Annotated in this window: 42 protein-coding genes, 1 tRNA gene and 2 pseudogenes (2 of these 45 only partly in view); 25 read left to right on the top strand and 20 right to left on the bottom strand. The window is 65.9% G+C overall.

Annotation, left to right across the window (positions count from 1 at the left end; translation table 11 throughout):
* Positions 1-138, top strand: partial view of an IS701 family transposase gene (locus tag ACGFRB_RS19170; protein WP_393244382.1) — the final stretch only. The gene continues 1,236 nt to the left of window position 1, outside the view; 138 of the gene's 1,374 nt are visible here — the last part of the coding sequence; its start codon lies off the left edge, out of view; it ends in the stop codon at positions 136-138.
* A gap of 321 nt (positions 139-459) precedes the next feature.
* Here ACGFRB_RS19170 and ACGFRB_RS19175 read toward each other — a convergent pair whose 3' ends face one another.
* The 3 genes from ACGFRB_RS19175 to ACGFRB_RS19185 form a co-directional block, all read right to left on the bottom strand.
* Positions 460-1,215: an SDR family NAD(P)-dependent oxidoreductase gene (locus ACGFRB_RS19175; RefSeq protein ID WP_393244631.1), complete on the bottom strand. Its 756-nt coding sequence runs from the start codon at positions 1,213-1,215 to the stop codon at positions 460-462.
* A 136-nt stretch (positions 1,216-1,351) separates the two neighbouring features.
* Positions 1,352-2,050, bottom strand: a complete 699-nt coding sequence (locus ACGFRB_RS19180; protein WP_393244384.1) for an HAD family hydrolase — start codon at positions 2,048-2,050, stop codon at positions 1,352-1,354.
* A 352-nt stretch (positions 2,051-2,402) separates the two neighbouring features.
* Positions 2,403-3,032: a ScbR family autoregulator-binding transcription factor gene (locus ACGFRB_RS19185; protein ID WP_393244386.1), complete on the bottom strand. Its 630-nt coding sequence runs from the start codon at positions 3,030-3,032 to the stop codon at positions 2,403-2,405.
* Positions 3,033-3,155: 123 nt separating this feature from the next.
* On the opposite strand from ACGFRB_RS19185, the gene ACGFRB_RS19190 reads away from it, so the two are divergent.
* Complete coding sequence (locus ACGFRB_RS19190; protein WP_393244388.1) at positions 3,156-4,160, top strand: ScbA/BarX family gamma-butyrolactone biosynthesis protein; 1,005 nt, start codon at positions 3,156-3,158, stop codon at positions 4,158-4,160.
* A 146-nt stretch (positions 4,161-4,306) separates the two neighbouring features.
* On the opposite strand, the gene ACGFRB_RS19195 is transcribed toward ACGFRB_RS19190, so the two are convergent.
* Positions 4,307-4,810: a hypothetical protein gene (locus ACGFRB_RS19195; protein ID WP_393244390.1), complete on the bottom strand. Its 504-nt coding sequence runs from the start codon at positions 4,808-4,810 to the stop codon at positions 4,307-4,309.
* A gap of 797 nt (positions 4,811-5,607) precedes the next feature.
* Here ACGFRB_RS19195 and ACGFRB_RS19200 point away from each other — a divergent pair.
* The 11 genes and pseudogenes from ACGFRB_RS19200 to ACGFRB_RS19250 all read left to right on the top strand — a co-directional run bounded on the left by ACGFRB_RS19200 (position 5,608) and on the right by ACGFRB_RS19250 (position 22,400).
* Positions 5,608-6,078 (top strand): hypothetical protein, encoded by a 471-nt coding sequence (locus ACGFRB_RS19200; protein WP_383311082.1) that lies wholly within the window; start codon positions 5,608-5,610, stop codon positions 6,076-6,078.
* Positions 6,079-6,136: 58 nt separating this feature from the next.
* A pseudogene (locus ACGFRB_RS19205) lies at positions 6,137-6,801 on the top strand (transposase family protein); the annotation flags it as partial.
* Between the two features lie 453 nt (positions 6,802-7,254).
* Positions 7,255-7,974, top strand: coding sequence for a hypothetical protein (locus tag ACGFRB_RS19210; RefSeq protein ID WP_383311084.1), 720 nt, complete (start codon positions 7,255-7,257; stop codon positions 7,972-7,974).
* A 6-nt stretch (positions 7,975-7,980) separates the two neighbouring features.
* Positions 7,981-10,212, top strand: coding sequence for a hypothetical protein (locus tag ACGFRB_RS19215; RefSeq protein WP_393244392.1), 2,232 nt, complete (start codon positions 7,981-7,983; stop codon positions 10,210-10,212).
* A gap of 80 nt (positions 10,213-10,292) precedes the next feature.
* Entirely contained in the window at positions 10,293-12,278 is a 1,986-nt protein-coding gene (locus ACGFRB_RS19220; protein ID WP_393244394.1) for a hypothetical protein, read from the top strand.
* A complete protein-coding gene (locus tag ACGFRB_RS19225) occupies positions 12,278-14,428 on the top strand; it encodes a DEAD/DEAH box helicase family protein (RefSeq protein ID WP_393244633.1) in 2,151 nt (716 codons plus the stop codon). The genes ACGFRB_RS19220 and ACGFRB_RS19225 overlap by 1 nt, the downstream gene beginning before the upstream one ends.
* A gap of 51 nt (positions 14,429-14,479) precedes the next feature.
* A complete protein-coding gene (locus ACGFRB_RS19230) occupies positions 14,480-14,644 on the top strand; it encodes a hypothetical protein (RefSeq protein ID WP_190152738.1) in 165 nt (54 codons plus the stop codon).
* The gene (locus tag ACGFRB_RS19235; RefSeq protein ID WP_383311090.1) at positions 14,641-16,698 is read left to right on the top strand and encodes an AAA family ATPase; all 2,058 of its coding nucleotides are present in this window, start codon (positions 14,641-14,643) and stop codon (positions 16,696-16,698) included. Before ACGFRB_RS19230 ends, ACGFRB_RS19235 begins: the two co-directional genes overlap by 4 nt.
* Positions 16,698-17,162, top strand: a complete 465-nt coding sequence (locus tag ACGFRB_RS19240; RefSeq protein ID WP_393244396.1) for a DNA phosphorothioation-associated protein 4 — start codon at positions 16,698-16,700, stop codon at positions 17,160-17,162. Before ACGFRB_RS19235 ends, ACGFRB_RS19240 begins: the two co-directional genes overlap by 1 nt.
* Positions 17,163-17,325: 163 nt before the next feature.
* A complete protein-coding gene (locus tag ACGFRB_RS19245; RefSeq protein ID WP_393244398.1) occupies positions 17,326-19,971 on the top strand; it encodes a hypothetical protein in 2,646 nt (881 codons plus the stop codon).
* Positions 19,972-20,024: 53 nt separating this feature from the next.
* On the top strand, positions 20,025-22,400 hold the full coding sequence (locus ACGFRB_RS19250; protein ID WP_393244400.1) for a UvrD-helicase domain-containing protein: 2,376 nt from the start codon (positions 20,025-20,027) through the stop codon (positions 22,398-22,400).
* Between the two features lie 90 nt (positions 22,401-22,490).
* Here the strand turns inward: ACGFRB_RS19250 and dndE are convergent, their stop codons facing one another.
* From dndE to dndB, 4 genes are read right to left on the bottom strand one after another with little or no spacing between them, the layout of a single operon-like run.
* Positions 22,491-22,871 carry a DNA sulfur modification protein DndE gene (gene dndE / locus ACGFRB_RS19255; RefSeq protein ID WP_383311098.1) on the bottom strand — a complete coding sequence of 127 codons (381 nt, stop codon included), beginning with the start codon at positions 22,869-22,871 and terminating at the stop codon, positions 22,491-22,493.
* On the bottom strand, positions 22,861-24,888 hold the full coding sequence (dndD, locus tag ACGFRB_RS19260; protein ID WP_393244402.1) for a DNA sulfur modification protein DndD: 2,028 nt from the start codon (positions 24,886-24,888) through the stop codon (positions 22,861-22,863). Before dndD ends, dndE begins: the two co-directional genes overlap by 11 nt.
* Positions 24,875-26,473, bottom strand: a complete 1,599-nt coding sequence (dndC, locus tag ACGFRB_RS19265; RefSeq protein WP_031053312.1) for a DNA phosphorothioation system sulfurtransferase DndC — start codon at positions 26,471-26,473, stop codon at positions 24,875-24,877. The genes dndD and dndC overlap by 14 nt, the downstream gene beginning before the upstream one ends.
* Complete coding sequence (gene dndB, locus ACGFRB_RS19270) at positions 26,470-27,609, bottom strand: DNA sulfur modification protein DndB (protein ID WP_393244404.1); 1,140 nt, start codon at positions 27,607-27,609, stop codon at positions 26,470-26,472. The genes dndC and dndB overlap by 4 nt, the downstream gene beginning before the upstream one ends.
* A 266-nt stretch (positions 27,610-27,875) precedes the next feature.
* Here dndB and dndA point away from each other — a divergent pair, with 266 nt between their 5' ends.
* A complete protein-coding gene (gene dndA / locus ACGFRB_RS19275) occupies positions 27,876-29,030 on the top strand; it encodes a cysteine desulfurase DndA (RefSeq protein ID WP_383311192.1) in 1,155 nt (384 codons plus the stop codon).
* 7 nt (positions 29,031-29,037) lie between these two features.
* Here the strand turns inward: dndA and ACGFRB_RS19280 are convergent, their stop codons facing one another.
* On the bottom strand, positions 29,038-30,474 hold the full coding sequence (locus ACGFRB_RS19280) for a DNA phosphorothioation-associated putative methyltransferase (RefSeq protein WP_393244406.1): 1,437 nt from the start codon (positions 30,472-30,474) through the stop codon (positions 29,038-29,040).
* 350 nt (positions 30,475-30,824) lie between these two features.
* Between ACGFRB_RS19280 and haaT the strand changes: the two genes are divergently transcribed.
* From haaT to haaN, 4 genes are all read left to right on the top strand, one after another.
* Positions 30,825-33,596 carry a cyclophane-containing RiPP biosynthesis TPR protein HaaT gene (gene haaT / locus ACGFRB_RS19285; RefSeq protein WP_393244408.1) on the top strand — a complete coding sequence of 924 codons (2,772 nt, stop codon included), beginning with the start codon at positions 30,825-30,827 and terminating at the stop codon, positions 33,594-33,596.
* A gap of 107 nt (positions 33,597-33,703) precedes the next feature.
* Positions 33,704-33,895, top strand: a complete 192-nt coding sequence (haaA, locus tag ACGFRB_RS19290; protein WP_078874310.1) for a HaaA family cyclophane-containing RiPP peptide — start codon at positions 33,704-33,706, stop codon at positions 33,893-33,895.
* A 13-nt stretch (positions 33,896-33,908) separates the two neighbouring features.
* Complete coding sequence (locus ACGFRB_RS19295) at positions 33,909-35,063, top strand: FxsB family cyclophane-forming radical SAM/SPASM peptide maturase (RefSeq protein ID WP_393244410.1); 1,155 nt, start codon at positions 33,909-33,911, stop codon at positions 35,061-35,063.
* 74 nt (positions 35,064-35,137) lie between these two features.
* Positions 35,138-35,611 carry a cyclophane-containing RiPP N-acetyltransferase HaaN gene (gene haaN / locus ACGFRB_RS19300; RefSeq protein ID WP_393244412.1) on the top strand — a complete coding sequence of 158 codons (474 nt, stop codon included), beginning with the start codon at positions 35,138-35,140 and terminating at the stop codon, positions 35,609-35,611.
* Positions 35,612-36,101: 490 nt separating this feature from the next.
* On the opposite strand, the gene ACGFRB_RS19305 is transcribed toward haaN, so the two are convergent.
* Positions 36,102-36,425, bottom strand: a complete 324-nt coding sequence (locus tag ACGFRB_RS19305) for a helix-turn-helix domain-containing protein (RefSeq protein WP_383311113.1) — start codon at positions 36,423-36,425, stop codon at positions 36,102-36,104.
* Positions 36,426-36,939: 514 nt separating this feature from the next.
* Here ACGFRB_RS19305 and ACGFRB_RS19310 point away from each other — a divergent pair.
* From ACGFRB_RS19310 to ACGFRB_RS19325, 4 genes are all read left to right on the top strand, one after another.
* Positions 36,940-37,983 carry a hypothetical protein gene (locus ACGFRB_RS19310; RefSeq protein WP_383311114.1) on the top strand — a complete coding sequence of 348 codons (1,044 nt, stop codon included), beginning with the start codon at positions 36,940-36,942 and terminating at the stop codon, positions 37,981-37,983.
* Positions 37,984-38,381: 398 nt separating this feature from the next.
* Positions 38,382-39,155, top strand: a complete 774-nt coding sequence (locus ACGFRB_RS19315) for a hypothetical protein (RefSeq protein WP_393244414.1) — start codon at positions 38,382-38,384, stop codon at positions 39,153-39,155.
* A 196-nt stretch (positions 39,156-39,351) separates the two neighbouring features.
* The gene (locus ACGFRB_RS19320) at positions 39,352-40,656 is read left to right on the top strand and encodes a hypothetical protein (protein ID WP_393244416.1); all 1,305 of its coding nucleotides are present in this window, start codon (positions 39,352-39,354) and stop codon (positions 40,654-40,656) included.
* Positions 40,657-40,847: 191 nt separating this feature from the next.
* A tRNA-Arg gene (locus ACGFRB_RS19325) sits at positions 40,848-40,923 on the top strand.
* Positions 40,924-40,967: 44 nt separating this feature from the next.
* On the opposite strand, the pseudogene ACGFRB_RS19330 reads toward ACGFRB_RS19325, so the two are convergent.
* The 7 genes and pseudogenes from ACGFRB_RS19330 to ACGFRB_RS19360 form a co-directional block, all read right to left on the bottom strand.
* Positions 40,968-41,672 (bottom strand): annotated as a pseudogene (locus ACGFRB_RS19330) (site-specific integrase); the annotation flags it as partial.
* Positions 41,673-42,257: 585 nt separating this feature from the next.
* Positions 42,258-43,430: a serine hydrolase domain-containing protein gene (locus ACGFRB_RS19335; RefSeq protein ID WP_393244418.1), complete on the bottom strand. Its 1,173-nt coding sequence runs from the start codon at positions 43,428-43,430 to the stop codon at positions 42,258-42,260.
* Positions 43,411-44,052: a 2OG-Fe(II) oxygenase gene (locus ACGFRB_RS19340; RefSeq protein ID WP_393244420.1), complete on the bottom strand. Its 642-nt coding sequence runs from the start codon at positions 44,050-44,052 to the stop codon at positions 43,411-43,413. The genes ACGFRB_RS19335 and ACGFRB_RS19340 overlap by 20 nt, the downstream gene beginning before the upstream one ends.
* On the bottom strand, positions 44,049-45,428 hold the full coding sequence (cysS, locus tag ACGFRB_RS19345) for a cysteine--tRNA ligase (protein ID WP_393244422.1): 1,380 nt from the start codon (positions 45,426-45,428) through the stop codon (positions 44,049-44,051). The genes ACGFRB_RS19340 and cysS overlap by 4 nt, the downstream gene beginning before the upstream one ends.
* 51 nt (positions 45,429-45,479) lie before the next feature.
* Positions 45,480-46,409 (bottom strand): hypothetical protein, encoded by a 930-nt coding sequence (locus tag ACGFRB_RS19350; protein ID WP_393244424.1) that lies wholly within the window; start codon positions 46,407-46,409, stop codon positions 45,480-45,482.
* 13 nt (positions 46,410-46,422) lie between these two features.
* Positions 46,423-47,544 carry a sugar-transfer associated ATP-grasp domain-containing protein gene (locus ACGFRB_RS19355; RefSeq protein WP_393244426.1) on the bottom strand — a complete coding sequence of 374 codons (1,122 nt, stop codon included), beginning with the start codon at positions 47,542-47,544 and terminating at the stop codon, positions 46,423-46,425.
* Between the two features lie 103 nt (positions 47,545-47,647).
* Positions 47,648-47,851 carry a hypothetical protein gene (locus tag ACGFRB_RS19360; RefSeq protein ID WP_393244428.1) on the bottom strand — a complete coding sequence of 68 codons (204 nt, stop codon included), beginning with the start codon at positions 47,849-47,851 and terminating at the stop codon, positions 47,648-47,650.
* Positions 47,852-48,279: 428 nt separating this feature from the next.
* Here ACGFRB_RS19360 and ACGFRB_RS19365 point away from each other — a divergent pair, with 428 nt between their 5' ends.
* Positions 48,280-49,608, top strand: a complete 1,329-nt coding sequence (locus ACGFRB_RS19365) for a transcriptional regulator (RefSeq protein ID WP_393244635.1) — start codon at positions 48,280-48,282, stop codon at positions 49,606-49,608.
* Positions 49,609-49,629: 21 nt separating this feature from the next.
* A complete protein-coding gene (locus tag ACGFRB_RS19370; protein WP_393244430.1) occupies positions 49,630-52,812 on the top strand; it encodes a hypothetical protein in 3,183 nt (1,060 codons plus the stop codon).
* A 399-nt stretch (positions 52,813-53,211) separates the two neighbouring features.
* Here the strand turns inward: ACGFRB_RS19370 and ACGFRB_RS19375 are convergent, their stop codons facing one another.
* Together ACGFRB_RS19375 and ACGFRB_RS19380 are read right to left on the bottom strand one after the other, a co-directional pair.
* Complete coding sequence (locus tag ACGFRB_RS19375) at positions 53,212-53,511, bottom strand: hypothetical protein (protein ID WP_393244432.1); 300 nt, start codon at positions 53,509-53,511, stop codon at positions 53,212-53,214.
* Between the two features lie 379 nt (positions 53,512-53,890).
* Positions 53,891-54,925: a DUF6215 domain-containing protein gene (locus ACGFRB_RS19380; RefSeq protein ID WP_393244434.1), complete on the bottom strand. Its 1,035-nt coding sequence runs from the start codon at positions 54,923-54,925 to the stop codon at positions 53,891-53,893.
* A gap of 274 nt (positions 54,926-55,199) precedes the next feature.
* On the opposite strand from ACGFRB_RS19380, the gene ACGFRB_RS19385 reads away from it, so the two are divergent.
* Positions 55,200-56,306 (top strand): winged helix DNA-binding domain-containing protein, encoded by a 1,107-nt coding sequence (locus tag ACGFRB_RS19385; RefSeq protein WP_393244436.1) that lies wholly within the window; start codon positions 55,200-55,202, stop codon positions 56,304-56,306.
* 86 nt (positions 56,307-56,392) lie between these two features.
* Here the strand turns inward: ACGFRB_RS19385 and ACGFRB_RS19390 are convergent, their stop codons facing one another.
* Positions 56,393-57,671, bottom strand: the 3' portion of a protein-coding gene (locus ACGFRB_RS19390; protein ID WP_393244438.1) for an MFS transporter. Its footprint extends 683 nt past the window's final position; the window shows 1,279 of its 1,962 coding nt (coding positions 684-1,962); its start codon lies beyond the right edge, outside the window; it ends in the stop codon at positions 56,393-56,395.

Here is a 57,671-nt window from a genome sequence, read left to right on the forward strand (position 1 = left end):
GGCTTGCGCGACTTCGAGGGGCGGTCGTTCCCGGGCTGGCACCACCACATGACGCTGGCGTCCGCCGCGTACGTGTACGACCGGCTCGTCGCGCCGGGCCGCGCGGCGGCCCGGCAGCCGGCCCGCCGGATCGCCTGAGCGGGGCGTACCGCCCTGGTGCGGCGGGGCGGTACGTCCATCCGGGGCGCTGCGCCTGTGCGGGGCGCGGCGCCGGAGCACGGTGTGGAGCCTGAGCGCGGTGCGGCGCGCGGGGCAGGGCACCGGCGCGGCACCCGGGTGCGGCGCGCGGCTGCCGCGTACCGCCCGGGCGCGATGCGCCGCGAGCCGTCCGGGGCTCCCCCACGGGGCCCCGGCCGGCTCGCGGCGCGTCAGTGAACTGCCGGACCGGCGTCGGACGGTGACCGAACGGACGACGCCAGACGGGCATCAGGCGGATATCAGGCGGACGTCACACGGACCTCACGCGCCCGTCCAGCCGCCGTCGACCGGTACCGCTGCGCCCGTGACGAACGAGGACCGCTCGCTGAGCAGCCACGCCGCGGCCTGCGCGACCTCGACCGGGTCCGCCATCCGCTTCTGCATGGAACGGGAGACGAAGCTCTCCTCCAGGGAAGGAGTGTCGTTGAGTACCTGCTCCATGAGCTCCGTCCGAGTGCTGCCCACCACCAGGGCGTTCACCCGGATCCCGCGCTCGCCGTACTCGTGTCCGCCCGCCTTCGTCAGGCCGATCACCGCGTGCTTCGCCGCGATGTACGAAGCCGTGGCACCCGTCGCGACCACGCCCGCGCAGCTCGCGGTGTTGACCACGGCGCCCCCTCGGCCGTCCGCCAGCATCGCCCCGATCTGGGCCTTCATACAGTTCCAGACACCCCGGACGTTGACGTCCATGACCTGGTCGAAGACGGAGTCGTCGGTCTCGTGCAGCGGGGTGCCGGCGGTGGCCCAGCCCGCGTTGTTGAAGCCGCCGTCGAGCCGGCCGTACGTGCGCACCGCGGCCTCGACGACCCGCGCGACGTCCGCGGGGACGGTCACGTCACCGGCGACCGCGAGGGCCCTGCCGCCCTCGCCCGTTATCTCCTCGGCCAGCTTCTCGATGTACCGCTCCCGGCGCGCCATGAGGACCACGGCCGCCCCTTCCGCGGCGAACAGCCGTGCCGCGGCCGCGCCGATCCCGCTCGACGCTCCGGTGATCATGATCGTCTTGCCGGCCAGCATGCCCTCCCCGCCGCCGGTGCCGTTGGTGTCGTGGGTTCCGTTGCTGCCATTCGTGCCGTGTGCGCTGTTCATGGGTGGTGAGGTCCTCTCGTATCCGCTGGGCTCGGGCTCGGGACGTACGGGGGCCGTATGGCCGTCAGTTCGCGCTCACGGCGGGCCAGACCGTGCCCGCGGCGGCCTCCGCGTCGAGCATCCGCAGCAGCTCCTCGTCGATCGCGTCGAGCGAGTCGACGATGTGCCGCACCTCCAGCTCCTTCATGAACGTGCCCTGAAAACTGCTGGGATGGCCGATGAACGGCACGCCGAGCGTCTTGGCCGCCTCGGCGACCCGGGCGACATCGTCCACGAACAGCACCTCGTCGAGGCCGAGATCGAAGACGTCCGTGACGATCTCCTTGATGCCCGGCCGGAAGGAGTCCGTGCAGACATAGCCGGGACCGTCGAAGAGGTGGGCCCAGGCGCCCAGATGGGTGTCGAAGTGGGGCTTGCTCAGGCCGCCGTAGCAGACCACCTGGACGCCCAGGCTCCGTACCCGCTCGATCAGTTCGGGCGCGCCGGGATGGGGGGCCACCGGGTGGTCGGCGACATGGCGGTCGCGCTCGGCGAAGTAGATCTCCAGGGCTTCCTCGCCCGTGATGTCGAGGCCGGCCGCGCGGGCCATCTCGCCGCCCGCCACACGGCGCGACTGGGAGAGGATGCGGCGCTCGGTCTCCGCGTCGTACACACCACCCCGACTGGTGATGAAGTTGCCGATGACGGGGCTGAACGTGTCGTTGAGCAGGACGCCGTCGATGTTGAGCGCCACGAGGCGCAGGCGGTCCAGGGGCCGGTTCATGGTTCGTCCTTGTCCGAGTCGGGTTCAGGCAGATGGAACGGTCATGGGTGGTGCGCCGCCGGGCAGGTTCGCCGCCGGTCGTGCTCGTGCTCGTACTCGTACTCGTGCTTGCCGGAGGGGGCGGGGGTCGGGGCCACGGTCGCTTGGGGACCAGGCGATCGGGGCCGTATCGAATGGAGGGTCGTAGCGGATCGGAGCCGTAATGGATCAAGGTCGTCAGGGGTCGGCATCCTCGCCGATCCGGGCCGCCGCCGACGGGTTTTTTACCGGATCCGGTGGATCACCGGCAGGGTCGCCCCGGCCGATGACCCGGCGCCGCGATCGCGGGGCCACATCAACGGGCCCCGGAACATCAGGCGTTGACGGCGATCTCCCGCGCCTCGCTGATGTCGGTCCGGTCGATGCCCTCCGGCGTGGCGATGGCGGGCATCAGCAGCCGCCACATGCCGCGCGTCCGGGCGGGCAAGTCCTCGCGGCCGTTGGCGAGGAGGGAGTACTCTTGGAGCCCCGTACACGCGGACACGATGAACTCGGCGAGTTCGGGGAGGTGTACGTCGGTGCGGACATGGCCCATGCCGCGGCCCTCGCCCAGGCACTCCTCCATGATCTGGGCCCACTGGCGGTACGGGGTGATGTCGTCGAAGCCGAAACCCGTCTGCTCACTGGTGAGCCGGACGCCCGCGCGCAGCATCAGGTCGGTCCGCAGCTTGTGCGACCAGACGAGGGTGATGTCCACCAGCCGCTGCAGACCCTGTGACTCCAGGGCGGGCACTATGCTCGTCGGCTGTGCCCGCATGACGGCCAGGGCCAGCGCTTCCTTGTTCGGGAAGTGGAAGTAGACGGCACCGAGCGTCACTCCCGCGCGGTTCATGATCTCCCGCATGCCGGCGCCGTTGTACCCGCGCTCGTCGAACACCTCGGCCGCCGCCCGAAGGATCTCCTCGCGGGTCTTCTGTGCCCGCTCCTGCTTGGGTTTCGTCATCAGTTCCGTACCCTCCCTCGACAAACAAAAAGAACGACCGTTATTTTACGTGACGTGGTTCTGGGAGACCAGAGCCCGCGCACTTCGCACGGGCATCGACGGCACTCATCCCTGGGGGGACCCATGACTCTCGCTCCGTTCGCTTCGGCCACTCCGTTCGCTTCGCTCACCCGGACCACGCCCGCACGGAACCTCCAACTCCGCCCTGTACCGCAGGAGTTGGTCCACAAGCTGGATAGATCCGAGGTCCTTCTCACGGGCTGGGCACCCGCCGGCGAGGACCGCGTCACGGTCACCGCCCAATGGCCGCGCACCCACGCCTTCTACGCCCCCGCGGCCGGGAACCACGACCCGATGCTGCTCGCCGAGTCGCTGCGCCAGTGCCTGCCGCTGATCTCGCACGCGGTCTACGACGTGCCGTTCGGCCACCACCTCATCTGGCAGCACTTCTCCTTCGAGATCGACCCCGACTCGATGGGCGTCGGCGGCGGCCCCACGGATCTCCAGCTCCGGATCACCTGCTCGGACATCACCCGGCGCGGCGGCCGTCTCGCGGCCCTCACCATGGATGTCGACGTCCTGCGCGACGACTGGCCGGTCGCCACGGCGCACACCCGGTTCAGCTGCAACTCGCCCGCGATATACCGCCGTCTGCGCGGCGAGCACTACACGGAGCCCGGCAGCGCCTTTCCCGTGCCGTCGGGCGCGTCGGCCCCGGTGGTGGTGCCCGTCCTGGTGGACCGGGAGCAGCCCGGTGACGTCGTGCTCTCCCCCACCGCGGTGCCGGACCAGTGGCAGCTGCGCGTCGACGCCTCGCACCCCGTCCTGTTCGACCACCCCGTCGACCACGCGCCGGGCATGCTGCTCCTCGAAGCCGCCCGGCAGGCGGCCCACGCGCTCCACGGCCCCTTCGCGGGCGAGGTCACGCCGGTCCGCTTCGACTCGGCGTTCTTCCGCTACGTCGAGTTCGACTCGCCCTGTCTCATCACCGCCCGGGTGGAGCCGGCCGGCTCGACCCCGGAGGGCACCCGCTGCGTATCGGTCACCGCGATACAGGAGGACGCCACGGCCTTCACCTGCCGGGTGACCATGGCGGAGCGCACCGGCGCCCGCCATCTGCGCCACTGACGGCGGCAGTCGGGAGAAACAGGGTTCCTCGCGGGGCTGCCACCCCGCGGGAACGGCGAAGGGCCGGGCCGCACCCCTCGGTGCGCCCCGGCCCTGCCCGGGATCGGCCGGCGATCCCGTTCAGTGGTGCCGATCAGTGGTCCCGATCAGTGATTGACGTCGACGACGATCCGGTTGGGAGCGGTCAACTTGGAGACCTTGTAGGAGGAGTGCGGCCCGAGGGCCAGCCCGAAGGTGTTGCCGTCCTCGAAGCTGTACACCAGCGCCTGCCCCTTGAGCGAGGGGAAGGCGAAGGACTCGGAGCGCGGACTCGTGTACGTGGACTGCCAGTTCAGATCGTTCGCGTACGACGGCATCACATGGACCTTGAGATACGAATCCCCCTTGATCGGCACCTCGGCCTGCGAGCCCTCCTCGCCCCAGTACAGCGGAGTCGTCTGCTCGCTCGTGGTCCAGCCGGGAATGGTGCCCTGACCGAGATCGATGACGAAACGGTCGTACGTGTCGTGCGTCGCCGCCCGCACCCCGAGCACGCATATGCCGGCACAGACGGGCTCCGTCCCCACGGCCGCCGCTGCCGAGGTGGTGCCGAGCAGCGTGGCGGCCAGGACCGCGGAGCCGGTCAGGGTGCCGAGTGCCGTCTTGCGCATGAATACTCCTCATGGGATTCGAGTTCCGCAGGCAACGCGAAGAGCCCGGGGAGCCGGCCCGCGAAGATTCCGGCCGCGCGAAGGAAGCCGCGACGGCGCACGCCGCTCGCGCCAGGCCGGAACAATCCAAACAGCAGCCCGCCGGACGCCTCAATGGATCTTCCGGACAACGTCGGTCCGGCGGGACGCTTGACGAAGAGGGCCCTCGACCACCCGGGCCGGGGGCGGCACGCTGGGGCGCCGCGCTCCGCCGGCCTCCCTCGGCCGCGACCACGGGGCCGGCGGCGGTGACGGTGGCGGTGGTGACAGCCGGGAAGCCACAGGCCGCTTACGGGTCCCGCCCACGAGTGCCTTCTGGCCGAAAAATCCCAGTTCAGAGGGCGTAAGACGAACCCGCGACGGCACTCGCCAGTAACAGGGGCGACCGCCGGAACCCCTATCCGCTAGGCTGTCAGCGGTCAGTCGTCCTTCCGGAGCGCCTGCCCGGGAAGGTGTCCCTCAGGGCCCGCCCCCGGCGTCACCCCGGAAGCTTCTGCCGTGCCACGCCTTCGTGGGATCTGCAGGAAATTGGATCCCCGCAGATCAGGGCGGGCGTGCTGGAAGGCCACCGAACGCGCCAGGGCATTTTTCCCAACGCTTTTCCAGGTTCGCGCAGGTCACGCCAGGCCCCACGCCGTTCACCGGCTGCCACTCGGAACGCTGGCTGAAGTACCTCAGCCCATCCCTTGGATGCGCCAGCTCACCCATCCGACGGCCCAGGAGTTGCTACTCAAATAGCAGTTCGTGAGGCTTGAGACGTGACCCTTCACGCCGCCCCTTGGGTGCCCTGGCCCCGCTTCGACCGCCGCGCGTATCTCCTTCTGCTGGACGACCAGCGCCGACTCCTGCTGTGCGGCGGGTGCTGCGGCGGCTGGACTGTCCCGCAAGTCCGCATGCCGAGCGGAGCACAGTTCATGGAGTCGGCTGTCCGGTTCCTGGACGAGCAGTTCGGATTGACGAATCCACGTTTCGGCTCCGTTTACGGATTCCGGCAGTCGCGCGCCGGCGACAACTGGGAGTTCGACCGCGTGACGGCGGCACGTGTCTTCATCATCCGCATCAGCGACACCGAGGGGGCGGCAATCGAGCAGAGATCACCCACACACGCTCGATGGGGTGTCACCGATCTACGAAGGCGGAGGCGCGAGATCTCTCCGGAGGGGATCGTCCTACTGACCACCGGTTACGTCGAAGGATGGATCCCCGACGGACCTCTCTATCTGAACTGACCGCGACGATGAGATGACGTCCGGGCTAAGCGGCTGCTTGTCGGCGTCGAGCTCCGGTTGGCAGCGGCTGAGCGCCGGCCGCCAGGCCCTTCTCGCTTTCGCCCACCTGCGAGCGGGACACACCTATGCCCAGCTCGCGGCCGGATTCGGTGTCGGAACCACGGCCGCATACCGCTACGTCACCGAGGCCGCCGATTTCCTGGCCGCCCTCGCGGCCACCCCTGGCCGATGCCGTCCGCACCGCGTCGGCGAAGGCGTACCTGCTCCTGGACAGCACACTTCTGCCGATCGACCACGTGGCCGCGAACCGCCCCTTCTACTCCGGCAAGCACAAGAGGCACGGGATGAACGTGGAGGTCCTCGCCGATCTCTTCGGCCGACTGCTTGTGGGCCTCACCGGCCCTGCCCGGCGCCGTCCACGACGTCCGCGCGGCCTGCGAACACGCCATTGCTTTACCGAGGCGACATCACGTGCTGGATCGACAAGGCCTATCGAGGGCCGGCGGCACGGTTCGCACCCCATGCTGGGGCCGGTGGGAGGCCCTTTCCACCGGTCAGCAGGCGGTGAACCGGTCCCCCGCGAAGAGCCGCGCACTCGTTGAGCAGGCTATGGCCACCCTCAAGTCCTGGCGACTCCTCCACAAGCTCCAGTGCTCGACCACCCGGATCACCTGCCTTGTCCAGGCCGTCCCCACCCTGCATCTGACCAGCTCAGATCAGTGATGGAAAGCTCAGTGACGTCGTCAAACAGCTCTCAGCAACACCTCTTGCGCGCCACTGCCGCTCAGGCGCTGCCTACAGAATGGCCAGGACGGGTGCCATGCGACTGTCAGCATCGCCGAAGCTCTCCCGGACGGTTGTCGCCGACAGTGCGAGCCCCGCGGCGGGGGCGACCAGAGGGATCGTCGGCGAGGTCACATTCCGGCTGCCCCGCCCAAGGGGCCCCGCGTGTCAGCGGTGTCCCCTAAGCTAATTTTTCACAAAGGGCCGCAGGCGCAAGCTGCGGGGACGCCGTCGCGTCCGGGAAGAGGGTTGGTCACGGATGCATAGTTGCTGCAAGATCTTTTGTTGCGCTCTGGTCAGTAGCCAGCAGGCTGCTGACCAGAGCGCCGTCAGGCTGCCTGGGGCCCATACACAGCGCCCCCTGGTGGCTTGTTTCGTAGGGGAACTCTGGCTGTGACCAATGCTCTCTCGCACAGCCGCTACTCAATGTTGGACGTCGATCAGGCACCTGAGACTCCTGGGCTGTACGCCTGGTATGTCAGTTTCCGAGCCGGTCCACATGACTGGAAGACGAAGCCTAGCCCGGAGGGCGATCAAGCGATCGAGGGCTTCTTGCGGCTGCTCAGAAAGTACGCCGGCTACTACGAGCCGCTCCCTATCACCCTGCGGGGGCGTGGCTCCTACGGCGCCGCGTGGGAGGGCGAACTCCAGCTCGACACGCCCCTGCACGATCCGGATGAGTCAAACAACGACACCGCTGTAGAAGAGGACAAGCGCCTAGAGATACTCATGGATTCCTTGGACAGCGAGGAAAGACGTCGAGTGATGGCCACCATCTTGGAGAAAGCGTCCCCGGTGTTCTCCTCGCCGCTGTACATAGGTGTCGCCGAGAATCTGCGCGAGCGCCTACGCACCCATCGTCGCGACTTCACCAAGGCGTACGACTGGCTGCGTGAACACCCTGAGGATGCGGAGACCGTCCGTGCGCAGGGAAGGACGTTCGGCGCGCGGGCAGCCGCTCGCAACATGGCCATGGGCCACCTCGAAGCCTGGGTCATCGACCTAGGCGATCAAGCAGACGACTCTGTGACCATCAAGCACTTGCGAAACACTGCAGAGTCAGCCGAATGGCTGCTCCACCGGCTGTACGCGCCGATTCTCGGAAGGCAGTAGGACACGATGTTCGGCTCAGGAACCAAACTCACCTTCCACAACTACGTCCAGGGGACGTGGGGCACCTTCGCCACGCCGGCCGGCCGCGTGGACTACATCATGACCAAGGCCCGGCTTGGCGAGGAGACCAACGAACCCGAGCGGCGGCTCACCAAGAGCCTCGCGCCGGTCCGTGAGGTCATGGAAGCAGGTGACCTGGACTTCAACCAGCTCCTGCAACGCGATCTGGACGACCACCGGGTCGCGGTAAACCTCATCCCCTACCTGTTGGATCTCAAGCCCACTGGGCCGGCGTTCTTCCCACCGATCGTCGCGGTCCTGCTGCCCTTCCGCAGCAAGCGCCCTTCGTTCTTCGAGTCTCTCGGCCAGCAGGCCGTGGTCGAGGACGACGGTGCGCGCTGGCAGCAGGAGCAGGCGGGCGCGTCTTTCCGCGTCCAGCGTCTGGTCGGTGCCGACGACCGCCTTCACTCGGCGAACCTCGGCAAGCTGTGGTGGGACGATTCCAAGGCGCAGCTCGTGGTCCTTGACGGCCAGCACCGGGCCATGGCCCTGCTGGCAGTGGAGCGCACCATGACCAAGAGCTGGCAGAACTCTGGGGTAGGCGGACGCTTCCGTTCCTTCTACGAGAATCAGGTCATCCAGGCCCTGCGCGACTTCGGCGATGTAGACCTGAGCCGCATTGAGGTTCCAGTGACGGTGTGCTGGTTCCCTGAAGAGACGGGCGAGCAGGCAAAACCCCATGAGGCAGCCCGTAAGCTCTTTGTCGACGTCAATAAGGAAGCGCGTCCGCCCTCCGAATCGCGGATCATCTTGCTGTCCGATGCCGAACTGAGCAACGTGCTGACCCGCCGCATGCTCAGCGAGCTGCGCAACGACACCAGTGATTCTCTGCTGCCCATCTACGCCGTCGAGTACGACAACCCGGAGGTGAACTCCACCCGGCCGGCCCGGTGGTCGGTGCTGACCAACATCCACCTCCTCAAATTTGCCGTGGACCGTTGCGTCTTCGGGCCCCCGAAGTACCTGAACAACGTCGCGCAGAAGATCGGAGGCCGGCTCAGTCAGACGGATCTGGACACCTTCATGCAGGAACAGCTGGACGTCCTCAGTCTCTTCCCTGATCAGTTCGAGGATGGGGGCTTCACTTACCAACGGGACAAGATCGGTAACACCGAGTTTCCCCTGGGGCAGCTGGACGTCATTAGCGATCGGTTCGCGGCTACTTGGGGGCGGGCCATCCTCACCCTCCTCTCGAAGACCGCGCCTTACGCTGCCCACGCCAAGGCGCTGACGCAGTCGAAGGATGAGTGGCACGTCGATGACACGGGGCTGTCTCTCGCCCACGACGCCCTGTTCGGCGGGGTGGGCGTGTTCTGGACACTGCGAGACAGCTACGAGCACTACCTGGAGAAGAAGGCCGCAGGTGCGAAGGCGGCAAAGTCCGACGTGATCCGCGCCTGGGAGGCGTTGAAGGGTCGTGAAGAGGCTTTCGAGACCTACCGGGCTCAGGCTTATCTGGACTCCGGACGCACTGGTGGGCTCAAGAAGTCGAAGGCCGCGTACGCGGTGTTCAATACGCATGCCTGCCAGCTGGGCATGATGATGACCCTCGGGTCGCTGTGGGAGCTGCGCAAGAAGCAGTCAGGCGGTGCCGATCTCAACGAGCTTCCGCAGTTCGCTGATGCGCTTGTGGCAGCGTGGAACGCCTACTTTGCCCTGGAATCAGGTAAGGCCAAGGACCGCCGGCTCGCATTCAATAAGATCGAGGTCAGCCACCCCCTGAACCAGATCGCCAATATGGATACCCCGCAGGCAGTCTACTTCCGGTACTTCTGGCTCCAGGTGCTGGACACGCCTGAGGCATGGGCTCACATGGCTCCATGGGTCGTGAATCGGGCGGTGTTTGAGGACATGCTCAGCACAGCACGCGGCCTCTACCTAGGACTGTGCCAGGACCAGCAGCTCAAGGCGCTCAAGACCGGCAGGCCCGAGGTCATCGACACGAAGCTGCGGCCAGAGGCGGAGAAGGCGGCTCGCGCTGCGCTCGGACGCGCGCTCAAGGAGTGGTTCTACGGCACCGACGAGCCCTACAACAGCTGGCTGGCTCAGTTCGGCCAGAAAGGCGTGCCCACGCAGCAGCCGGACGACGCTGCCGGCGATGCCGAGGACCTCGCGGGAAGCGCAAAGGGAGCCGAGGATGAGCCGGTTACCAGTGTGGACGACCTGCTTGGAGAGTGAGCCGCGGTTCGGCGGCGGGGGCCGTTTCAGGCTTGTCCGCCGACTCCCGTAGATGTTCCTCTGGCACGTAAAAGGTAGGAATGATGTCGCCCTCGTTCTCGTCGCCCACGCCGACGTGGCAGGTCGTGCTGCCGTGGCTGGATCAGCTGGCGCCCGAGGAGTTGCTCGCACTCCAGAGGCTGGGAGGGCCAGCGCAGTGGTGGCTGCGTGAGACGCCGGAAGAGACAAGCTTGCGGCGTCCGTACATGGACGACGTATTCGATTTGTTCGCGTCTTTCCTCTGCTGGGGCAGTGGTTCAGTGCTGCTGGAGGAGAAGCAGTTGCTCCTCCAGCTTCCCTTTCTGCCTAAGGACATGCCGACGGCGGAGTTGGCGTTGGACGCGAGGGCACTGGAAGTGCTGGAAGCGGCGGGCGGCACGACGCTGGGCGAAGTGGGGCAACTGGCCGCGATGGACATCCTCAACCTGCCGAAGGTCCGCATCGAAATAAAGCTCGAAGTCCTCGCCGCTCTCGTGCGCGCGGGTGTCACGTTCCCGCAGCGGGACCGAACCGAGGAGTCCCCGGTGCCGGCAGCAGCAGGATCAAGTTCGAACGCAGAGCCGGACACCGCGATTTGTGAGTGGTTCGTCGGTCTGGACGCTCGACAGCAAGATCTAATCACCCTGCATCTGTGTGCAGTGTCCCCGTTGCCGGTCGACGAGCTGGCCGCGCGCTACCGCACCATGCGACCGTGGATGACACGGTTGCTTGACGAACTGCCCGAGCGGCTGGAGACCGCGGCTTCGGACTCCGCGGGAATCCGCACCGCCTTGACGCTGTTCAGCACTGCGACAGTGGTCCCCATCACACGTAGCGACCTGCTTGAACAACATCCTTGGCTCGCAGTCAAGTTGCCAGGCAGCAACGTGATGATGCTTGAGCTGTTGGTCGCTCTTCAATGGTCCGGGACCATAGATGGAGAGTGGCTGTTCAGCGGCTCACTGGAGGAAATGCGCAAGCTCACCCGAGACGCACTTGATCTAGAAGCGGGAGAGTGCCTGTCCTGGGCCGCAGCCAGACGGCTAATTGAAGGTACTAGCGAGTCCCTCAAGGCCACCAAGGGGTGGCTCCGCTACTGCGGGTTGCGGTTGGTAGACGACCGCCAGGTCGAACTCGGCGAAACCTCTCAGTCCGTCACTGATCAGACGGGCGCCTCAGCAGTGGAGGGCGACTACGAACTCGCTCCGCCACGGCCTGCCACCGAAGCAGCATCCCTGGAAGAGGCTCTGAGGGGGTCGCCCGCTCGGACCCACGAGGACTCTCTCGCGGCTACCGCGCAGTCTGGAGATGCGACGTCGGAGTTGATTGACGTACTCGAGCAGCTCCGCGAGTTCGCCTGCGAGCATCGGCCTGGCGAGCAGCTGGCCGATCTACTGCGCGACAGCGACGAGTTTCCCGAGCCATTGCGGACGCTGATGTCACGCATCCTCGCCGCAGTCGCGCGCGCCGACGGCTGGGAGCTGCCTGACGATGCTCTTTCCAGCGCTGCTTCTGCAGCACCTGCCCGCACGCTTGATGCTGATTCCGCCACCGGGAGTGGTTCGCGTCGCGAGACACTCAACGACCGAGCTTGGAACGTGCTCAACGAGCTCGGCCATCCACTGGACTCGAATCTGCTGGTCGATCGCATGGGCTCCGACGTGAATATCCGCTCGCTGAAAGCGCAGCTGCCCAGGGATTCCCGGTTCGTGCGGAGCGACGTGGACTCCTGGGCGCTCAATGAGTGGGGACTGCGCCCATACACCACGATCAAGGAACTCGTCACGGAGGAGGTAGACCTGGCCAACGGTTCGATTCCGACGGATGAGCTGGTCGCCATCCTGACCCGCGAGTTCACCATCAACGAATCCAGCGTCCGTCAGGTCGCCTCTTCCCCTCCCTTCACTGCGCGTGGCGGCGTGGTACGTCGTCTCAGCGACGTCCGGCGTGAGGAGAATGACGAGCGGGCTTCGGCCGACAGCAGTGCTGAGAGTCCTGGCGATGATGGGCCGTCACCGGACGACCTGATCGATCTCATGGGGCTGTGATGAACAGACAGGATTCCGTGCTTCGCGCGGCCGATCTGCTCGCTGACTATCGCAGCGACCGCTGCGACATCGCCCGCGACTTCTACGTCCCCGCCCTGGCCGCTGCTACCTCCTACGACCGGGCGGTCGGATACTTCAGCGCATCGGTGCTGGCCGTGCTCGGCCGGGGGCTAGATGACTTCGCGGCTCGCGGCGGGACGATGCGCATCGTCGCTTCCCCACAGCTCAACGCAGAGGACGTGAAGCAGATACAAGCCGGATACGAGTTGCGTGCCGTGCTGGAGCAGGCGGCTCTGCGCAACATCGAGCAGGCAACTCAGGACCCTCGGGCAGCCCGGGGGCTTGGCAAGCTCGGCCTGCTTGTAGCGGACGGCCGGCTCGACATCAAGCTCGCATACATCAGCTCGGGCGACAGGATCGGTATCTACCACGAGAAGATCGGGATCTTCCGCGACGGACACGACCTGGTCGCCTTCAAAGGCAGCGCCAACGAGACCATGCCAGGGTTGGTCGGTAATTTTGAGTCCATTGAGGTGTTCCGCACCTGGGAGCCGGGGGACAGCACGCGCGCCGTACGGATCAGCCAGGACTTCGAAGACCTCTGGGACGATCGAACCCCGCTGCTACGGGTGCTCGACTTCACCGCCGCCGCAAAAGGGGTCATCCAGGAGTGCGCGAACCGCACCGCATCTCAGATCGAGCCCGAGCTGTCGACCATGGACGGTGCTGTCATCACCCTGCCCCGCCCGGAGGCATCCGGACGGCTCGTCATTCCCGACGAGCTGACCGTGCGGGACTACCAGAAACAGGCAGTCGAGCGGTGGTTCGCCAACGGTGGTCGCGGCATCCTGCGCATGGCCACCGGCACGGGCAAGACGCTGACTGCGCTGTCCGCCGCAGCACAGTTGACCCGCATGCTGCGCAGCCGCGACGAACCGCTGTTGACCCTCGTCATCGCCCCCTATCAGCACTTGGTCGACCAGTGGTCAAAGGACATTGCGTGGTTCGGCATGCAGCCGGTCCGCGCCTACGAGTCCACCACCAGCTGGTACGGGAGAGCCTCGTCACTTCTCGATGCCCTGGCGCTGGGGACGGCTAAGGGCGGCGTCATCGTCACCACCAATACCACCTTCGCTGCAGATCCGTTGCAGGGAATCCTGGCCCGCTACCGCGGTCGCCTGCTTGCCATCGCGGACGAGTGCCACAATCTGGGCGCCAAGCGCTTGCGAGGGAAGCTTCCCACCTCGGCCGCCTACCGGCTCGGGCTGTCGGCCACGCCGGAGCGCTGGTTCGACGACCAGGGCACTTCCGCGCTGACGGATTACTTTGGCGATGTCGTGTTCGAGATGGGCATCGGCGACGCCATCCGTGCGGGCGCGCTCTGCCGCTACACCTACACTCCAGTTCTAGTCGAGCTGGACGACGAAGAGGCATTCCTCTATGCGGAAGTGACCGAGAAGATCGCCAGGATCATCGCGGCCCAAGGCTTCTCCGACGATACGGACGACGACAGCCCGCTCGGCAAGCTCCTGCGCAAGCGCTCGAACATCCTGGGGCACGCGCGCGCCAAGCTGCCTGCCCTGCACCGTGAGATCACTGCGCGGCGCGAGGACTGGTACCAACTGCTGTACTGCGCCGAGGGACGCCATCCCCTCGCCTACGAGACCGGCGACATCGATGAGCCGACCCAACTTCAGCAGGCGCTGTCGTTGGTCGGCAAAGACTTGCGTATGCCCGCAGCTCCGTACACCGCCGAAACCAGGCGCGACGAGCGACAGAATCTGCTGCGCCGATTCGCCGCAGGTAGAGAACTTCAGGTCCTGCTGTCGATGAAGTGCCTAGACGAGGGCGTCGACGTGCCGGCGGCACGCACTGCCTACCTGCTCGCCAGCTCCTCCAATCCGCGGCAGTTCATCCAGCGCCGAGGTCGCGTCCTGCGCAAGGCCCCGGGGAAGGAACGCGCTGACATCGTCGACTTCATCGTCGTCCCACCGGACGGAGCAAGCGATCTACAGCACGAGACCGAACGCCGAATGGTCGCCCGTGAGCTGACACGGGTCACTGAGTTCGCCCGGCTCGCCGACAACGAGGCACGCACCCTGGACATCCTGCGCCCTCTACGCCTGCGCTACGGGCTCTTGGACACCTGAAGTGAAGCAATCTGAGCAACGCCAGTACAGCCCGAAGTGTGGAGAGAGGTCATGGGAACGACGGAGAGCTTGAAGGACATCATGGACGGCCTGTCGCCAGAGGCCAGGAAGCTTGTGGCGAAGGTGTGGCAACTCGAGCGTGAGCACCTGCATGTCAAGAACCCGACTCTGCTCACCGACGAGATCGTCCGTGCCGCCAAGGAGCTGGCCAAATGAAACTGCTCAAGCTCACGTTGGAAAACTTCCGTGTCTTCTACGGCACTCAGAAGCTCGATCTCGAGGTCTCAGAGGACAAGCCCGCTGTCCTTATCTTCGGCATGAACGGTGCGGGCAAGACAACCCTGCTCAATGCTTTCACGTGGGCCTTGTACGGTACTTTCTCCGACGACGTGGAGCGCCAAGAGCGTGTGATAAACGACCACGCATGGGCGCAGACCCCCTTCGGCGGACTGGTCAGCGCTTCGGTGAAACTTGAGTTCGAGCACGAGGGGCTGAACTTCACCGTGCACCGCGCGGTCACCACAACCAAGAACGCCGACGAGCAGAGCGCACTGACCCCGAAGCTCACTGTTACCCAATCCGAGCATGGAGCCAGCACAACGGTCCCGAACGGTCAGGACCGTATCCAAAAGATTCTCCCCGAGGGCCTGCGCCAGTTCTTCTTCTTCAACGGTGAACGCATGGAGCGAATGTTCACCGGCGACCGTACGGACGAGGTCCAACAGGCGATCAAGACCCTGATGGGTCTGGAAGAGATCGAACGTGCGATCGGTACCCACCTGCCGGCTGCCTCCCGCAAGCTGAGCCGGCAGGTGGGTAGCAACGGCGACGGGCGGCTGCAGGCGCTGACCGCCGAGCAGGACCGGCTGGAGCAACAGAAGATCGAAGTGCACAAGGAGCTGCTCCAGCTCTCGGAGAACGCTGCCGGCTATGAGCGCGAAGTCGAGGCGGCGAACCGAGCACTTCTGGCCAACGGTAAGGCCGCTCCGCTGCAGCGCCAGCGGGCCAAACTCAAGTTCCGACTCGATGAACTGGTGGCCAAGCGCATCGAACGCCAGGAGCGAAAGCGGGACCTTCTGGCCAAGAACAGCTTCCTGGCGTTCACTGGCGGCATCGACAGCACGGTGCTGGACCTGGCCGAGGGTATGCGCAAGCGCCGAGAACTGCCTGCGGGCATCCAGCGTGACTACATCGACGGCCTGCTCGAGGACGGGCAGTGCATGTGCGGGCGTGGCCTGCCCGAGGGCTCTGAAGCACGCATAGCGTTGGAAGAACGCCGCTACAACGCGGGGCTCGCTGATGTCGAGAGCCGCTGGATGTACCTGCGCGGCAAGACCGCCGATCTCACGCTGGCCCGTGCTGATCTGCTCGCGAAACTGCGTGAGTGCGTTGCCGACATCGAAGACATCGAAGCATCGATCAAGCAGATCGACGCTGAGATGAGCGACATCGCCCGCGAGCTCGAGGGTGTCGACGTGATGGACGTGCAGCGCCTGGAGGAGAGGCGCAAGGAGTTCGACCGAAAGCGCCTGGACGCACTGCAGCAGCACCGCGAAGCCCAGTCACAGCTGACCGAGCTGGACGAGCAGATTGAAAAGGTGCGGCGGCAGTTCCATTCGGCACGTGTGCAGGACGAGGAGTCCAAGCGAATCCAGCGTCAGGTCCTGCTGGTCGACGAAGTCCTCGACGCATTCCAGAGGATCTTGGCAGTGAAGACCGAGGAGGTCCGCCAGCAGCTCGACGCCAAAGTCAAGAGCGTCTTCGGACGAATCTGCATCAGGCCCTTCACGCCCAGCCTAACCACGTCTTTCGCCCTTGAACTCGTCAATCACTCGGCGGGCGTCGCGGCGGCCCGCAGTACCGGTGAGAACCAGATCCTGGGTCTGTCGTTCGTTGGCGCCGTCTCCGAATTGACGAAGGAGACGTACGACCGCAAGCAGAAGGCCACAGACGCTGTCCTGGGGGGTGGCGGAGTGTATCCCGTCGTCATGGACGCTCCGTTCGGGAACCTCGATGTCGCGTACCAGAACGACATCGCCGAGTCGCTGCCGAAGCTGACGTCCCAGATCGTCACCCTGCTGTCGAAGTCCCAGTCCCGCGGCATGGTGCTGGAACACCTCGGGCAGGCCGCATCGCGCATGTATGTGCTGCGTTCGTACACCACGAACTCGGATGCTGACGAGGACAGCATCACCATCCACGGCCGTGAGTTCCCCTACGTCTCACACGGCGAGTTCAACCACACCGTCCTTGAAGAGGTGACTGCCTGATGGCCGTTGAGATCCGGTTCCGGCGCCCTGCCGAACACGAGCAGTTGCTGGCCCTCCTCACTGGCAAGGACGGTCCCTTCCGAGCCAACTACGAGGCGCTGTTGTTCGCCGCCGCTCTCGGCCGCAGGAAGGAACGGCGTGTCGAGTTCGAGAAGTCGGGTGAAATGATTCGCTACGCCCTCGTTGAGAACCGGCCCTACGGCGATGTGCTCATCGACCTGATCGCCGCTGCCGAGGTCCCAGACGATGCGAAGATCCTGGGTGACGACCGGCTCACCGACCGATTGAAGATCTTCGAGGACTACGCCAACGGCGGGCTGCACTACCTCCAGGGAGAGATCAACGCTCGGGGCAGCCGGGACCTTGTCGCGATCGTCAGTTCGCTCGTACTGGACGCGCTCACACCGGCGGCTGACCAGGACGACGACCCCGTCAAGGACATGCTGGACGCCCTGGAGTGGTAGCAGAAAGCCGCTGCGGGCGGCCCGTCGGGCGCCCGCAGCGCGCCTACTGGTGTTGAGCTGCAGGTCTTCGCAGCTCACAGAGCCACGGGCCGCGCTCCGGCCCCAGCTAGTTGGCAACCATTGACCTGAAACACACCCGAATGCGCGAGATGTGGATCCTCACATGAGTGGCCCAATCGAATCCAAGTCGCCCTTCTGTATAGCGCTCGTCGACCTGCTGCCGGCCCTGCGCTGGGGCGATCCACGCCAATTGGGTCCATTGTTGGAAGACCCCCGCCTGTCTGAAACATGGTGGAACGACACGTCGCTCACCGACGTCACGGCCACCATCGGCGCGGAAGAAGTGGCACACCGCGCCGCGCAGGCTCTGCGTGCCCACTGGCCGCACCTGACACTCGGCGTGGCGCTCCCCAACCTGTGCTTCTGTCCGGAGGGTCAGGGAACCGACTTGCGGGTGACGATCGAGCAAGCGGCGTCGGACGCAGGTGCCGAGGAAGGGGTTGAGGCACTCGCGGGGCTGGTCCGACCGCTTCTTCGCCCTTTCCTCATCGGTGGGCGGAACCTGATGGAACCTGTCCCCGCGGCTTCCCGTGACGAATCGGCCGCAGAGTCAGACCAGGACGTACGCTCTCTCGCAGATACGCTGGCACGCCTGATCCCGGCCGACGCCGCGCCCGCTATCCGCACCGCCGTTGACACCCTGAGAGCTTGGGCCCAGGAACACCCAGGAGAGGACAGCAGCACCTCAGCCCGGGCCGTAGATGAGCAGATTGAAGCGACGCCTGGTGGGAAAGCCGAATCGGCACTGTTGGAGGTGCCGCTCGACGCGCTCGAGAGCCTCATCAGCGACTGGGGCGAACGTCAGCTGTCCGTCGCAGCAGGACGTACCTTCGGCCAGAACCGGATCTCCTTGGAGAGCCTCGGCGAGCAGTTCGGGGTGAGCCGGGAGCGAGCCCGGCAGATCCAGGTCGCGCTGGAGAAGAAGCTCCAGCTGTGGCTCCATTCAGGCGCCGGTCAGCCGTTCCTCGGCCACCTCCTCGCTGTCCAGGAACTTCTTGGACCAGTGGCCACCGAGACCGAACTACGCGAACTCCATCCGGTCCACGAACTCGCCGTCCCCGCTCTCGGTCTTCCTCTCTGGCAGCTCATTGCTTCCCTGCTTCCCGACCGCACCTGGACGAGCGGCTGGCTGGTGGAGGGCGATCTCGACGGGCGCATCGAACAGGCGCGGGCAGAGCTGACACGTCGCTGCAGTGAGTCGGCCCCGGTTTGGGCCGAAGTTGTTGAGCTGCTCGGGGAACTCGGCATTCGCGAGGCAGCCGCGGAAGAGTGGCTACTGGCGGTCAAGGGCTTCCGCGTCACCGATGGACACCTGCTGCCCTGGGGCCGCTCTGTCAACGACCGGGCGGAAGCGGTTCTCATGCTCGTCGGGCACCCTCTCGCGATGGAGGACCTTCTGGCACGCCTGGACGATGGAACGGCGCTCGCAAGCCTGCGCAACCAGATTCAGACCGACGACCGCTTCATGCGGCGCGACCGGGATCTGTACGGTCTGCGGCGTTGGGGCGGTGTCGAGTACCTCGGCATCCGCGAGATGATCATCCGGGAACTCGAATCCGTCGGTGGCGAAGCTAAGTCCGAGGACCTCATCACCTCGCTCTGCTCGCAGTTCGATGTTTCTGACAAGTCCGTGCGTGCCTATCTTGCCGCTCCGGAGTTCGAGCGCTTCAAGCGAGGCTGGATCCGCGTAGCGGCTTCCACCGAGACCGGCTCGGCCGATTACCAGCCGCGACGCGATGTCGCACAGACCCGGCGCTGTTTCCAAACGGGTCAAGGCACCTGGTGGTACCGACTCGACGTGAATGGTGAACACCTGCGCGGATCCGGGTTCACCATCCCGGCCGGCTTCGCAGCGCACCTAGGCCTAACTCCCGGTGGGCGATTGGAACTGTCCCACGACGTGGGTGATATCCAACTCGTCTGGCGCAACCAGCCCAGCTGCGGTTCAATCCGCCCCCTGCTCGAGCGCATGGATGCGGTCGAGGGGGACCACGTCTTCGTGGCGGCAAAGGACGGTCGCCTCAAGGCATTGCGTCTGGCCGACGAACCGGATCTCAATCTCACGGACACTCAGCGAGCCCTCCGGCTCATGGCCTTGTCCGGCCAGGTCACGGAGAAGGACATGCCCGCAGTTCTGGGCCGACGTATTGGTCTTGCAGACGCGAGAACCATGGATGAGGTGCTCGCGCACCTTCGCATTCGAGGCGACAAGGACATCCTGGAACTATTGAGCGAGCAGTACGAGTCCGAGCTCTGCGGTACAGCCGCGCTGGATGAAGGGTTGAGCGTCCCGGCAACACCCGCCGGGGACCTCAGCAGCGCGTCGACTCGCCAGCACAGTGCGCCCGATCCGCAGCCAACAGGCAACACTGAGAATGCGGCCAAGCCGGCCGCCAAGGCTGAGTTTCGGGACCCCACGTGGGACGACGAGATCATCCCACTGCTCGACGAGGGCAGCGAAGCCGACCTGCTTCGCCTCGCGCAGGCACTCGCCAACCAGGGCAAGAAAGCCCCAGTCTTCGGTTTCGAGCTCGGCGAAGGCGGATGGCAAGCCGACTTCGCCTGGGATCAGGACACCGCCAAGTTCGCCGTCGTCCCCGCAGCGCAACACGGCCACACCGAACCAGAAGCCGAGCGCCGCGACCTCGCCTACCGGGCCGCAGGTTGGACCATTCGCAGCGCCGTCGACTGGCTCGCCCATCTCGACGAGCTGCTCGTCCTGCTCCCGGACGCAAATCCCGGCAGCTGAAGAGGCGCCACCATGCCACGTAATTCCACTGACGACCTGGAAGGCGCCACCTAATGACTGCCCGGCTCAGCCTCTACCAGAAAGCCGAGCAAGAGCTCTATAAGCTCGATCGCTCGGTAAAGGCCAAGTTCTACGATTTCTCCCACCGCTTCCGGGAGAACCCACACGGCAACGGCCTGCAGCTGAAGGCGCTCAAGGGCGACTCGCGAATCTTCTCCGCTCGGATTGACGACTCCTACCGCGCCTTGCTCACCCGCACCGGGACGGACGAAACGGGGGATGACAGCTGGCTGGTCATCACGGTCCGACACCGTCGAGACGTCTACGAGCAACTATCCGTTGCCATCAACCGCGTCTCCGGAGAGATCGAGTTCGTCGACCTCTCCGTCGTCGGCGAAAGCGCCCTGCGCCGCGCCGGCATCCAACTCATCCCGGCCGAACCCGACGCCGCCACCGCCACAGAGGCCGCCCCTGCCGCCGGACCGGATACACAGCCCGACGCCGAGCCGGCTGCCCCTGCATCTTCGCTGCTTGCCGGGTATTCCCGGCAGTTGCTCCGCGACCTTGGCGTCGCCGAACCGCTGATCGACCTCGCACTCACTCTCACCGACACCACCGACCTCGACCGCCTGGTGGTGGGGGCCCCGCTGCTGTCCCAGGACGTCCTGTACGGCCTGGCCGCCGGAATGAGCCCGGACGAAGTACGTGCCGAGATCACCGCTGCGGTTGCCTCAGAGGACCAGATCGACCTCGGAGACTTCGGCGCCGCCCTCGCCCGTACCACCGTCACCACCATCGATGACGCTCTGCAGAAAGTCTTGGAAGAGGGCGACTTCCAGGCATGGAAGGTGTTTCTACACCCCACCCAGGCTCGACTGGTCGATCGCGACTACAACGGCCCCGCCCGCGTCTCCGGCGGCCCTGGCACCGGCAAGACCATCGTTGCCCTGCATCGGATCCACCACCTCGTGCAGCAGCTAAAGCCAGGCCAGGACAAGCCCATCCTGCTGACAACGTTCACCAAGAACCTCACGGCTGACCTGCGTACCCGCCTCACCGACCTCATTGGGGACCCCGATCTCGTTGCCCGCGTGGAGATCGCCCACATCGACGAGCTGGCCCACAGAGTCGTCAGCGAGAACTCGCTCTCGGGCCGTGTCAAGCGGCGCATAGACGACCGCACCGCCCTTACCGAACTGCGTGACGTGCTCGCCGAACTCGGCCAGCAGGGGCTCTGGGAAGCCGAGTTCCTCATTGAGGAGTGGGAGCAGGTCATCCTCGGCCAGTCCGTGGCCACCCGTACGGCCTATTTCCAGACGCGCAGAGCTGGCCGGGGACGCCCGCTCACCCGTCCCGAACGAGCCATGGTCTGGAAGGTCCTCGACGAGTTCACCGCCCGCCTGGACAAGAAGGGCATCGAGACCTGGGGCCAGGCCGCCGAACGTGCCGCCCGCTACGAGATGGAACGTGCCACTCGCATCCAGACCCGCCAGGAATACAAGGATCAGGTCGGTGGCCGCGATCTGATCCATCGCGACGCCGAGGCATCCATGAGCGACCTGAAGCACCGCTACAAACACATCATCGTCGACGAGGCTCAGGACCTGCGCGCCGCGCACTGGAAAATGCTGCGGGCCATGGTCGCCCCCGGTAACAACGACATGTTCATCGCCGGCGACACGCACCAACGGGTCTACGACAACCATGTCACCCTCGGCGCTCTCGGAATCAATGTCCGAGGCCGCTCCGCACGACTGACCCTGAGCTACCGCACCACGAGGGAGATTCTTGCCCGCGCCCTGACAGTCATGTCCGGCGAGACCTATGACGACCTCGACAGCGGAACCGACAGCCTGTCGGGCTACCGTTCCGTTCTGCACGGGCCTGTCCCCGAGCTTTCCGACTACACCACCTGGGAACAGGAACTCGACGGCCTCGCTTCCACTTTGCGCGCATGGCGCGACGAGCTTGCCGCCGACGAAGACGGCGCAGCACGCGACATTCGCGGCTTGATCGCCGTAGCCGTCCCCGACCGAGACAAGGTGAGTCAAGTGATCTACCATCTCGCCACGAAAGCGGGCCTCGGCTACGCACAGCTGACCTCGGACGGCCCTCGCGGTGATGGCGAGATTCACGTGGGAACCATGCCCCGCTTCAAAGGGTTGGAGTACCAGCGCCTCGTCATCGTGGGTGCCAGCGACAAGCTCGTCCCCCGCATGGACTCGATCGACCGGTACCGCACCGAGGATCCGACACGGTACCGCCGGGAGTTGCGCAAGGCCCGCTCGATGCTGTTCGTTGCTGCGACCCGCGCCCGTGACGCCCTCACCATCACCTGGCATGGTGACCCGAGCCCGTTTCTGCTGGAGCCTGCTTCCGGCGCCCCTGGACGCATCCCCCTGGTACAACGCGGCACGGATAGCGTTTGACCGCTCAGAATCCACAGTTTCGAGAGGATTGACAGCTCTTGGGGCCGGGGCAGCAGGTAAGGCTACTCCGGCCCTATGGATACCAAGTGGTCAGACAGCAGCAACCGATCCAATCAAGCCCTCAACGGTTGTCAGTTCCTTCTGCCCTCCGAGGTACCCGATGCCTCGATGCAGATGCACCATCAAAGCCCGGGCAACGTTCTCGTCAGTGGGCTCGTCACCATCCGAGACGCAGCGCTGCTTGAGTAGCGCCAGGTAAATGTCACCGTGCTGACCGCCAAAGGTCTTCCACGTCATCTCAACGTTGGAGTCCGCGACGATTTCCTTGACCAGCGGCGTTGACGGGTCGTTCAAGGAGAGCGCGAGAGCCCAGCGGCAGAGGACGTTCCACTGCGTGATGCCGGTGGTGCGCTTCAGCCGGACAAGTCGATCGCGGGCCGGCTGGGAGAGACGGACGGTATCAAGCGACATGCGAGGCTCCTGCGTTCCACCAGTAGCCCTCGACGACGTTGGTGGTGAAGTCCGTGTCGTCGTGGACCAGGGTGTAGGTGTGGGCGACGGATCTCTTGAGGCGGCCCAACAGGTACTCGTCAATCTCCTCGTCGGTGGACAAGAGGAGGACCTGTTCACTGGCGTGCGGGAAGTAGCGGTCCACGAGGTGTTCACGGTGGCGGCTGTCGAGGCGGCCGAGCGGGGTATCGATGACACTGGGGAGACGGTTCCCCGCAACCTTCATTAGCCCCCAGAGGAGAGAGACCGCCAGGAGCTGGCGCTCGCCGGCGCTGAGACGGCCTGGGTCGATCGGTTCGCCTTCGGAGTCGGTGAGGGTCAACGTGAACTTATCGGTGTCGATGCGCAGGCCTTGGACCAGACCCTGCTTACGCATGAGCTCCTTGAAGCTTTGAAGCATGGCGACTTCGAGTCGGCTGATGTGCCGCTGAAGCAGTGCTTCGCCGAAGCGCTCCAGAGTGCCACGGGCCTTCTCAGAATATTTGATGATCCGCTCGACTTCTTCCGCCTTGACCTTGGTCCGTACGAAGTCGTTGTGGGCTCGTTCCAGTGAGGCGGTGACGTTCTCTCGGCGCCGCTTCAGCTCTGTGATCCGCTCGGTGTCACGGGCGACTGCAGCCTGGATCTGGGCGAAGTCCTGGAGCTGCTCCTCACGCGCGAGTTGGATGGCCTCCACCCTGCTCTGCTCCGGGACACCGGCCAGCTGCCGGTCCAACTGGTCAAGTTCCTCAGCGGCGGTAGCGGTGAGTGCCAGGAGTTCGGTCGCCCGGATCTTGTCCCGTACCAGAACTTCCTCCAGCACTGTCAGCTGGGCCAGGGCATCGTGGGGAAGGCCGAAGTCCACCTTCAAGGCAGTGGACTTGGACCGCTTGGTGCGGTCTTCCTCGAGTTTCCTTACGACCGCGTCCCGTGCATCCTCGGGGAGGAAGTCGAGCAACCACTGGTCACGCTCTTCCAGGACGTTGAGGACCTGGCCGGCTTCGGCGGCCGACTGCTCGCGTCTGGCCTGGTTGCGGACGTCCTTAAGCTGCGAGCTCATCATCAGCAGAGGGAGCGGTCCGGCGGCAATCTGGTTCAGGGAAGCGCGGAGTTCAGCAAGGCGCTCGGCAGCCCGCTTGCGATCCTGCTCGATCTCGATGCGGCGCTCGAACAAGCCGCCGCCTTCCTTTTCGAACTCCCGCTCCAGAGTCTCGAGAGTGCGCTCCGCTTTGCCGAGCTCGGTCTTGCGCTGCGCCAGGCCCTGGACAGCCGTCTCCAGCTCCGTCTGCACGGCGTCGCGCTCTTTCTCCTGCGCGTGAATGTTGTCCATCAGGTGCTGTTCCTCGTCAGACAGTTTCTGACGTCGCTGGAGCGCAAGCAGGTCAGTACGGAGCTGCTGCACGGTGCTCACACCGAGCAAGGAGTGCACCGCAGACTCGATGACCGAAGCCGCCCGCTCGGGATCGGCGAGGGATTCAATCTTCTCGCCGTCGAAGAAGGACAGCGAGGCAACCTCGAGAGGGAGCAAGTCCTCGACGTGGTCTGCCCAGCCCTCGCTGAGCACCTTGCTGAACTTGGTGTCCGGCTGAGCAAGACGGGCGGGCTTGGCGTCGTCGCCGTACTCCTCGTCGACGAAGACGTTAAGGAATTCCTTCAGAGTCTTGCCGCTGGTGCGCCAGCTGCGGACAACCTTGTAGTAGTGCTCCTTACCATCCACCGTTACGGTGAACTCCAGGGTTACTGCGGAGCCGCGGGAAGGATCGTGCTGTCGATTGATGCTCTCGCGCAGGTAGGTGTCGTATGCCTTGCTGCCCCTGCCGCTACACCTGGCACGTGGGCCATATAGGGCCAATTGGATGGCATCAAGCAGGGTCGTTTTACCACAGCCGTTGAGGCCACCGATCAGGATGATCGGCTTACCCTTCTTCACGGTGAGGTCAAGCGACTGCTTGCCCCGGTAGGCCCCGAACTCTTCGAGGGTGATCTTACGCAGGAGCATCGATGTCGGTCTCTTCATCCAGAGTCGGGTTGGTCGCTACGTCATCGCGCCACTTCTTCTTGCGCTGCGCGAATGAGACGGCGTCGTCGTGACCGTCGTAGAAGCCCTTCTGGACGGCGTCTTCGAGCGCCTTGAAGAGACCGGAACGCCGCGTCATTGTGCGGTACTTGCGCTCCACCGACAGCAGCTCGCGCACCATGTCGTAGTGCAGCTCGTCCCCATCGCAGAGCTCCTTGAGAAGGTCCATCTCGTCGGCGCCCATGACGAGCTGTTCGTCGAGCGGACCGCCAGGGAAGTCCTCGCCGGTGGCCTTCTTGTAGATCTCCGGCAGCGTGTCCTCGACCTCATGCTTATCGAAGACCCAGATACGTCGGATCTCGTGGAGCTCGTCGAGGGTGATCAGCTCGATGTTGCGGACGTGCTCGGGGGCATGGGCTCTGATCCAGGTCTGCGCGGTGAGTAGCTCCTCAAGCCACTCCTGCCGAAACTTCTGAAGGTAGGGACCGTGGACAGCTACTTCCTTGCCGTCGCTGCGGCGAGTGAAAAGATTAACCTGACCGTTCATCCGGCGGAAGTCGCGAGCGGCCCTATCGGGCCGAGGGTGAGGCAGCTTCTTGCCGGGCTGGTAGTCAGGGTCTTCCTTGTCCTCCACAGAACCGAAAGGAGAGTCGAGCTTGTCTCGCAGTTGCAGGAGCGGAGTCATCCACTCCTTCTCCTCGTCGTTCTGAATCATCGCGGTCATGGACTTGTCCTGCTCGACCAGCGTGCACGTCCAGCAGCCGAAGCGGCTGGAGCCGCACGACGGGGTGGTCGAGTCGACGACCAGCGGGCACTCGCCGTCGGCGGAAGCGCCCTGGTACATGGTGAGGAGGTCCTGATTGTTGTAGCCCCAGGGGTTGGGCTTCTGCATCAGGTACTCCCACACGTCGTCGTTGGTCCAGTCCTCGACGGGGCTGTAGACGAGCGAGTTGGGGAGGTTCGCGTTCGGAGAGAGGCGGTCGCGGACACGTCGCTTCTCATGCTTCTCCATCGCGCGGGCCCGGGCCTGGCTCTCCGTCTTGCGGATGCCGAGGACCATGATGGCCTCACCATGGGCGGCGACGACGTTGCGGATGAAGGAGTTCGAGGGCTTGATCTTGAGCCGCTCAGTGCACCAGCGGAACTTCGGGCGGGGCGCGGGATAGCCGCGACCGATGAGATTGACCCAGAAGGTGTCCTTGATCTCCGGGGTCAGTCGGTGGGGCTGGATAGGCAGGCCCTGTTCGGTAGCTGCCTTCTCCATGGTCTCCAGCGACGTGGTGACCCACGCGGCGACAACGGGGTTCTCGACCAGAGTGTCTGTGCTGATGACATGAACCGGCTTGTTAAGCTTCTCGGCCGGCAAATCCCTGAGCGCTGTCCAGACCAGCTGAAGGACGGCGGTGGAGTCCTTGCCGCCGCTGTAGCCGATAACCCAGGGGACCTCATCCGCGGTGTAGAGCTCGCGGATCTCGTTGGTCAGCTCGGTGGCTACCTCGTCGAGCGAGCGGCCGTCGAACGCCAGTCGCCGGACAGAAGGGATGCCGAGAGGCAGAGGGGTGTTCATGCATCGCCTCGCAGGTATGCGTCTTCCACTCGCTGCTCCTCGGGGCTGAGCCCGAGACCGAGGTGGTTACGCAGATAGTTCACGGTCAGGGTCACGTTCTGGTGGCTCTTGGAGACACGGCCGCCGACGATGGCTCGTCCCTCCCAGTCGATGTTGGAGCGGGTCCAGTCCACCCTCTTGAGGGGTGTGAGTCGCTTCTTCCACGTGGACGGTGCGGTGGACTCCCTGAGGAGAGAGTTCCCGATGCGCCCGAGGGCGTGCAGAGCAATACCGTGGCTGTGGATGAAGTCTCGGCGCATCTCAGTGGCGGAGAGTGTCCGGTTGCGGACCATCGCCCACTCCGGGAGCGTCTTGTCGATCGCCTCCCAGTATGACTGGGCCAGGTCGGCCGCCTCGCCGCGCTTAATGTCCAGCCCCTGGAAGAGAGCCTGGGTTCCGTAGTAGAGGGCGCTCAAGGTGAACATCATCCGGGAGCGGGCCGAGAGGTTGCTCTTCTCCATCTCGACAAAGCCCTTGAAGACAGTCGACCGGCCAGCCATGACGCGCACGACCTGCGCGGAGCTGTCACGGTGGTCGTAGAGGACGCCGATGGAGCGAGCCGGACGGACCGCGTGCCGGTTGAGATCGGCGAACATTTGTTGCGAGCGGGCGAGCCCCGCATCGTGAAAGAAGACGACGGCGATCGTCTCCTCGCCAAGGTCAGGGTTCTCTTTGAGCGCGAGATCGATGGCAGCGCGACGGTGCTGACCGTCGTTGATCAGGAACCGGGAGTCCATCGGAATGTGGAGCTGCCCGGTTCGGAAGCCGGCGCCATCAGGGCTGTGACTGTCGAAGTGCATGTTGCCGTCGACTGAGGCGGTCAGGGCACTGAAGACGTAGTCGTCTGGATTGTCCAGAATGTACTTACTAAGAGCAGGGAGGCGCCCCTTATTAAGGAGGCGCTGAGCTCGTAGCTCGGGGGGCAGTTCATCCTCGTCGAAGATGAAGATCTTAGGGATCAGCCGCAGGGGGCACATGGAGACGTAGAACTCTCGCCCTGCCTGGATGCCACGGATGGCGGGAAAAGTGTACTCAAACCCTGCGGATGTGCGTGGGGGGATGATTCGGGTCACACCTGCCACAGCTTCGCTCTCCACTCCGACAACTTTAACGTACTCACGATGACTGGCATCCCTCGTTTGACGTACCAAGGCACCCTCATCCTTGCGTACAGGTCACACTGCAGGCAGTGCACGGGACTGGGCGCGCGTTCGTGGGCGCCTTGCCGGATCACCACTCGGCGGGATGACGTGCGGCGCCGCCAGTGTTGACGGACGCGTCGGCACCCGATGCGCGCCAACACGTTACGCGTGTACGTTAACTCGGTGACGTGCACGATGGCAGGGAAACGTCTCAGAAGTGGGTGGCAGTTGTGGTGGCGTATCTGGATGTGGCGGCAACGACCCGGGTCGACCCCCGGGTGGCGGACGTGGTGCTCCACTGGATGACAGAAGACTTCGGGAACGCCGGCAGTCGTACCCACGAGTACGGGGCACGCGCCAAGAAGGCAGTTCAGGAAGCGCGGGCGTTCCTCGCGGCGACAGTTGGCGCCAAGACTGAAGAGGTCATCTTCACTAGTGGAGCGACTGAATCCAACAACATCGCCCTTCTCGGCATCGCGCCGCACGGCAAGAAGCATGGGCGCCGGCACATCATCACCTCTGCCATCGAACACAAGGCAGTCATCGAGCCCCTCCTTCACCTTCAGAGCAAAGGCTTCGAGGTCGACTTCCTTGAGCCCGGACCGTCCGGCCGGATCACCACAGAGGCCGTGCTCGAGAAGCTGCGCCCGGACACCCTCTTGGTCTCCCTGATGCACGTGAACAATGAGACCGGCGTCATCCAGCCCGTCGCCGAGCTCGCCGAGGAGCTACGCAAGACGCCGACCTTCCTTCACGTGGATGCCGCGCAGGGCTACGGGAAGATCCCGCAGGACCTTAAGGCCCCCATCGACATGATCAGCATCAGCGGTCACAAGATCGGGGCTCCGAAGGGGGTGGGTGCCCTGGTAACCCGCCGCCGCGGCTGGGACAAGGCGCCGCTGGAGCCGATCATGTTCGGCGGCGGCCAGGAGCGGAAGCTTCGGCCTGGCACGCTCCCCGTGCCGCTGATCATGGGACTCTACGAGGCAGCGAAGACCTTCCAAGAGGGTCAGGCACGCTGGGCGCGAGAGGCCATTGCAATGCGTGAGCGCATGCTCACCGCCCTCGGGGAGACTCGATTCCACATCAACGGTGACGCCGATCACACCGTGCCACACATTTTGAATGTGACCTTCGACGGACTCAACGCGGAAGCGCTGATCGTACGGCTGAAAGACCAGGTCGCCGTCGCCACGGGTTCGGCGTGCACCAGCGCCTCGTACACGCCGAGTCACGTCCTGACCGCCATGGGGCTGCCGGAGGAGGTAGCCACCAATGGGCTTCGCTTTTCGTGGTTCCCGAGTCAGGTCGCCGACTTCGATCCGGAGGACCTCGCAGCAACAATCGCACGCATGCAACCGGCTGTCTCCGCGTAGATGAAGCTCAGTCTGCTGCGCGGCGCACCAGCCGGTGTCCGCGCAGCTCGCGCCCGCACCTGATCAGCTCGGATGCCCAGCCGTCCTCCGTGCCGATGAGATGGGGGTTCTCGTACAGCCCCGCTTTCAGCTCAGACTCGGTGAGGCGGCGATAACGGCGCACGTCTGGATCGTCGGGTGCGAGAAACTCGTGCTTACGGTGCAGGAGTGGCCGGTTCGTGGATCTCGCGTACGACACATGAGACGTCTCCAACGACTGGAGATCCACTATGTATGAGGACTGGATGCGCGGGTGCGGATCCTTGTCGAAGTCCGGGTAGTCGAGCCAAGAGACAGCACGACCCTGGTGCTTCAGCTTGGCTACCGCCCACTTCTGCGGGCGGCCAGCGGCAATCGAGGCGCAGTGCTCGTACAGCCGTAGCACGGTGGGCATTCGATCCAGCGCGCGCCGGTGCACGTACAGAGCTGTTGGCGTCACCTTCCCGACCTGCGACGCATTCATCGCACCACGCACATATCCGTCATCGCGAAGCTTGAGCAGTAGTCGATCTGAACGCTGGCAGGCTTCTTTGTACGAGGAGAAGAACGTGCGCACGTCGAGCTGAACGCTGAAGGGGAGACTGCTGAAGGGGCCACGTCCGTTGAACAGTTCGACGGCGAGGAAGAGCAAGGTATTGAGGGTTGTACGCTTGGCCCCTTCCGACACCTCCTTAGGGTCGGCGGAGTCGCGAACTAGCCGCTTGAGCTCGTTCGGCTTCAGGTGTGCAAGGAGCTCTGCCACAGGACGCGGCGTCTCTTCGACGCGAGGGTGACGCCCCCGTCGTTCTACGTGATCGATGACAGCGGCAATAGCTGATGTCGTGTCCTCAGAAGCCAGCCATGTGGCATCCGGAACAATACGGTGGGCTAGGTAGCTGAGTCGCGCCGAATCGTCCTTGAAGGCGTAAACGACGCCGGGGGATGCTGAGACACAGCGAGTACCGGTGACTTCCTCGACGTAGCTACGAAGCTCGCTGGCGCCGAAGAGGTGCTGGAAAGTCTGCCGACTGGTGATGAGGCCATCTCCGAACTCTTGGCCTCGAACTTTGGACTTCTCCCACGTGAGTCGCGCAGAGGCGATGAGCACAGTGTTGGCCAACTGCCATGCCTGCATGAGGGTGCGTCGACGTTCTGCGGGATCCTCGATCACGTTCAGGACGTAGGTGAGGAGCACAACGTCGACCTGTTCCAGCTGCGGCTCTGGGCAGTAATACGGATCCCAACCAGTGATCCGGCAGTCCAGCCTCTCGAGTGATCGCACGTCGTCTCCTCGCCCACATCCGTAGTCGAGGATCGTCCGCTCCGGACCAAGCTGCTTGTCTGCGAAAGCCTGCCGGGCGGGGACAGATAGTGCAGCTCGTCCGATCGCAGTAAGACGGCGTTCGCTATTCCAAGGCTGTTGCATGACGTCCTCGCAGGAGTGGCGAGTTGGGACGGTCGCAGGGTAGTGGTGGTCGGAGGCTCTGCGAAGGGCGATCACTTATCAATCAGCAGACCGGGTGAGGAAAGTGGGTCTCCTGTAACTGAGGCTGTTGGTGACGGCTGGAACCAGGGCTCGGCGGTCGTTGAGAGGGACAAGAGCAACGAGCAGACCCGCCAGGCTGGCTCGTGAGGCGCAGCGTGGCGCAGAGACGACCTTGACCAACTCCATGTGGGCTGATCCGCTTGGCAAGTTGGGAAGCAGAGACTTCGGGGGGCTGACGTGACCAGAACTGGATATGGGCGGCAGCGTGTGTACTTGAGGGCAACACGCGCATGAGACTCCGGCGAGGGGTCGCCGTCGTGGCCGCCGGCGGAGCCGTGACGACGATGCTGGTCGGGCTCGTCACGAACGCGGTATCCGAGTCGGAGTGGCCCGGGTGGCTGGGGTGGTTACAGCGCCATGCCTGGTTCTCGTTCGCTGTGCTGGGCGGGACTCTGGTCGGGCTGACCGTGCTTCTTGCTGCGCTGTCGGAATCAGGGGCGCCGGAGCGCCCCGCTGATCCGACGCCCCGGCCAGAGGAAGGCGCGGAGCCTCCGGGTGCTGCCCTCGTGCTGCGGTCTCTTCCACGCGATGCCACCGCCTTCACTGATCGGACGGCCGAGCTGGAGGCGTTGGTGCGGTCCGTACGGATGTCGCAGGAGAGCGGCGAGGCGCTGCCTGTGCATGTGATCGACGGAATGCCAGGGGTAGGGAAGACGACGTTCGCCGTGCACGCGGGGCATGTGCTGTCGGAGCGGTTTCCGGACGGCCAGCTCTTCGTGAACCTCAACGGGCACACCACAGGCAGGCCCCCTGTACAAGCCACCGAGGCGCTGGCCTCCTTGCTGGCGGCAACCGGAGTGCCGGCGCAGCGAATCCCCGTCGGCGACGACTTGGGCGCGGTTACCGAGGCACGGGCGGCCATGTGGCGGAGCCAGCTCGCGGACAAGAAAGCGCTGCTCATCCTCGACAACGCGGCCAGCTATCGGCAGCTGGAGCCCCTGCTCCCCGGCGGAAGCGGCTGCCTCGTGCTGGTGACCAGCCGAAAGCGGCTGGCTGCATACGAAGAGGTGGTCCTGCCGGTAGAGGCGCTGCGACCGGCGCATGCGATCGACCTGTTCATTCGGCTCAGTGGACGGCCGGCGGCCTCACTCAATCGCGTCGTCCTGGAGCAGCTGGTGGCGCTGTGCGGATACCTGCCACTCGGGGTGTCACTGCTCGCCGCGCGGCTGCGCCATCATCCGTTGTGGGGCGCCGAGGATCTGCGTACGCGCCTGGCCGCGACCCGGGACCGGTTGGGCGAGCTCCGGGCCGGGGAACGTGGGGTCGCCGCAACGTTCAGCCTGTCCTACCAGGACCTCACACCTGAGCGGCAGCATTTCTTCCGGTGTCTTGGCCTCTACCCTGGCACCGACCTCGACGCCTTCTCCGGCGCCGCGCTCGGCTCGGTTTCAGTGGCGGTGGCGCGCGAGCGACTCGACGGGCTCTATGACGCCCATCTGATCGACGAGCATCCCGGGAGTCGCTTCCGGCTTCACGATCTCCTACGCGACTACGCCCGCGGTCTCGCCGACGAGGGAGGCACCATGGAAGCTGTTCAGGCCGTTCAACGCGTGTGCACCTACTACCTGGCCGCCCTCGCTGCCGCGAACCGCCACATCGGCCGCAGTGGCGCGACCTACTCAGCACCTCGGAGTGGCGCCACCCCGGTCGAGACCCCGCCCATCGAGTCGCGGACAGCGGCCCTGCGCTGGCTGGAAGACGAGCGAGCCAACGTGCTGGCCAGCATTCGGCGGGCAAACGACCTCGGGCTGCACGAGCTGGTGATCCACATGGCTGCGGCGATGGCACCCTTCCTGCGCCAGGCCGGCCCCTGGGACCAGGCCGTTGGCCTCCACCGGGCAGCCGCCGAGGCCGCTCGGCACACCGGCAACCGACGGGCGCTGGCGGACGCGCTGGCCGAGCTCGGAGTCGTACGGCGATTCATGGCGGCCTACCCCGAGGCCATCGAGGCACTGAACGAGGCGGTGACGGAGTACGAGGTGGTCGGGGAGAAGCAAGGCAAGGCCGACGCCCTGAACCAGGTGGGCATCGTCTGGTACATGATTGCGGACAACGAAGCATCCGCACGGTCCCAGATCGATTCCCTCGCGCTCTACCGCGAGCTCGGCGACCGGCTTGGCCAGGCGAACGCACTCGCGGACCTCGGCATGGTGCGCCGGCAGACCAGCCGCTTCGACGCGGCGGTGGCAGCGCAGACCGAAGCGCTGTCGATCTACCGTGAGCTGGGAGACCGGTACGGGGAGGCCAACTCCCTGCGGGACCTTGGCATCGTGCACTGCCTCCTGGGCGAGTACCGGCTGGCCGCGCAGCATCATCGTGAGGCGTTCGACATCTACCGGGAGCTCGACGACCGGGTCCACCAGGCGTACGCCCTCAACGAGCTCGGAGTCGTGCGGCACCTGACCGGCGATCTCGCCGAAGCGCGGGAGGCACACACCCGGGCGCTGGAGTACTTCACTGAGCTCGGCGAACGGTTCGGGCGCGCGAACAGCATCCGCCACCTCGGGGTGCTGGACCGCATGGATGGGAACGTCACCGAGGCGATCCAGCTGTTGGATGACGCCTTGGGCTCGTACCGCGATCTCGGCAGCCGTGGTGGGGAGGCCGCCTCGCTGGGCGAGCTGGGTGTGGCGCGCGGGGATGCTGGGGAGCGGGACGGTGCCGTCGAGTCGTTCCGGCGGAGTCTGGAGATCCTGCGGGAGCTCGGCGACCGGTGCGGTGAGGCGGAGGTCCTGAACCACTGGGGGGCACTGCTGCGGTCCTCCGGTGACTGGGCCGCCGCAAGCGAGCTCTTCTGGCAGGCACTGGGGCTGGCCCGGGACATCCGCTGCCCGCTGGAAAAGGCACGGGCCCTGGAGGGGATCGGCCGTTGCGACTGGATGGCCGGCGCGCGGGCACAGGCCGAGGGATCACTGCGTGAAGCACTCGATGTGTACCGGCAGTTGGGTGTGGGCGGGGCGGTCGATGCCGTCGAACGGCTGCTTGCGCCGCGGGCCGGGTGAGCCGGGCACGTGGCCTGATTCGGTATGCCGACGAGGCTGCCGGTGCTGCTACGTTGCGGGCTGGTCTGCTCACTCAATTGCCTTTGCACTGCCTCGAGGAGCGTCGAATGCCGTCACGCACGCCGGTTCCCGCGCAGAACGTCTCAGCGCCCCTCGTCGCGGAACCCGCGCACGGTTCGGTCGTCCTGGACCGTGTCGCCGTCCGCGTACGGCAACGGCTGGCAGCCGAGCAGTCCGCGTCCAACCGTGTTGGCGAGGGTGGCCACCAGGCTTCGCTGATCTGGACCTGGCCTCTGTGAGCCCTACCCCGCGATGACACCTCGCGAGAACATCGCCCCCTTCCGGTCGTTCATTCTCAAGGTCGCCAACCGCTGCAACATCGACTGCGACTACTGCTACGTCTTCAACTCCGCGGACCAGGCGTGGCGGCATCTGCCCGCCCGGATGAGTGTGGCCGTGGCCCAAGCCGCGGGGCGGCGGATCGGTGAGCACGCGGCAGCACACGGTCTGCGGGACGTACATGTCGTGCTGCACGGCGGTGAACCCTTGCTCACTGGCCCCCGGCACATGGCGGACCTGCTCGGCGCCGTACGGGCAGGTGTGCCGGCAGGGGTGGCCGTCCGTTTCGAACTACAGACCAACGGGACCCTTCTTACGAATCCGTGGCTGGACCTCTTCGAGCAGTACGAGGTCGTCGTGGGCGTCAGTCTCGACGGGCCGCCTGCTGCGAATGACCGGCATCGGCTGACTCACACCTCACGGTCGAGCGCCGCCTCGGCCGTCCGCGGAATCGAGCTGCTGCGGTCTCGACCGCACCTGTTCGCAGGGCTACTCGCCGTCGTCGACCTAGCCAACGATCCGGTCGAGGTCCACGACTACCTGGCATCGTTCGAGCCACCTGTGATCGACTTCGGTCTGCCACACGGGACTCACGACGAGCCGCCGCATCGCGACGATCCACGCGTGCCCGAGTACGGACTGTGGATGAGCCGCGTCTACGACGCCTGGCTCACCCGGCCTGAGAATCGGCACAGCGTGCGAATGCTGGAGGACATCGTGGGGCTGAGCTCCGGCGTGCGCGGCTCGGTGGAGTCCCTCGGCCTGGCCCCACCGACGAGCGTCGTGGTCGAGTCGGACGGCACGATCGAGGGCGTGGACACCCTGAGGTCCGTCGAGGAGGGTGCCTCCTGGCTGGGGCTCGATGTGTTCGGGCAGTCCTTCGACGAGGTCCTTCACCATCCGAAGCTCCTCCACCGGCGAGGCGGGAAGGCCGCACTCGCCGGACAGTGCCAGAGCTGTCCTCTGGTGGGGGTATGCGGCGGAGGCTACCTGCCTCACCGCTTCAGTACCGACCACGGCTATCGGAATCCCTCCGTCTACTGCGCAGATCTGGAGTACCTCATTCGGCATGTTCAGGGCTCCTTGCGCCAGCACGGCTGGGCACCGCACACGGCGACGCCCCCGTAGCCACAAGCCGTGCCGTCACAGCAGGATCATGCGTTGGAACGAGCGAGTGAAGCGAAGAGCGACAGGAGATCTCGATGACCGTGAGGATTCGCCCGGCCGACAGGAGCGACATCGAGGCCTTGGCCGAACTGATCGAGGAGATCGAGCGGTTCTACGGATCGACCGAGATCCAGCCCCTCGAAGAACGCCGCTCCCAGGTGGAGGACGCGCTCTTCGGCTCCCCGCCGCTGGCCTCCGCGCTCTTGGTCGAGGATGAAGCTGGCGCTCTCGTTGGACTCGCCGCCTATTCGTTCCTCTGGCCGGCGGCCGGTTCCTCCCACTCTCTGTTCCTGAAAGAGCTCTATGTCCGCGGCACCCTCCGCCGTCAGGGCATCGGCGCCCGGCTTATGGGCGAGCTCCGCGCCCTGGCCGCCGCACGCCCCGGATGCAGCCGGGTCGAGTGGATGACGGACCGCGACAACTCTGGGGCACGGGCCTTCTACAAGTCATTGGGGTTCACGGAGTTCGACGGGAAGATCGGCTACCGCGTGGACAGCGGTACGAGGTGAGGGTGGGGCGGATCCGTGTCGGAAGTACGTTGCGATCGCTGTGACTTCGTCATCGGTCTGGGCTGTGCGTGCCCGCCCAACGGATCCACACCAAGGGCGCGGACAGCGACCTCGCCCCGACTGTCGTGGCAACACTTCTCTGCGGACACGATTCTGATCTCCCCCATGCAGTGCGCGCACCTTCCCGGAGCCTGCACCCACCTGACCGAAGATCTGGTCACCGCGCCACGCTGGGGCTGGATTCCCTCACCACCGGCCGGGCTCTGGGACCGGTTGAGCAGCAGCTACCCGGCGACCGCAACAGAAGGAAACACGGCACGGCAGGCGGTACGGCGGTGCGAGGATTGCCAGACAACGCTGGCGTGATACGAGCTGCCGCGGGCGCAGGCGCAAGGGGACGCCTTGAGCTTGCCGGGCGAGCACTCGCAGCGACGCTCCCCTCAGGCGTTCCCGTCGCAACCGGCCATGACCCAAGGTCCGGCGGCCTCGCTTACCCCACGCTGTCCGGTGCGCTCGAACCTGAGGCGGACGCCCCCTCCGCCTCATCGTTGTAGCCCTCGGGAGCCTCGCCAGCGGCAGGGATGCGCCACTGCACGTGATCGGGCCACAGGATCACGCCCAGAGCACCTTCCAGGTCGATCACGGTCAGCGTGTCGGCCCAGACCGTGCCGTTCAGGACGTTGGCGATCACCTGTCGGTTGACCCCGCTCCTGCGAGCAAGGGCATTGGCGCTCAGCCCTTGGTCCGACATCGCCTGGGCGAGCTTCCGAGCGATTGCCTGTGCGACGAGGGCGCCACGGTGCGGCTGCATCATGGCATGCGGCCATTCGCCGCCGACCACGTATGTGTTCGGCCTCTGCGCACGTCTCGTTCCTCCAGGCACCTGACAAGTGTGACGGAAGGGCGCTCGGAATGCGGACCCACCTCACCCATGCTACTGATATAGCACCCTTGGAGGAGCGGGTCCGGAAAGGAATCTCTAGTGATCTTTCACGAGCGACCGAGCTGCATCTCACGCTTGGGGCGGCCGTCTCGCGCGGCCTATCCACACGCAGCGCAGATGACACGCAAAACCCACCGCCAGCGCTGGCGTGGATCAAGTTATTAGCGTCACGCCTCACCTCCTACAGCATCGCCGAGCTGCCCCATGACGACGTCGCAAGAGGCGTCACCTGGCGAGCGAATCCGCTGACATGCCAGCGCAGCTCAACTCCAGCCGCTGGCAGCCGTGTTACTTGGCAACAAGATCCATAGTTCGCCTGCGCCAGGCGACGACCGTGTTCTACGCTGCGCACGCGCCAACTCTCGCACGGCCCCTGGAGGACGCCTTGGCCAGCAAAGGTCAGCACTCGGCACAGGCCGAGCCGGCGAAACCGCTGCCTCACCCTCGCGTGCCTGCGTCGACGTACTGCGACCTGATCCCCATAGCAGGGAGGTTCACCGAGCAGTTCCACGTCAGCGCGCTGGATGAGGCAACTGACATCGGTCCGTGGCGGATCGGGATCTCCATGAAGTTCTTGGCCGACTGTGGTCTGGTCGAGAAGATCTCCGCCCGGGGCATCTACCAATCGTCACCGAGCGCTCAGGAGATCGCCCACGCCTGGGCAAGCGGTCGGGCAGAGGGACTGAGTGCCCTCCGCACCGCCTGGCAGAAGCGGTGGTTCGTACGATCCGCACGAGAGCGTCTCGAGCAGGGATCCGCACCCCGGGTCGCCCTCAGGCTGAAGTTCCTCCGACAAGTGCGAACGCGTGGTCACGAGAAGGCAGTCGACCGACTGCTCGACCTGATGGTCACGACAGGCTTTCTCATCGAGGAGCCTGACGGCCTCGTCCGGTGGTACGAGCAAGTAGCTCCTGCCTATGACAGCGCCGCAGCGCCCGGGGTACCCACCGCGCAGACGGGTCCGGGGCAACGCTCCACCACCGGAAAGCCTCAGGCAGACGAGCCGGCCGACGATACCGGACCCTCATTCTCCCCAGGCCCCAGCGCCGACACCCCGCGCCGTTCGGACAAGGACGAGCCGACCGTCCCCGGCCCCCGAAGAGAAGGCGAATCCGACCCCCGCCTTGGCCCCGACGTGGACGTCGAGAAGCTGCTGTCGGCACACCTCGGCATGGGCGAGGCGTGGCACATGAATCCCGACGAGGCCGCCGCCCTGCATGACCACGTGACCGGTCTGGTCACTGTGCTGTCTGCGGTGAGCGCTCGCGCACAGACCAGCGAGGCTCCTCTGAAGGCCGAACTCCTCGTTCCGTTGTGGCCACTGGCAGCCATCGCGGCGATGGACCGTGGCGAATGGCTCGACACCCATCGGCTGATCCAGCAGCTGGGTTCCGCCGCGCCGCTGCGAAAGGAGTCCATGAACAACTGAGAGCTGGGTCCGGAGGCGCTCTCTCCTTGGCCGGTTCGGCGCCTCCGGACCCCCACCGAAAACCCACCACTTCCCCGCGGGCAAACAGCCCACGAGAGAGGAGGCTTTGGCGTGCCCTCACACAAGGCGAGAGCCACCAGTCACCGTAGCGCGGCTGAGCCGCACACCCCACACGTTTCGTCGAATCCAGTGATCATGACCGCTGCCCAGCGGTACTCCGGCGAGCGAGCGGTAGGTATCCATGGCTAGGATCACTCTCCGCTCAGCCTTCCTACGCGTCGTACGCGAGTGGGGACACGGCGGTCCGGCAGGGGCGCCTGAGCGCCCAGACCGCCGAGTCCTACATCAAGGTCGGCGAGCGCCTGCTGCGATTCACCACAGCCCTGAGCATCACTCGGTTGGACGACATCACGGACGTCGTCGCTCAGACTTTCATGGACGCGCCAGGACACGACCGGCAAGGGCGACTGATCACGACACCCGCCGACAGCACGCGCCGGGTCCGCAAGTCGGGTGTCGACGCCCTGTTCGCGGAGGCCCGGCACCTCGGCCTGACGACGGAAGCCCCGTTGCTCGACCTTCCACCGATCCCGCGGTCCGCGCCCCGGCCTGCCGGCGCGCTCTCCGACTGCGACATCGAAGCGCTACGGTTCCACGCCGAACGCGGCATGCCCCAGACTCGGCACGCCACCGTCCTCGGCCTGCTGCTCTCCGGCCTGCACACCGGCGAGATCGGCTACACCTCCGTCAGCGATCTCGATCTCCCGCACGCCCGGGTCTGGGCCTGCGGCACCACTCACACCACAGCCCGCTACTGCCCGCTCGACGACGACTGGAGCATCAGAGTCTTGCGCCTACGCGCCGACTGCATCGTCAAGCACTCAAGCGCGAACAGCTCCGCAACCCTCGCCACCATCGCCGCCTCACCCGCCTACCGGCGCCAGGCCAGCGTATGCACCGCCTTCGGTGAGATCGTCCGCAGTAGTGGCATCGCGGCTGAGGGACGCTCGGCGGCCCCGCGAGACGTCTCCAGCTGGCTCGCCGCGAAGACCCTCGAGCAGACCGGTCAGATCGCCGACGTCGCTCTCCGCTTCGGCCTGTCCTCCCTGGATGGGGCAGCTCGGCTGGCCGGTTACCAGTGGCGACCCTCCACAGAGGAGGCCGACACGTGAGCACGTCCACCAGAGCCCCGAGCAAACTCAAGAAGGCCGCCAAGGCCAAGAAGAAGCCCGACTGGATCCTCGGCCCCACACCTCGGGACATCTTCAGCCCGGCCGGCTTCGCCCCGAACCCAAGGGTCCCGAAGCGCGGAACATCCCAGAGATCGAACGGCTGGAGCTCGTCGTCGCCAACCCTGCCCTGTACGAGGTGGCCATCGCAGTCCTCCCCCGAAAGGAGCCGGGGACACGCGGACGCACCCCCCACTATCCGCCCTACGTCTTCCTCATCTACGTCTGTGCCATCTCCGTCTTCAACACGGCCCGCTCCACCGAAGCAAACCTCCAGCACAAGACGATCTGGGAGATCGTCCGCGAAGGAGTACGCCGATGCCTGGGCGACGAGGAGGCCGACGCCCTCCCCGAAACCGGCCCTCAGCGCCATCACTGGCTGCAGTACCGGCACAAAATGCTCGACGCCCTCCCTCAGCTCCGTGAAGCTTCCCGGGACGCCTGGATCCAGCAGGCGATCGCTCTCGGCTACCTGTCGGAGGCGAGATCCCGCGGCTGCTGGTTGCGCCCGAGCCGTAGCCAGGTGATCAACGGCGACGCCACCGTCGTCAGACCCCCTTCGGACCAGACCGAGGAGTTCACCCGCGACGAGAAAACCGGCGAGATGCGGCGGCCCAGAGTCGATCCAGACGCCGGAATCCAGATCGAGGGTGGCGACAGGGCCGTCTACGGAAAGAAGATCGTCTCCTTCTCCGTACGGCTGCCGGAGAGAGCTCACAGCCGGATCATCCTGAACGCCGACGGTGCCCGCCACCTGTCCCCGGAAGAGGACCCAGACAGGGAGGAGGAGGCGAGCACGGCCCTGCGCCTCGCCCACGAGATCCTCGACCGCGCGCCAGGCGTCATCGCCGCCGTGTTCGACACCGCTTGGCGCGGAACCCACCGGGCCAGGCTCGTCACCCGCGGAATCGTCGTCTACACGCCCCAGCATGACGGAATCAGCCCCAGGCCACTGAACAAGTACCGCTATGACCACTGCATCCACGACGTCTACGCGGCAGCCGGGCGGTCATGCGAACGCCACATCTCCGTCGACGGGCAGACCATCTACATGCCGCTCCCCGTCCGAGAGCTCCCGGTACGCCCCGGAGTGAACAGCTACCGCTTCTACCACGCAGTCGAAATCCCCTGCAGGAACGGACCGCACATCGAGCTGATCCCCGTCTACGAGACGAAGGAGGACAGGGCACTCGACCCCAGAACCAAGCGACCGAAGTTCAACCGCTGCGAGCACCTCCGCCAGATCCCGCCGAACACCGACCTCGGGGACCGACTCAAAGGATTCCGCCAGGACAGCGAGTCCACCAACTGCACCCTCGACTACTCCCACTGGGACAAGCGCCTGCCAGCCTACGGCGCCCCCGGAGCCCTGCTCATCTACCTCGGCTTCGCCTGGATGATCAACTCCATCGCCCTCGGCACCGTGGGGGAGCCACGCAGGTGACTCGCTGGCTGACCGGCGGCCGGTCAGCCGTCCATCCAGCGCCGGGCGGGTAACCCCCTCGCCTGTGCACCCCCACCCGCTACACTGACGGCGGCGCGCCAGTCCGCTGGCGCACCGCTGGATCAGTGGACCGATGTGTCCTGGATCGCGACTTCCGTCGCAATTTCCTACACATTTTCCTACAGATCCCCGCCTTCGTAGCTCAGGGGATAGAGCACCGCTCTCCTAAAGCGGGTGTCGCAGGTTCGAATCCTGCCGGGGGCACCATGTAGTACCGCTCTGACCTGGGGTTTATCCCCCAGGAAGGGGTCTCACTCGGCCTCGGACGTCTCGTCCGGGGCCGTTTGCGTGAGCGCTGCGTGAGCGGACGGGGCGGCAGCCCCCGAAATGGCCCCCAAAAGATCAGCACCATCCGGCACGTCGCGAGGGGCGCGCGCACGCGGGACGAGGCGGGCCGCAGCCTCGGCGATCGCAAGATCAGCTTCGGGGAGGAGGCTCGTGTACGTGTCCGCCGTGATGGTGATCGAGGAGTGGCCGAGCATCTCCTGGATGTCCTTCAGGTCGGCACCGGCCGCGTGGGCGAGGGTCGCCGCCCCGTGGCGCAGGTCGTGGAGCCGGACCGGCGGTAGGCCGATTTCCTCGTACAGTTCGATGAAGCGGCGGGTGACGTTGGCGGGGTGGAGCAGTTCCCCGTTCTCGCGGGTGAAGACGCGGCCGGTCTCCGCCCAGGCGGTCCCCCACTTCTCACGCTCCTCGTCCTGCCGAGCGCGATGCCGGCGCAGGACCTCGACCGTGTCCGCGTCCAGGGCGATGGTGCGCGCGCCCGCGTCGGTCTTGGGGTCGTCCTCGTAGACCTCCCAGCCGTCGACGACGAGCTGCTTGGCGACGGTGAGCAGGCCGGCGTCGAGGTGGGTATCGGTCCACTTCTGTCCGCACGCCTCTCCGCGCCGGAGCCCGCGGAAGGCGATGAGGTGGAACAGTGCGTACAGGCGATCGTCCGCCGCGTGGTCGAGGAACTGGCACGGCTCTCTCGCCCAGTGGTGTGAATCGGATACGTGGGAAGCCCATCGGCGCTAAAGTCTTGCCTGCTGGGCGGCAGCCCGGCGGCAGTGGGTGCCTCGAAAGGGCGCCAGAGGGTGGGGGCCTAAGTTGGGCCCCCTGGAGTGTCCGGTGGCATTTCAGGATTTTCATACCTCTTTTGCGGAGAGCAACCGCATGCCTGCCTGACCCGAACCGAGGAACACATTCCCCCGGCCTGCACCCGGGAGCACCACCCTGAGTCGCTGCACCGGCGCGATCTCAGTTCGTCACCTGTTGGTGGCCGGACTGAGCGCGCACATGTTCCGTCCGGCCTTGTTGAAAGGTTTGGACGTTGGACAAGGTCACCCTCGGGATCCTCACTGCATTCGGGCTGCTCAGTTTGACCCTCGGCTTCGGCGCAAAGCTCGGCCGCGAGCTAGACGAGCTTCTCGACGCGTGGCGCGGACCGGCCGCTCGCATCCGCCGCTGGTGGCGTAACCGACGGAATCGGCCTTGAGTCGCACGGGGCCTGGCCAACGCGCGATCCGGGACGACAGCCACACCGTGATCTCGGCCTTCCCTCACTCCAACGACATCCGAACGGCTTCGGCCAGCGCATCCGCACGTGGGTCGCCGGAGCCGCTGATGATGTGGTTCATCACGTAGCCGAAGGCAATGCCGTGTTCGGGATCTGCGAACGCGAGTGAGCCACCACGTCCGGTATGGCCGAAGGCTTTCGGACCGGTCATGGGGTTGTCGTCCGTCGGAAGCATGTAGCCCACACCGAATCGGCTCGGGAACACCAGCACCTGATCCTTACCGCTGGCCTGCTCCTCGGTCGCGGACGTCAAGGTCTCCGGGGCGAGCAGACGCACGCCGTCCACCTCCCCGATCAGCGCGGCGTACATGCGGGCGAGTGCTTGCGCGGTGCCGATTCCGTTGGAGGACGGGAGCTCGGCGGCCTGCACCTCGGGAGAGTCGAAGTCGATCGCGGCCGGATCCGTAACCGCGTACGCCCGGTTGCTGAACGAGTTCGGGTCTCGCCAGGCGGCGACCTGTTCGCGAAGCTCCTCGGGAACGGCCTCGGCGGGTACGGTCGTGAGGTCTACGGCCGGTCGCCGGTACACCATGCGGCTGACTCGATCACGTTCGCTCGTCGGCAGGCCGATGTAGAAGTCCAGTCCGAGAGGGCCCGCGATCTCGTCGGCGAAGAAGCGGCCTGGTGAGCGGCCAGAGACTCGGCGGATCACCTCGCCGACCAGCCAGCCCCAGGTGCGACCGTGGTACCCGTGCGCAGTGCCTGGAGCCCACAGCGGGCGCTGGGCCGCCAGCGCTGCTGCCATGGGGTCCCAGGCCAGCGCCTGGGGCAGCGGGAGCGGTTCGTCCAGGGCGACCAGGCCAGCCCGGTGGGACAGCAGCCAGCGGACGGGGATGTCCGCCTTGCCGTTCGCCGCGAACTCCGGCCAGTACTTCGCCACCGGGGCATCGAGGTCGAGCATGCCGCGCTCGACCAGTATGTGCGCCGCGGTCGCGGTGGCTCCCTTGGTAGCCGAGTAGACCAACTGCAAGGTTTCCCGCGTCCACGGGCGGCCGGTCTCGGGGTCGGCGACGCCACCCCACAGGTCGACCACCGGCCGGCCGTGCCAGTAGACGCACACGGCCGCGCCGATGTCCCCGTGCTGGGTGAAGTTCGCTGCGAACGCCTCGCGGACCGGTTCGAATCCGGGGGCTACCTCACCGTTGATCGTCGTCATGCCGTTCATCCTGGCAGCCGTGCTGCCCTTGCTGACAGGGGAACTGGCCTGTGCTCAGAGGCGTTCGGCGTCGACGCGTACGACAAGGGTCACGCGTTCGCCCCTCGTGATCGGCCGTACGCCGTGGATGTGGTCGCGGGTGGCGGGTGGCGACCAGGGTGCCGCAGGGAGGCTTGATCTCCTGGGTGGGGCTCACGAAGAACAGCTCGCCGCCGCCGTAGGAGTCCGGCGTGTTGAGCCAGACCACGAGGGTGAGGTCGCCGCCGACGACGGGCTGGCCGTTGGTCCGGGCCCGCTCGCGCTCGATGTCGGTGACCTCGTCGTGGTGAGCGATGAAGCCGACACCGGGGCCGTAGCGGTAGACGACCGCCGGCTGGGTGGGTATACGGGTCGGGGTGATCTCGAAGTGACTGCGGACGTGGGCGGCGCAGTGGGAGATGACCGCCTCCTCCAGGTGCGTCGGGACCTCGACGTACTCGCTCTTGCGCAGTGTTTCGTCGATGACGCCCTGGTAGGTGCGCGGGCGGGCGGTCTGGTTCTTCACGTGGTCCATCAGCGCTCCGCAGAGACTGAGGGGGATGGCGCTCTCTACGACGAGCGGTAAGCGGCTCTTCCAGGTCATGAGGTGGTCTCCTTCCACCAACGGGTGCCTTCGGGCGAGTCCTCAAGGACGACGCCCTGCTGGGTGAGCTGTTCGCGGATCGCGTCGGCCTCGGCGAACTTCTTCGCCGCGCGGAGCCGGTCGCGTTCCTTCACGAGTTCGTCGACGGCGGCGTCGCTCTGGGCGGAGCCGGGGATGTCGAAGGTGCCGAAGAGGTTGTTCACGCCCTCGATCAGCCGCAGGGCGGCCGGGCCGGCCGGTTCCTCCATGCGGTTCTGCTCGCGGATGTACTGGAACAGGACGGCGAGGGCACCGGGGGTGTCGAAGTCGTCGTCCAGGCGCTCACGCATTTCCTTCCAAGCGTCCGTCGCGCGTGCGGCGTTCGCCGGGCTGTCGGCGTGCGCGGGGTCGATGGTCCGGGCGAAGTTCTCGATCCGGCGGCGTGCCCCTCGGGCCTGCTCCAGCGTGGAGTCACTCAGCTCCATGGAGGAGCGGTAGTGCTGAGACAGGAAGGCGTGCCGCAGGGTGCGGAAGTCCGTCCGGGCGAGGGCGTCGCGGATGGTGAGGAAGTTGCCGGTGCTCTTCGACATCTTCTCGCCGTCGACCCGCAGCAGACCGGTGTGCATCCAGTAGCGGGCCAGGGGCTCGATGCCCGAGGCGGCTTCCATCTGAGCGACCTCGGCTTCGTGGTGCGGGAAGATCAGGTCGACGGCACCGCCGTGCAGGTCGTAGGAGGGCCCGAAGAAGGTCTCCGTGATCGCGGTGTCCTCGATGTGCCAGCCCGGCCGGCCCGGACCCAACTCGGTCCCCCAGAACGGCTCGCCGTCCTTGCGGCCCTTCCACAGGGCGAAGTCGCCGGGGTTGCGCTTCTTCGAGTTGTCGTCGATCCGCGACACCGAGTCCTCGGGCCGCAGGTCGGTACGGCCGGAGAGCTTGCCGTACGCGGGGAACGAGGCCAGGTCGAAGTACCAGCCGTCATCGAGCTGGTAGGCGTGGCCGCGCTCGATCAGCCGCTTGATCTGGTCCACGATTTCGTCGATGTGGTCGTGGGCTCGCGCGTGGACGTCGACGCGGGTGTTCCCCAGCGCGGCCATGTCCTCCAGGTACTGCTTCTCGAAGAGGGCCGCGATCTCCTCCGTCGGGATGCCCTCCTCCGCCGACCGCCGGATGATCTTGTCGTCCACGTCGGTGATGTTCTGGAGGTACGTGACCTTGTACCCGCTCGCCTCCAGGTACCGGGCGATGAAGTCGAACTGTGTGTACGTCTTCGCGTGCCCGACGTGGCTGGGGCCGTACACGGTGGGTCCGCACACGAACATCCGCACCTCGGCCTCCCGCTCGGGGCGGAACTCCTCGGTCTGGCCGGTCAGCGTGTTGTGGACCTTGATCGACATCATGCCTCCTGTGTAAGCGGATCACGCAGCGTACTGACGCCCGGACATAAGCGTCTAACTGGAACCGCCGCGCTCGCCGAAGGGGACGAATCGAGGGGACGGCAGGGTGGCGAAGATCGACGCCTCGCCTCCGAGAAGGTGGTGGTTGGCTCGCTGGTACGCCTTCCGCACGGCCCTGATCGCCCCGGGGCTGAGGTCCATCCCGACCACGCCGCAGAACTCACTCAGGGCCTCGCACCGCCGCTCCAGGTCGACCATCGACAGTGGGTCGCACTGCTGGGCCTCGATCAGCAGGTTCTCCTGCTCGCTGCTGATCAGGCCGAGTGCGCCGAGGGAGTACAGCTTCCACTTCATGTTCGGCAGCAGCTGGCCCGATCGTGCGTACATCCAGTCCACGACCTCGTCCAGCGCGCCCGAGAGGACGAAGTGGCCCGTGGGCACTCCGACCCGCCGCGCCATGCGCAGCGGGATCTCGCGCACGTCCCAGGTGATCCGGTTGTGCAGCCGGTAGGTCTCGCCCTCCAGGCGCTGGAGCTGCTGGCGCGTCTTGTGGGAGATAAGCGCCCCGAAGGCTTCCTCACGGTCGAACAGCGGCTCGCCCTTGTTCCCGTACGCGTCGCACTTGTCGCTGTTCCACACCGTGCGCGGGTCGGCTTCGTACTGGAAGAGGAGCTGGTGGACGTTGACCTCCATACGTCCCCAGGGGACCGGCAGGTGGAAGCTGAACTCCGGGATCCAGGCGGGGAGCCAGTCGCGGACCAGGGCGTACGTGTCCGCCGGCCGAGACCTCCACTCGTCCTCCTTGATCGGGACGTCGAGGATGACGGCCATGTCGAAGTCGGAGTCGGTACTGAACCGGGTGACGTTGCGGGGCGCGACCGCCGAGGAGGACAGGACGTAGAGCGCCTGGACCTCGGGCATCGTCTTGAGCGTGTCGAGCAGACCTCCGGCCGCGGCGCGGGCCTGCATTCTCAGGTTTTCCACGGGAACTCCTTGGTCAGATGATCGGGCGATCCATCACGGCGCGGAGCGCGGGAACGAGCACCGGTGCGACGCCGCCATGGGTGCGCTGGATGTGTGCGAGGGAAGGGCTGCTGTTGCCCTCGATGACCACGGGGCCGCCGGGCGTGAGGGCGATGTCCCAGCCGATGAAGGGCACCTGCGGGAACAGGCGGGCACAGCGCTCGGCCAGCTCTCGGACCTCCGTCATGCGGGAGATCCGGTGGTCGGCGAACGGCACCGAGCCGACCGCGTGGCGGGTGTGGGCGTTCAGGTGCCGGTCGTAGCCGTGGCGGTCGAGTCGTCCGTCGGGGTGGACTCGGATCTGCATGCCGCCTGCGGCCGAGTTGTCCGTGGTGCTCTCGGCGCCGCCGAGCTTCAACATCACGTACAGGACCTCGGCGCCGCTTTCCCGCAGCAGGGTGATCACGCGGAACGTGTTGAGCGCGTACGGGTTCAGCACGTCCAAGTCGGGATGCTGCGGCACGTGCTGCTCCACCAGCCACGTGCCCCACCGCTGCGCGTAGGCCGGGAGGTCGAAGTCGTCCTCGCCAGGGCGCACGATCACGACGCCGGATCCACCGCTGGAGTAGCGGGAAGGCTTCACCACCACGCGGCCGTGACCCGAAGCGTGGTCGAGGACCTCCGTGAGCGGCACCGCCTCACCAGCTGACGTCACACCGGCACGATGGTCACCGCTCGCGAGCAGCGCGGGCTGCGGGATGTCGGCCGAGGCGAGGATCCTCTTGCAGGACGTCTTGTCGTCCAGGTCGATGGCGTCCCGGTTCACGCGGGGAAGGAGCCGGTGGAACAGGACGCTCTCCGGCAGGTACGAGCAGGCCCTCTCGGCGGAGACCTCGCGCCGGTATCCGCCGTAGCGGAAGTAGTGGAACGGCAGGCAGCGCCACCGCGCGGAGACCTTCACCAGGTCCCCGGCGATACGGGCCATGCTCTTCCGGTCCTCGTGACTCAGCATCGCGGGAAGGTGCTCGCTCCGCAGCTGCCGCACCTGGTACGGGAGAAACCGCGCGCCGGACACGCGGGGAAGAACCCGGGTGCGGAACCACTCCTCGGTCACGGCCTGGCGGTGGTTGAAACCGCGGTTCGCGGTGCGTCTCATGGTGCTCCTCCCGTTTTTCAGTAGTTCGGGGTTCCGGCGATGGCCAACGTGACGACGAGCGCACTGACGAAGATCACGTAGGCGACGACAGCGAGGCGTTGCCTCATCGGGCGGGCCCGATGTTGTCGGCAGCCGTCGACCAGGCGATGCCGTTCGCGGGCTGGATGTGGGCGATGCGGATGAGCCGGCCGCCATGCCTCTCGTGGACGACTTCCGTCAGTTCCCCTTCGCCCCGGCTCGCAATGTCGCGGACCAGACGGTGAAGGAGGGGATGGTCCTCCCGGCCATCGGCGTCGACCGGATTCACTGCTCGGACTCCTCGCAGTCGCTCGCTCCGCGGCGGAGGAATCTCTCCCATCCGGACTCGGCGCGGGCGCGGAGGGCCGGGCTCGGACCAGCCGGCGGCTCGGGAACCGTGTGCTGTCGTCCGCTGGCACCGGGCGCACGAACGGACAGGGGCTGGCTCATCAAGACCTCCTGGGGTGTGCAGCCCGTCACCCACGCGAGGGACGTCGATGACGGGCTGCGGTCCTGGGAGCCGTCCGGAGCGGGGCGGGGGAGCCGGTTAACCCGGGTGCTCGGCTCCGAACGGCGTGAGGCCCAGTGAACGGCCGTGGACCACGAGCCCGGAACGTTTCCAGGGGGTTCCTCCAGCGAGAGAAACCCCGTTTCCCCATGCACGAGGAGTAGCCTCCTGACTACCGACCTGAGGGGAGGGTGGGGATGTCTGACCTGATGGCGCTGCACCCGCTGACCTATGTGCGAGAAGGCAAGGGCTGGGGTAAAGCCGAGTTAGCCCGGCGTATGCATGAACGCGGGGCCGAGTTGGGCACACCGCTGGCCACCAACCGGACGACGGTCTGGAAGTGGGAGCAGGGGCAGGTGCCTGACACGGACGCGCAAAGGGTGCTCGCCGACCTGCTAGGCGTCCCCGAGGACCACGTTCGCTCGGTTCCCTGGCCCCGATGGCTGCCAGCCTGGGAGTCGACGGCCCTGGCGGCCCCGTGGACTCCGGCCAGCACCGTGAAGGTATTCGCTGATCTGGTCAGGAGCGGCCACATGGATCGTCGGGGCTTCCTGTCCATCACCGGGGCCGCGCTGACAGGTGTCGCGGCCAACTGGGCAGCCGCACCAGAGGCATTCGCCTCGGCAATCGACGGCGACCGCGTCACCGACGCGATGGTGACCACCATCGAAGCGCGCGTGGACACCCTCCGCACGCTTGATGACCAGATGGGGGGCGCCCGCCTCCTGGACCAGGCCACCAGCGACCTCGCACTGATCACCAGCCTCCTGGACCACGGCCGTTACACCGACGTCGTCGAACACCGCCTCTACGCCACGGCCACCCGCGTCTCCTACCTCGCCGGATGGATGGCCTACGACAAGGGCCTCCGGTCCCTCGGCCAGCGCTACTACGTCGGCGCCCTCCGCAGCGCTCACAGCGCGAAGGACGACGGCTTCGGCGCCTTCATCCTGGCAGAGATGGGTGTCCACATCTCCGACTCCGGCGACACGGCCGCACGCGTGAAGCTCATCGACACCGCCATCGGCAACGCCCCCTCGGCCCTCCCGCCGGCGGCGGCCTCGTACCTCTACCTCCACCAGGCCGAAGCCCTCTCCCGAGACACCCAGCACGAAGCGGCCGGCAAGTCGCTCAACCGTGCTTACGAACTGTGGGGAACCCACCGCGAAGGCGACCGCCCCGACTGGCTTGGCTGGTACGGAGAGGCCCAGCTCAAATCCACCGAAGGCAAGATCATGCTCCGCTCCGGCTTCCCCGAGCGAGCAACCAGCGCCCTCGCAGTAGCCGTCGAACAGGCGGTCCCGCGCGACCGGGCCGTACGTTCCGGCCGCCTCGCCACGGCACGCTTGGCCGCCCGGGACCTGGACGGGGCCCTGGACGCCGCTAACCTCGGCCTGGAACTGCTGGAGAACCGCGTCCGCTCCGACCGGGCACACGTCCGGCTAACGAAGTTCAGCAACTACCTCGAACCGCACTCAAAGGTGCTAGCCGTTCGGGAATTCCGCGACCGCCTACAGGCTCTCCCCACTGCTGTCTGACGACTCGGAAGGCATCACTCTATGGCCACCTCTGCCAGTGGCGAGAACGATCCGTATCTCGAGGCTACTCAGGCGCTGCCGCGCGATCAAAGAAATACGGGCCCTGAGACACGCGCTCGGTTTGAATATCAAGATGAGTGCGTAGCGCTGACCCTGCTGGAACACTTCGGCGGTGACCTGCGGGGCGTCTTGGTCGAGTACTCCACCGATGTGATCCTGCTGCCTCGAGAGGGCCCGGCCGAACTTGTCTCGATCAAACATCGCGAGCCACACCATAAGGGCGATCCAGCCTGGACATGGTCTGCGCTGGACAAGGATCGCGTGTTGAGTGATCTCTACTCAGCATGGAAGGCCGCCGGCAAGGAATGCACTGTTGCCTTTCACAGCAATGCAGGGTTTGGCGGACCCGCCAATGCCCTCCGGCAGGCAAAGATCCATAAAGATGCCCCAGCTAAAGACGCGGCGGTGGCGCAGCTGCACAAGCGCCTGAAGATATCCCTTGCAGAGGCGGAGGAGTTCTTTGAGTGCCTCAATTTCCCTGCACACCCGCTCCCTCGACGAAATGAGATAACCGACGTAGGGGTGAGGAGGACTGCAGACTTCCTGAAGGCTGCAGGTAGGTCTCCGATTCACGCAGAATCCTGCTACGAGGTTCTGGTCGGGAGGATTGCTGAAGCCAGTACAGATAGACCCCTATCGAGGCAGGAGCGATCTTCGAGCATTGCTGCGACCATTCGCGCGAGCGTGCAGCTTGAATCGCTAACCAGTCAGAGGAAGAAGTATCTGTCAACGGAGGAGGTGCGGCGTCTACTATTGCAGAATGCGGACAAGAATGAGGCGCGCACGATTCCGGAATCCCGACATCCCGGATGGGAGCCTGATCCACTATTTGTTGGCCGTGCCGCGTATCTAGCGGAACTGGAGCGCTGGTTGGCGCCAGGCAGCCCTGACCCTGTTTCTCCCGTCGTGATATCTGGAATGGCAGGTGCAGGTAAGACTAGCTTGGCCGGCCAGTTTGCCGCCCTGCACTCGGGAAACCTCAGGGTCGAGGTGATCGATGGGACCACTCGAGCCGGTCTCCTGCTTGGCCTTGAGGAGCTTACTGGACAGAAAGCGATCACGAGCATCTCTCCCGGGAGAGCCGTCACCTTCCCGGAGAACTCGGCAACATTGGTCATTATCGATGGGGTTACGGACCCATCGACAGTTCGCAACCTTTTGCCGCGTCAGTCATTGTGTCGCGTTCTGATCACTACAACAGCTAGCCATATCGACGAATCTCACCACTACATAAATTTGCCACCATGGTCTTCTGAGGAGACGCACAGCTTCATTGTGAAGGTGCTACCGGACGCGCTGGATGTTCATGTGGCCGATTTGGCCGACCATCTCGGAAACCATCCTTTGGCAGTAAATCAGGCCGTGAATTACTGTTCGACGGTCGGGTTGACAATCCCGCAGTACTTGGATCGATTCCGCAAGGCATCTGCGCAGATGCTTGATCGCGGCGAAGCCGGTGGCCATCCGACTACTGTGGCAAGTGCGATCCAGTTGGCCCTAGCTGAAGCAGAGGTTCGGAACCCGCTCTCGCGCCGATTGCTCACCCTGCTCGCTCATATCGGAGCTGAGCCACTACGCCTTGATGTTTTTGACATCGAGCCTGTGCGTCCATTTGTCGTGGGGCCGGTGGTGGCGAGTAAGGAGGAACGGCGATTCCTGAGGAAGCGTACCCGTACTGAGATCTCCTGGGCCGGTTGGACTCAGGATGATGAGGGCTGGAACACGCGCGTATCCCTCTTTGACGAGATGCAGCGAGATGACGCAATAGCTTGCCTGTCCGCATTCTCCCTAGTGAGTGTTGAGCGCGGAACCTTACGAGTTCATCCCCTGATTAGGCTGTTCGCAGCCGAGGCCTCTCAGGGATCCGAAACATGGGTTGAAACAGCCTTCGGACTCTTCGCCTCACAGCTCGTAGAGAGAGGGGGAGAGTCTCCAGAGCTTCTCGATCCGCACATTGCGCATGTCATCGGAATCGTCGACGAAGCATTTCAGGCCCAAATGCATGGTCCCGCCGTCATGGCGGTCGCCAAAAGTCTCGTTGACCGGCTATGCGCCTTGGGGGATCAAGAGAATGCCGTGCGCATTGGTGACCAAGTCCTCAGGGTCGCGGAGGACCTGTTTCATCAGGGCTTGGCTCCTCTCAGTCTCCTTTTCGCGGCGAGAGAATCTCTGGGGCTGGCCCACATTCAATCGGGTGACGCCGATAGAGGGCTGGCCCTCATTGAAGGCAATGTCGAGTTGACCGAGCTGCATGCCGAGCAGGACTCCACCGACAGGGCCTACCTTGCTTTGGGAAATGCCGCCGTGAGATTAGGGCGTCGAGATATTGCGGATAGCGCAATCCGCAAGCTTCCAAATCTTCCTTCACTGGTTGATTCAAGTGAAGAGCACCCCGTTGGATCTCTCCTCGCCGCTCATGTCCGATTTCGCTTGCTAGACCTAACTAACCGACTGGAGGAAGCTGAAGAGATCAACGCTTGGTGCATTTCCCGCTTGAATCACCTGACGGATTCTCTTCCCGCTGATCTCATTACAGCCATCCATTCCGATGCGGCAATGCTGGCTCGCTTGCAAGGATCCGTTGACTGGCAGACTGAATACCTCGACAGAGTATCTGAGGCTCAAGCCGCGGGTGACCCTTCGCGACGTGATCGATTCTATTTTGACGTACAGATCGGCGCGGCAGACGCGGCAATTGAGCGAGGTGATTTGGGGCGCGCCATGCAAATCTTGGAGAGCCTCGATCCTTTGCTGTCATCACAGTTTGGCGTGCAGAGCTCGATGTATGCATCGCTCCTGGCGACCAGGGGTAGATGCCGATTGCATCAGGCAGCCGTTGGGGAAATACGCATTCAAGATGCCGAGGTCGACCTACTGGCTGCGGTCAAGGTTCTTCGGGCGACGGTCGGGCCTGAAAGGGCTCAGCTTGCATCTGCTCTAATCAATCTCTCTTCGACCTTCTCTCTGGAGGGTCGCTGGAAGGAAGCTCTTTCCGTCGCAAAGGAAGCCTATGAAGAGGATTTGCGCAGGTTCGGCCCTGATCATCCTGAAACGCAATTTGATCTGCACTTTCTGAACGTGATTACCATGCAATTCGATGTCGCGCAAAGCTTTCATCTTGGCGATGAATCAAGCGGTGATTGATTTGCTGGCGTTGGCCCGTCTTCCTGAACCCTCGGAAGCTGGCCACCGGGGCGGGCCGCTCTTTTCGAGTTCGAGGCGATTGCCGAGTTGCTGGGTGGAGAGGTCAAGCCGGACCTCTCCGTCGAGGACGCCATCGCAGAGGTGTGAGCCTGAAGATCTCCGTCCCGTGCCAGCTCACAAGAGAAGTGAGATCGGCACGCGCTCGGCTCTCAAGTTCTTTGCGCGGGTGACGCTCTCTTCAGCGAGCGCCCCAGCCGCGGTGTGCTTCGGGGCCGCGTGGGCTCCAGCGCTTCAGGTAGGACGGCAGCTCCTCGTGCTTCGGTTCGCGCGGGGGCGTGGCGGGTAGGCGGGTCAACGGGTCCGAGGCTCTGCGCGCATCGGCGCGTGCCGAGGCCACCGCTACCTCATCTTCCACGGCCGTCTCTTCCAGTCGGCGCTCCAGGGCGTTGAGGCCAACTCCTTCGCCTTCTTCATGGCCGCCTGCCAGCAAACCTCGCGCTCGGCCTTCGCCCGTTCCTCGTCCGCGTTCCGCTGGGCGTCTTCTACGGCGAGGGTCTCGATCTCCCAGAGAACGGCTCCCGGGATGTCCTCCAGCACCCAGCGCTTGCGATCGGCCCGGCAGGGCTGCCGACTGGATCGGCTGTAGCCGAGATCGATCACGGGCTCTTCGAGCACTCTGGTCGGTGGGCGATCCACCATGAGCCGTGACCACCTCATCAAAGCAATCTCCACCCCTCCTCAGCAGCGAGAAGAGACCAGCCGGTGGATAGTCCGCCTGCGTGCGCAATGCGTGAGCGGACGGGCCAGCATCCAGCATCACACGCGGGATCAAGCCCCGTACCGCACCGCGCTGATCAGGCGGAACAGCACCGCGCGGCACAGTCTGGAACCGCCCGGCACGGATTCGATCCCACTCCTGAAGCGGGTGTCGCAGGTTCGAATCCTGCCGGGGGCACAGTGGAAAAGGCCACCTACGATTTTTCGTAGGTGGCCCTTCGCCGTTCTCGGCCGGTATCGGCGCGGGCGCCCGCCGGAGGCCCCGGGTCCGGGCTTTCCGGCGCGCGGGGCCGGGGCCGTCTCAGTGGTCGGTGTGTCCGCCGGCCTTCGGAATGACCTTCTCGGCGATGGCGATCAGGGCACCGTCGTCCGGGAGGGCTCCGGACTCGCTCCACACGGTGATCTCGTAGTAGCCGCCGTGGTCCTCGGGGGCGAGGGCCACCGAGAGCGTCCTGGCCAGGGGGCCCTGCTCGACCGGTCCGCTGGATCCGGAGCTGCCGAGACTGATCCGCAGCTTCATGGTGTGATCCGAGAAGAGGACGGCGGGCCGGCCGGCGACCTTCAGTTTCTTCACGGCCTGCTCGCTCCCGTACGTCATCAGCTCCACGTACGTGTGGGTCGACAGCTTGTTGTACGTGGCCGAGACGTTCACGGTGTACGTGGGGAACGTGACCTGGGCCTCGGGCCGGGCGATCTTCCCCTCGGTGAGGGGTGCGGTGTTGTTGAGGCCGGAGGCGCCGGTCGCGGTCTCACCGGGCGTGCCGAGGATCCGGGCCAGGTCGGGCCGGTAGAGCGCCTCGCACAGCTCCTCGCCGGTCACCGGGTGGGGCGTCTTCTCGTAGGGCTTGGGCAGTTCCTCGTGTGACGCCGCCGTGCACGAGACGGGCCGAGGGGTGTTGTCGTCGGCCGCCATCACATGGGGCACCACCCACAGGGCGCCCGCGAGCGCCCCGCACACGACCAGGGCCGCGACCACTTGGCCCCACATGCCGGGTTCCTTTTCCGGAGCGGGCGGAGTGGGACGCTGGTCCGCCCCGGCCAGGGACTGGGACACGGCGGGCTGAGCCAGGGGCACGGGCTGGGGGGCGGCGGTGCCCGCCGCCGCCTTGGCCGCAAGGGCCGCTGGTTCCGGGTTCCGGAGTGCCCGCACCGCCTTGACCACGGTGTACACGCGGACGGCGGTGAACACGAGGACCAGCGCGCCGATACCCGCGCCCTTCCAACTGCGCTCGCTCACGGCGAGATACATGATGCGTACGCCGAAGGCGGAGCCGACCACGATGAGCAGCGGCTCGCGGACCCAGAACGGCAGGCGACGGACAAGGAATCCAAGCATTCGGCGATCTCACCAGAACTGGTCCCCGAACACCATGGTGGAGGCCGTACTTCCGTTCACGGGCGGCGTTTGGCGGGACGGGATGCCGGGCGCCGGGCCCGGATCCGGGCAGCTCGATTCGGCTCTCCCACCGCTCCGGCACGCGATCACCGGTATATACCGTCTGTTACGGAGCAGAGTTCATCGGCCGCATGGCCCCCCGCGCTCACAAGATGTCCGCCGCCGGTGTCGGCAGGAGTCGCCGCGAGAGTCGGTACGAGGAAGGAACGCGCACATGGCAGCAGGAAACCCGGGCGTACTCGACCGCAGAACGCTCAACCGGAGCCTGCTGGCCCGGCAACTACTGACCACACGAGCCGAGTTGTCCACCTCACAGGCACTCGGCCACCTGGTCGGCATGCAGTCCCAGGCACCCAACCCGCCCTACATCGGACTGTGGACCCGGCTCGCCGGCTTCCGCACCGACGACCTGGCCGACCTGATCACCGCCCGCGAGGCGGTCCGGCTCGTCCTGATGCGCGGAACGATCCATCTGGTCACGGCCGACGACTGCCTGGCCCTGCGACCGGTACTCCAAGGCTCCCTGGAGCGGAGCCTCAAGGGAGCCTTCGGCCGCAAGCTGGAAGGCCTGGACCCAGCTCAAGTGGTGACATACGGGCGCGAATTGGTGGAAGGGGAACCGTTGACGCTCGGCGGGCTCGGGGCCCGGCTCGCCGAACGGTGGCCGGACCGCGACCCGTTCGCCCTCGCCAACGCCGTACGCAATCTGGTGCCGCTCGTCCAAGTGCCCCCTCGGGGACTGTGGGGCGAGAGCGGCCAGGCCGTGCACACGACCGCCGAGTCCTGGCTCGGCCGGCCGCTCGCCGCCGACACCACGCCGGACACCCTGGTCGAGCGCTATCTGGCCGCGTTCGGCCCGGCCACCGTCAAGGACATCCAGGCCTGGTCCGGCATGACCCGGCTCGCCGACGCCGTCGCCCGGCTGCGGCCCCGGCTGCGCGGCTTCCGCGACGAGAACGGACAGGAGTTGATCGACCTCGCGGACGCCCCACTGCCCGACCCGGACACCCCCGTCCCGGTGCGGTTCCTGCCCGAGTTCGACAACATCCTGCTGTCCCATGCCGACCGCTCCCGCATCATCACGGAGGAGCATCGCAAGCGCGTCTTCACCCGCAACGGTCTGATCAGGTCGACGTTCCTCGTCGACGGGTTCGTCAGCGGCCTGTGGCGGATCGAGCAGCACCGCACGACCGCGACCCTGATCCTGGAGCCGTTCCAGCGGCTCCGGGCCCGGGACCGGGACGCACTCGCGGCGGAGGGCGAGCGACTGCTGTCCTTCGCGGCGGCCTCGGCCACGGCGCGGGATGTCCGGTTCGACTGACGAAGCCATGGGGAGCCGGGGGGGCGGGGCCTGGACGGATGGGTACGGTTGTCAGGGGCCGACGGCTCAGGCCGGCCTCGCACCCCTCAGCGCAGCTCCTCCGGACAAGCCGTCCCCCGCGTGAACAGCGCGTACGGCGACCCCAGCCGGTACACCCCCGCCTTCGGCGCCAGCAGTTCCGTCCACTCGTCGCCCTCGGCGTCCGCTTCCACGCGCAGCAGGCAGCCCGAGACATTGGCGTACTGCTTCGGCGGCTCCTCGCCCACCGCCGTCTTCCGCGCGCGCTTCGACGCTTCGGTCTCCTCCGGTGCCTCGATGCGGGCGCCGTGTTCGTCGAGGAGGGCGAGCCAGGGGGAGTAGGGGACGCGGATCCGGACGCGGCCCGGGGCGTCGACGCGGAGGACGACCTCGTTGGCCTCGGCGCTCTGGACGCGGGCGGGCGGGTCGGCGAGCGGGGCGGGGTCGGCGACCTCGTACAGGCGCCAGTTGGCGTCCGACCAGACCTGCTTGAGGTAGGGCAGTCCGCTCTCGACGAGTTCGGTCTCCCGCTGTCCGCCCGAGTCCGGGGCGCCGGTCGGCAGGACGACGTAGTGGACGGCCCAGCGGTCGAGCCACTCGTGGTAATTCGCCGCGTTGAGGGTGTCGTCGTAGAAGAGCGGGTTGCGTTCGAGGTCGGCCTGCCGGTTCCAGCCGCGGGCCAGGTTGATGTACGGGAGGAGGGCCGAGGACTCGCGGTGGCTGGAGGCCGGGACGACCTCGACGCGGGACTGCTGGGCGCCGCGCACCTGGAGCTGGTTGACCAGCGGGGCCAGTTCGCGCGCCCAGGAGGCGTCCGGGGCGGTGCGGACGACGTCGTCGGCGGCCTTGAAACCGATCCAGCCGTTGAGGCCGACGAAGGCCAGCACGAGCGCGAACCAGCGCAGCGAGCGCGGGCGCGGGTAGGGCAGGGCGGCGAGCAGCACCACGCCCGCGAACAGCATCGCCATGCGCGAGACGTTGGTGCCGATCTGGGAGTCGACGAGCCAGGTGAGCAGGGTGCCGGCCGCGTACACGGCCGCCGCCACCCGCACCGTACGCCAGTCCTTCGGGACCAGGACGAGCACCAGCACACCGAAGAGGAACGGCAGCGCCGTCGACATCAGACTCATCGGCTGAGTGCCGGAGAACGGGAACAGCCACGCCGAAAGCGCCACCACCACGACCGGCGCGAGGCCGAGGGCGTACGCGCCGGGGCGCCGCTTGTTGAGGAACAGCGCCGCCGCGACCACGCCCAGGAACAGGCCCGCGACCGGGCTGCACGCGGTCGCGAGACCGGCGAGCGGCGCGGCGACGGCGGCCTTCGCCCAGCGCCGCCGGCGCCAGCGG

Source organism: Streptomyces sp. NPDC048718 (assembly GCF_043198875.1).
Taxonomy (GTDB): Bacteria; Actinomycetota; Actinomycetes; order Streptomycetales; family Streptomycetaceae; genus Streptomyces.

Coding starts and splice junctions, on each gene's coding strand:
- ACGFRB_RS19385 (WP_393244436.1), top strand. CDS start 55,200: ATGGCAGCAGGAAACCCGGGCGTACTCGACCGCAGAACGCTCAACCGG.
- ACGFRB_RS19240 (WP_393244396.1), top strand. CDS start 16,698: ATGGCCGTTGAGATCCGGTTCCGGCGCCCTGCCGAACACGAGCAGTTG.
- haaN (WP_393244412.1), top strand. CDS start 35,138: ATGACCGTGAGGATTCGCCCGGCCGACAGGAGCGACATCGAGGCCTTG.
- ACGFRB_RS19295 (WP_393244410.1), top strand. CDS start 33,909: ATGACACCTCGCGAGAACATCGCCCCCTTCCGGTCGTTCATTCTCAAG.
- cysS (WP_393244422.1), bottom strand. CDS start 45,428: ATGATGTCGATCAAGGTCCACAACACGCTGACCGGCCAGACCGAGGAG.
- haaA (WP_078874310.1), top strand. CDS start 33,704: ATGCCGTCACGCACGCCGGTTCCCGCGCAGAACGTCTCAGCGCCCCTC.
- ACGFRB_RS19375 (WP_393244432.1), bottom strand. CDS start 53,511: ATGGTGGATCGCCCACCGACCAGAGTGCTCGAAGAGCCCGTGATCGAT.
- ACGFRB_RS19185 (WP_393244386.1), bottom strand. CDS start 3,032: ATGACGAAACCCAAGCAGGAGCGGGCACAGAAGACCCGCGAGGAGATC.
- ACGFRB_RS19220 (WP_393244394.1), top strand. CDS start 10,293: ATGATGTCGCCCTCGTTCTCGTCGCCCACGCCGACGTGGCAGGTCGTG.
- ACGFRB_RS19180 (WP_393244384.1), bottom strand. CDS start 2,050: ATGAACCGGCCCCTGGACCGCCTGCGCCTCGTGGCGCTCAACATCGAC.
- ACGFRB_RS19225 (WP_393244633.1), top strand. CDS start 12,278: ATGAACAGACAGGATTCCGTGCTTCGCGCGGCCGATCTGCTCGCTGAC.
- ACGFRB_RS19235 (WP_383311090.1), top strand. CDS start 14,641: ATGAAACTGCTCAAGCTCACGTTGGAAAACTTCCGTGTCTTCTACGGC.
- ACGFRB_RS19370 (WP_393244430.1), top strand. CDS start 49,630: ATGGCCACCTCTGCCAGTGGCGAGAACGATCCGTATCTCGAGGCTACT.
- ACGFRB_RS19365 (WP_393244635.1), top strand. CDS start 48,280: ATGGCGCTGCACCCGCTGACCTATGTGCGAGAAGGCAAGGGCTGGGGT.
- ACGFRB_RS19340 (WP_393244420.1), bottom strand. CDS start 44,052: ATGACCTGGAAGAGCCGCTTACCGCTCGTCGTAGAGAGCGCCATCCCC.
- dndE (WP_383311098.1), bottom strand. CDS start 22,871: ATGTCGCTTGATACCGTCCGTCTCTCCCAGCCGGCCCGCGATCGACTT.
- ACGFRB_RS19335 (WP_393244418.1), bottom strand. CDS start 43,430: ATGACGACGATCAACGGTGAGGTAGCCCCCGGATTCGAACCGGTCCGC.
- dndC (WP_031053312.1), bottom strand. CDS start 26,473: ATGAACACCCCTCTGCCTCTCGGCATCCCTTCTGTCCGGCGACTGGCG.
- ACGFRB_RS19280 (WP_393244406.1), bottom strand. CDS start 30,474: ATGCAACAGCCTTGGAATAGCGAACGCCGTCTTACTGCGATCGGACGA.
- ACGFRB_RS19190 (WP_393244388.1), top strand. CDS start 3,156: ATGACTCTCGCTCCGTTCGCTTCGGCCACTCCGTTCGCTTCGCTCACC.
- ACGFRB_RS19215 (WP_393244392.1), top strand. CDS start 7,981: ATGTTCGGCTCAGGAACCAAACTCACCTTCCACAACTACGTCCAGGGG.
- ACGFRB_RS19380 (WP_393244434.1), bottom strand. CDS start 54,925: ATGCTTGGATTCCTTGTCCGTCGCCTGCCGTTCTGGGTCCGCGAGCCG.
- ACGFRB_RS19305 (WP_383311113.1), bottom strand. CDS start 36,425: ATGATGCAGCCGCACCGTGGCGCCCTCGTCGCACAGGCAATCGCTCGG.
- ACGFRB_RS19195 (WP_393244390.1), bottom strand. CDS start 4,810: ATGCGCAAGACGGCACTCGGCACCCTGACCGGCTCCGCGGTCCTGGCC.
- ACGFRB_RS19230 (WP_190152738.1), top strand. CDS start 14,480: ATGGGAACGACGGAGAGCTTGAAGGACATCATGGACGGCCTGTCGCCA.
- ACGFRB_RS19175 (WP_393244631.1), bottom strand. CDS start 1,215: ATGCTGGCCGGCAAGACGATCATGATCACCGGAGCGTCGAGCGGGATC.
- ACGFRB_RS19355 (WP_393244426.1), bottom strand. CDS start 47,544: ATGAGACGCACCGCGAACCGCGGTTTCAACCACCGCCAGGCCGTGACC.
- ACGFRB_RS19250 (WP_393244400.1), top strand. CDS start 20,025: ATGACTGCCCGGCTCAGCCTCTACCAGAAAGCCGAGCAAGAGCTCTAT.
- dndD (WP_393244402.1), bottom strand. CDS start 24,888: ATGCTCCTGCGTAAGATCACCCTCGAAGAGTTCGGGGCCTACCGGGGC.
- ACGFRB_RS19245 (WP_393244398.1), top strand. CDS start 17,326: ATGAGTGGCCCAATCGAATCCAAGTCGCCCTTCTGTATAGCGCTCGTC.
- haaT (WP_393244408.1), top strand. CDS start 30,825: ATGAGACTCCGGCGAGGGGTCGCCGTCGTGGCCGCCGGCGGAGCCGTG.